Source organism: Streptomyces sp. NPDC005866 (genome assembly GCF_040629895.1).
GTDB lineage: Bacteria > Actinomycetota > Actinomycetes > Streptomycetales > Streptomycetaceae > Streptomyces.
In genome coordinates, this window is the sequence record NZ_JBEXWP010000025.1 from 1 (window position 1) to 54,473 (window position 54,473).

Annotated in this window: 57 protein-coding genes and 8 pseudogenes (1 of these 65 running past the window's edge); 28 read left to right on the forward strand and 37 right to left on the reverse strand. The window is 71.7% G+C overall.

Going from position 1 to position 54,473, the window contains the following annotated elements; genetic code table 11:
- Positions 1–863 (reverse strand): maltotransferase domain-containing protein (locus ABZ396_RS30490; RefSeq protein ID WP_359186415.1); only part of this gene is annotated, 863 nt, incomplete at its 3' end.
- 100 nt (positions 864–963) lie between these two features.
- Complete coding sequence (locus tag ABZ396_RS30495; RefSeq protein WP_358926559.1) at positions 964–1,257, reverse strand: DUF5133 domain-containing protein; 294 nt, start codon at positions 1,255–1,257, stop codon at positions 964–966.
- Positions 1,258–1,559: 302 nt separating this feature from the next.
- Between ABZ396_RS30495 and ABZ396_RS30500 the strand changes: the two genes are divergently transcribed.
- Positions 1,560–2,063, forward strand: a complete 504-nt coding sequence (locus ABZ396_RS30500; RefSeq protein WP_358926560.1) for a pep a2 — start codon at positions 1,560–1,562, stop codon at positions 2,061–2,063.
- The gene (gene glgX / locus ABZ396_RS30505; protein ID WP_358926561.1) at positions 2,060–4,228 is read left to right on the forward strand and encodes a glycogen debranching protein GlgX; all 2,169 of its coding nucleotides are present in this window, start codon (positions 2,060–2,062) and stop codon (positions 4,226–4,228) included. Before ABZ396_RS30500 ends, glgX begins: the two co-directional genes overlap by 4 nt.
- Here the strand turns inward: glgX and ABZ396_RS30510 are convergent.
- Positions 4,197–5,009, reverse strand: a complete 813-nt coding sequence (locus ABZ396_RS30510; RefSeq protein ID WP_358926562.1) for a VOC family protein — start codon at positions 5,007–5,009, stop codon at positions 4,197–4,199. The two genes, glgX and ABZ396_RS30510, sit on opposite strands and share 32 nt — an antisense overlap.
- 128 nt (positions 5,010–5,137) lie before the next feature.
- On the opposite strand from ABZ396_RS30510, the gene ABZ396_RS30515 reads away from it, so the two are divergent.
- A complete protein-coding gene (locus ABZ396_RS30515; protein WP_358926563.1) occupies positions 5,138–5,458 on the forward strand; it encodes an ANTAR domain-containing protein in 321 nt (106 codons plus the stop codon).
- A 3-nt stretch (positions 5,459–5,461) separates the two neighbouring features.
- Here the strand turns inward: ABZ396_RS30515 and ABZ396_RS30520 are convergent, their stop codons facing one another.
- Positions 5,462–6,262, reverse strand: a complete 801-nt coding sequence (locus ABZ396_RS30520) for an RNA polymerase sigma factor SigF (protein ID WP_358926564.1) — start codon at positions 6,260–6,262, stop codon at positions 5,462–5,464.
- Between the two features lie 251 nt (positions 6,263–6,513).
- On the opposite strand from ABZ396_RS30520, the gene ABZ396_RS30525 reads away from it, so the two are divergent.
- From ABZ396_RS30525 to ABZ396_RS30540, 4 genes are all read left to right on the forward strand, one after another.
- Entirely contained in the window at positions 6,514–6,969 is a 456-nt protein-coding gene (locus ABZ396_RS30525; RefSeq protein WP_358926565.1) for a MarR family transcriptional regulator, read from the forward strand.
- Entirely contained in the window at positions 6,966–7,793 is an 828-nt protein-coding gene (locus ABZ396_RS30530; RefSeq protein ID WP_358926566.1) for an ATP-binding cassette domain-containing protein, read from the forward strand. Before ABZ396_RS30525 ends, ABZ396_RS30530 begins: the two co-directional genes overlap by 4 nt.
- Positions 7,753–8,604, forward strand: a complete 852-nt coding sequence (locus ABZ396_RS30535; protein WP_358926567.1) for an ABC transporter permease — start codon at positions 7,753–7,755, stop codon at positions 8,602–8,604. Before ABZ396_RS30530 ends, ABZ396_RS30535 begins: the two co-directional genes overlap by 41 nt.
- A 195-nt stretch (positions 8,605–8,799) precedes the next feature.
- A complete protein-coding gene (locus ABZ396_RS30540) occupies positions 8,800–9,327 on the forward strand; it encodes a hypothetical protein (RefSeq protein WP_358926568.1) in 528 nt (175 codons plus the stop codon).
- 231 nt (positions 9,328–9,558) lie between these two features.
- On the opposite strand, the gene hemC is transcribed toward ABZ396_RS30540, so the two are convergent.
- The 4 genes and pseudogenes from hemC to ABZ396_RS30560 form a co-directional block, all read right to left on the reverse strand.
- The gene (hemC, locus tag ABZ396_RS30545; RefSeq protein WP_358926577.1) at positions 9,559–10,500 is read right to left on the reverse strand and encodes a hydroxymethylbilane synthase; all 942 of its coding nucleotides are present in this window, start codon (positions 10,498–10,500) and stop codon (positions 9,559–9,561) included.
- A 511-nt stretch (positions 10,501–11,011) separates the two neighbouring features.
- Positions 11,012–11,788, reverse strand: coding sequence for an NPP1 family protein (locus tag ABZ396_RS30550; protein ID WP_358926569.1), 777 nt, complete (start codon positions 11,786–11,788; stop codon positions 11,012–11,014).
- Between the two features lie 140 nt (positions 11,789–11,928).
- On the reverse strand, positions 11,929–12,888 hold the full coding sequence (locus ABZ396_RS30555; protein WP_358926578.1) for an ATP-dependent DNA ligase: 960 nt from the start codon (positions 12,886–12,888) through the stop codon (positions 11,929–11,931).
- Positions 12,889–13,162: 274 nt separating this feature from the next.
- A pseudogene (locus tag ABZ396_RS30560) lies at positions 13,163–14,092 on the reverse strand (MFS transporter); the annotation flags it as partial.
- On the opposite strand from ABZ396_RS30560, the pseudogene ABZ396_RS30565 reads away from it, so the two are divergent.
- Positions 14,092–14,391 (forward strand): annotated as a pseudogene (locus ABZ396_RS30565) (TetR/AcrR family transcriptional regulator); the annotation flags it as partial. The pseudogenes ABZ396_RS30560 and ABZ396_RS30565 overlap by 1 nt on opposite strands.
- On the opposite strand, the pseudogene ABZ396_RS30570 reads toward ABZ396_RS30565, so the two are convergent.
- Positions 14,375–14,572: pseudogene (locus tag ABZ396_RS30570) on the reverse strand (theronine dehydrogenase); the annotation flags it as partial. The pseudogenes ABZ396_RS30565 and ABZ396_RS30570 sit on opposite strands and share 17 nt — an antisense overlap.
- 36 nt (positions 14,573–14,608) lie before the next feature.
- Entirely contained in the window at positions 14,609–15,406 is a 798-nt protein-coding gene (locus ABZ396_RS30575; protein WP_358926579.1) for an EamA family transporter, read from the reverse strand.
- A gap of 152 nt (positions 15,407–15,558) precedes the next feature.
- On the opposite strand from ABZ396_RS30575, the gene ABZ396_RS30580 reads away from it, so the two are divergent.
- From ABZ396_RS30580 to ABZ396_RS30610, 7 genes are all read left to right on the forward strand, one after another.
- Positions 15,559–16,416, forward strand: a complete 858-nt coding sequence (locus ABZ396_RS30580; protein WP_358926570.1) for a LysR family transcriptional regulator — start codon at positions 15,559–15,561, stop codon at positions 16,414–16,416.
- Between the two features lie 105 nt (positions 16,417–16,521).
- Positions 16,522–17,172, forward strand: coding sequence for a GntR family transcriptional regulator (locus tag ABZ396_RS30585; RefSeq protein ID WP_358926571.1), 651 nt, complete (start codon positions 16,522–16,524; stop codon positions 17,170–17,172).
- Positions 17,173–17,223: 51 nt separating this feature from the next.
- Positions 17,224–17,976, forward strand: a complete 753-nt coding sequence (locus tag ABZ396_RS30590; RefSeq protein WP_358926572.1) for a PIG-L deacetylase family protein — start codon at positions 17,224–17,226, stop codon at positions 17,974–17,976.
- Positions 17,973–18,677, forward strand: a complete 705-nt coding sequence (locus ABZ396_RS30595; protein ID WP_358926573.1) for a 4-carboxy-4-hydroxy-2-oxoadipate aldolase/oxaloacetate decarboxylase — start codon at positions 17,973–17,975, stop codon at positions 18,675–18,677. The genes ABZ396_RS30590 and ABZ396_RS30595 overlap by 4 nt, the downstream gene beginning before the upstream one ends.
- The gene (locus ABZ396_RS30600; protein ID WP_358926574.1) at positions 18,674–19,792 is read left to right on the forward strand and encodes a 4-oxalomesaconate tautomerase; all 1,119 of its coding nucleotides are present in this window, start codon (positions 18,674–18,676) and stop codon (positions 19,790–19,792) included. The genes ABZ396_RS30595 and ABZ396_RS30600 overlap by 4 nt, the downstream gene beginning before the upstream one ends.
- Positions 19,773–20,723 (forward strand): catechol 2,3-dioxygenase, encoded by a 951-nt coding sequence (locus ABZ396_RS30605; protein ID WP_358926575.1) that lies wholly within the window; start codon positions 19,773–19,775, stop codon positions 20,721–20,723. Before ABZ396_RS30600 ends, ABZ396_RS30605 begins: the two co-directional genes overlap by 20 nt.
- 254 nt (positions 20,724–20,977) lie before the next feature.
- Complete coding sequence (locus ABZ396_RS30610; RefSeq protein ID WP_359186421.1) at positions 20,978–22,303, forward strand: aromatic acid/H+ symport family MFS transporter; 1,326 nt, start codon at positions 20,978–20,980, stop codon at positions 22,301–22,303.
- 56 nt (positions 22,304–22,359) lie between these two features.
- On the opposite strand, the gene ABZ396_RS30615 is transcribed toward ABZ396_RS30610, so the two are convergent.
- The 4 genes and pseudogenes from ABZ396_RS30615 to ABZ396_RS30630 all read right to left on the reverse strand — a co-directional run bounded on the left by ABZ396_RS30615 (position 22,360) and on the right by ABZ396_RS30630 (position 24,154).
- A complete protein-coding gene (locus ABZ396_RS30615) occupies positions 22,360–23,124 on the reverse strand; it encodes a DUF2690 domain-containing protein (protein ID WP_358923199.1) in 765 nt (254 codons plus the stop codon).
- Between the two features lie 194 nt (positions 23,125–23,318).
- Positions 23,319–23,738, reverse strand: a complete 420-nt coding sequence (locus tag ABZ396_RS30620; protein ID WP_358923200.1) for an SH3 domain-containing protein — start codon at positions 23,736–23,738, stop codon at positions 23,319–23,321.
- A 41-nt stretch (positions 23,739–23,779) separates the two neighbouring features.
- Positions 23,780–23,854 (reverse strand): annotated as a pseudogene (locus tag ABZ396_RS30625) (hypothetical protein); the annotation flags it as partial.
- Between the two features lie 12 nt (positions 23,855–23,866).
- The gene (locus ABZ396_RS30630; RefSeq protein WP_358923202.1) at positions 23,867–24,154 is read right to left on the reverse strand and encodes a cupin domain-containing protein; all 288 of its coding nucleotides are present in this window, start codon (positions 24,152–24,154) and stop codon (positions 23,867–23,869) included.
- A gap of 5 nt (positions 24,155–24,159) precedes the next feature.
- On the opposite strand from ABZ396_RS30630, the pseudogene ABZ396_RS30635 reads away from it, so the two are divergent.
- The 5 genes and pseudogenes from ABZ396_RS30635 to ABZ396_RS30655 all read left to right on the forward strand — a co-directional run.
- Positions 24,160–24,658: pseudogene (locus ABZ396_RS30635) on the forward strand (aldehyde dehydrogenase family protein); the annotation flags it as partial.
- A gap of 110 nt (positions 24,659–24,768) precedes the next feature.
- Positions 24,769–25,305, forward strand: coding sequence for a MarR family transcriptional regulator (locus ABZ396_RS30640; protein ID WP_358923204.1), 537 nt, complete (start codon positions 24,769–24,771; stop codon positions 25,303–25,305).
- 293 nt (positions 25,306–25,598) lie between these two features.
- Entirely contained in the window at positions 25,599–25,976 is a 378-nt protein-coding gene (locus ABZ396_RS30645) for a hypothetical protein (protein ID WP_358923206.1), read from the forward strand.
- Positions 25,977–26,444, forward strand: a complete 468-nt coding sequence (locus ABZ396_RS30650) for a peroxiredoxin (protein WP_358923208.1) — start codon at positions 25,977–25,979, stop codon at positions 26,442–26,444.
- Between the two features lie 54 nt (positions 26,445–26,498).
- Complete coding sequence (locus ABZ396_RS30655; RefSeq protein ID WP_358923210.1) at positions 26,499–28,859, forward strand: SpoIIE family protein phosphatase; 2,361 nt, start codon at positions 26,499–26,501, stop codon at positions 28,857–28,859.
- 13 nt (positions 28,860–28,872) lie between these two features.
- On the opposite strand, the gene ABZ396_RS30660 is transcribed toward ABZ396_RS30655, so the two are convergent.
- From ABZ396_RS30660 to ABZ396_RS30675, 4 genes and pseudogenes are all read right to left on the reverse strand, one after another.
- On the reverse strand, positions 28,873–29,307 hold the full coding sequence (locus ABZ396_RS30660) for a cupin domain-containing protein (protein ID WP_358923212.1): 435 nt from the start codon (positions 29,305–29,307) through the stop codon (positions 28,873–28,875).
- Positions 29,308–29,415: 108 nt separating this feature from the next.
- Positions 29,416–30,339 carry a non-homologous end-joining DNA ligase gene (gene ligD, locus ABZ396_RS30665; RefSeq protein WP_358923297.1) on the reverse strand — a complete coding sequence of 308 codons (924 nt, stop codon included), beginning with the start codon at positions 30,337–30,339 and terminating at the stop codon, positions 29,416–29,418.
- 75 nt (positions 30,340–30,414) lie between these two features.
- Positions 30,415–31,023 (reverse strand): DNA polymerase ligase N-terminal domain-containing protein, encoded by a 609-nt coding sequence (locus tag ABZ396_RS30670; RefSeq protein ID WP_358923214.1) that lies wholly within the window; start codon positions 31,021–31,023, stop codon positions 30,415–30,417.
- A 75-nt stretch (positions 31,024–31,098) separates the two neighbouring features.
- Positions 31,099–31,785 (reverse strand): annotated as a pseudogene (locus tag ABZ396_RS30675) (helix-turn-helix transcriptional regulator); the annotation flags it as partial.
- 65 nt (positions 31,786–31,850) lie between these two features.
- Here ABZ396_RS30675 and ABZ396_RS30680 point away from each other — a divergent pair.
- Positions 31,851–32,386: pseudogene (locus tag ABZ396_RS30680) on the forward strand (hypothetical protein).
- 4 nt (positions 32,387–32,390) lie between these two features.
- On the opposite strand, the gene ABZ396_RS30685 reads toward ABZ396_RS30680, so the two are convergent.
- Entirely contained in the window at positions 32,391–33,221 is an 831-nt protein-coding gene (locus ABZ396_RS30685) for an aldo/keto reductase (protein WP_358923216.1), read from the reverse strand.
- 154 nt (positions 33,222–33,375) lie between these two features.
- Here ABZ396_RS30685 and ABZ396_RS30690 point away from each other — a divergent pair, with 154 nt between their 5' ends.
- Positions 33,376–34,350, forward strand: a complete 975-nt coding sequence (locus ABZ396_RS30690) for a TauD/TfdA family dioxygenase (protein WP_358923218.1) — start codon at positions 33,376–33,378, stop codon at positions 34,348–34,350.
- 1 nt (position 34,351) lies between these two features.
- On the opposite strand, the gene ABZ396_RS30695 is transcribed toward ABZ396_RS30690, so the two are convergent.
- From ABZ396_RS30695 to ABZ396_RS30720, 6 genes are all read right to left on the reverse strand, one after another.
- A complete protein-coding gene (locus ABZ396_RS30695) occupies positions 34,352–35,395 on the reverse strand; it encodes an LLM class flavin-dependent oxidoreductase (protein WP_358923220.1) in 1,044 nt (347 codons plus the stop codon).
- A 21-nt stretch (positions 35,396–35,416) separates the two neighbouring features.
- The gene (locus ABZ396_RS30700) at positions 35,417–36,964 is read right to left on the reverse strand and encodes a metallophosphoesterase (RefSeq protein ID WP_358923222.1); all 1,548 of its coding nucleotides are present in this window, start codon (positions 36,962–36,964) and stop codon (positions 35,417–35,419) included.
- Positions 36,889–37,692 (reverse strand): MHYT domain-containing protein, encoded by an 804-nt coding sequence (locus ABZ396_RS30705; RefSeq protein WP_359186426.1) that lies wholly within the window; start codon positions 37,690–37,692, stop codon positions 36,889–36,891. The genes ABZ396_RS30700 and ABZ396_RS30705 overlap by 76 nt, the downstream gene beginning before the upstream one ends.
- Positions 37,649–37,792 (reverse strand): hypothetical protein, encoded by a 144-nt coding sequence (locus ABZ396_RS30710; RefSeq protein WP_358923225.1) that lies wholly within the window; start codon positions 37,790–37,792, stop codon positions 37,649–37,651. The genes ABZ396_RS30705 and ABZ396_RS30710 overlap by 44 nt, the downstream gene beginning before the upstream one ends.
- 17 nt (positions 37,793–37,809) lie before the next feature.
- Positions 37,810–37,959, reverse strand: coding sequence for an MHYT domain-containing protein (locus ABZ396_RS30715; protein ID WP_358923227.1), 150 nt, complete (start codon positions 37,957–37,959; stop codon positions 37,810–37,812).
- Between the two features lie 133 nt (positions 37,960–38,092).
- A complete protein-coding gene (locus ABZ396_RS30720) occupies positions 38,093–38,743 on the reverse strand; it encodes an NADPH-dependent F420 reductase (protein WP_358923229.1) in 651 nt (216 codons plus the stop codon).
- Positions 38,744–38,970: 227 nt separating this feature from the next.
- Here ABZ396_RS30720 and ABZ396_RS30725 point away from each other — a divergent pair, with 227 nt between their 5' ends.
- Entirely contained in the window at positions 38,971–39,414 is a 444-nt protein-coding gene (locus tag ABZ396_RS30725; RefSeq protein WP_358923231.1) for a GNAT family N-acetyltransferase, read from the forward strand.
- 80 nt (positions 39,415–39,494) lie between these two features.
- Here the strand turns inward: ABZ396_RS30725 and ABZ396_RS30730 are convergent, their stop codons facing one another.
- The 5 genes and pseudogenes from ABZ396_RS30730 to ABZ396_RS30750 form a co-directional block, all read right to left on the reverse strand.
- On the reverse strand, positions 39,495–40,670 hold the full coding sequence (locus tag ABZ396_RS30730; RefSeq protein ID WP_358923299.1) for a glycoside hydrolase family 64 protein: 1,176 nt from the start codon (positions 40,668–40,670) through the stop codon (positions 39,495–39,497).
- A 182-nt stretch (positions 40,671–40,852) separates the two neighbouring features.
- Complete coding sequence (locus tag ABZ396_RS30735; RefSeq protein ID WP_358923233.1) at positions 40,853–41,608, reverse strand: dienelactone hydrolase family protein; 756 nt, start codon at positions 41,606–41,608, stop codon at positions 40,853–40,855.
- Positions 41,609–41,720: 112 nt separating this feature from the next.
- The gene (locus ABZ396_RS30740; protein ID WP_358923235.1) at positions 41,721–42,341 is read right to left on the reverse strand and encodes an L-threonylcarbamoyladenylate synthase; all 621 of its coding nucleotides are present in this window, start codon (positions 42,339–42,341) and stop codon (positions 41,721–41,723) included.
- Between the two features lie 773 nt (positions 42,342–43,114).
- A pseudogene (locus ABZ396_RS30745) lies at positions 43,115–43,297 on the reverse strand (cytochrome P450); the annotation flags it as partial.
- 336 nt (positions 43,298–43,633) lie between these two features.
- The gene (locus ABZ396_RS30750) at positions 43,634–44,881 is read right to left on the reverse strand and encodes a serine hydrolase domain-containing protein (protein WP_358923236.1); all 1,248 of its coding nucleotides are present in this window, start codon (positions 44,879–44,881) and stop codon (positions 43,634–43,636) included.
- 234 nt (positions 44,882–45,115) lie between these two features.
- On the opposite strand from ABZ396_RS30750, the gene ABZ396_RS30755 reads away from it, so the two are divergent.
- Positions 45,116–45,289, forward strand: coding sequence for a hypothetical protein (locus ABZ396_RS30755; RefSeq protein WP_358923238.1), 174 nt, complete (start codon positions 45,116–45,118; stop codon positions 45,287–45,289).
- A 5-nt stretch (positions 45,290–45,294) separates the two neighbouring features.
- On the opposite strand, the gene ABZ396_RS30760 is transcribed toward ABZ396_RS30755, so the two are convergent.
- Positions 45,295–45,762, reverse strand: coding sequence for a hypothetical protein (locus tag ABZ396_RS30760; RefSeq protein ID WP_358923240.1), 468 nt, complete (start codon positions 45,760–45,762; stop codon positions 45,295–45,297).
- Positions 45,763–46,118: 356 nt separating this feature from the next.
- Here ABZ396_RS30760 and ABZ396_RS30765 point away from each other — a divergent pair, with 356 nt between their 5' ends.
- Together ABZ396_RS30765 and ABZ396_RS30770 are read left to right on the forward strand one after the other, a co-directional pair.
- Positions 46,119–47,468 (forward strand): transaminase, encoded by a 1,350-nt coding sequence (locus ABZ396_RS30765; protein WP_358923242.1) that lies wholly within the window; start codon positions 46,119–46,121, stop codon positions 47,466–47,468.
- A gap of 20 nt (positions 47,469–47,488) precedes the next feature.
- A complete protein-coding gene (locus tag ABZ396_RS30770; protein WP_358923244.1) occupies positions 47,489–47,929 on the forward strand; it encodes an Lrp/AsnC family transcriptional regulator in 441 nt (146 codons plus the stop codon).
- Between the two features lie 21 nt (positions 47,930–47,950).
- Here the strand turns inward: ABZ396_RS30770 and ABZ396_RS30775 are convergent, their stop codons facing one another.
- Positions 47,951–49,048, reverse strand: coding sequence for a PP2C family protein-serine/threonine phosphatase (locus ABZ396_RS30775; protein ID WP_358923245.1), 1,098 nt, complete (start codon positions 49,046–49,048; stop codon positions 47,951–47,953).
- A 245-nt stretch (positions 49,049–49,293) separates the two neighbouring features.
- Between ABZ396_RS30775 and ABZ396_RS30780 the strand changes: the two genes are divergently transcribed.
- The gene (locus tag ABZ396_RS30780) at positions 49,294–50,220 is read left to right on the forward strand and encodes a GNAT family N-acetyltransferase (protein WP_358923247.1); all 927 of its coding nucleotides are present in this window, start codon (positions 49,294–49,296) and stop codon (positions 50,218–50,220) included.
- Positions 50,221–50,357: 137 nt separating this feature from the next.
- Here the strand turns inward: ABZ396_RS30780 and ABZ396_RS30785 are convergent, their stop codons facing one another.
- The 5 genes from ABZ396_RS30785 to ABZ396_RS30805 all read right to left on the reverse strand — a co-directional run bounded on the left by ABZ396_RS30785 (position 50,358) and on the right by ABZ396_RS30805 (position 54,064).
- Positions 50,358–51,245 (reverse strand): Gfo/Idh/MocA family oxidoreductase, encoded by an 888-nt coding sequence (locus tag ABZ396_RS30785; RefSeq protein ID WP_358923249.1) that lies wholly within the window; start codon positions 51,243–51,245, stop codon positions 50,358–50,360.
- Positions 51,246–51,292: 47 nt separating this feature from the next.
- Positions 51,293–52,276 carry an ATP-grasp ribosomal peptide maturase gene (gene tgmB, locus ABZ396_RS30790; RefSeq protein ID WP_358923250.1) on the reverse strand — a complete coding sequence of 328 codons (984 nt, stop codon included), beginning with the start codon at positions 52,274–52,276 and terminating at the stop codon, positions 51,293–51,295.
- Positions 52,277–52,290: 14 nt separating this feature from the next.
- The gene (tgmA, locus tag ABZ396_RS30795) at positions 52,291–52,482 is read right to left on the reverse strand and encodes a putative ATP-grasp-modified RiPP (protein ID WP_358923252.1); all 192 of its coding nucleotides are present in this window, start codon (positions 52,480–52,482) and stop codon (positions 52,291–52,293) included.
- Positions 52,483–52,657: 175 nt separating this feature from the next.
- On the reverse strand, positions 52,658–53,524 hold the full coding sequence (locus tag ABZ396_RS30800) for a fructosamine kinase family protein (RefSeq protein WP_359186433.1): 867 nt from the start codon (positions 53,522–53,524) through the stop codon (positions 52,658–52,660).
- Positions 53,525–53,689: 165 nt separating this feature from the next.
- Positions 53,690–54,064 carry a hypothetical protein gene (locus ABZ396_RS30805; protein ID WP_358923253.1) on the reverse strand — a complete coding sequence of 125 codons (375 nt, stop codon included), beginning with the start codon at positions 54,062–54,064 and terminating at the stop codon, positions 53,690–53,692.
- Positions 54,065–54,343: 279 nt separating this feature from the next.
- Here ABZ396_RS30805 and ABZ396_RS30810 point away from each other — a divergent pair, with 279 nt between their 5' ends.
- Positions 54,344–54,473: the beginning of a glycoside hydrolase family 43 protein gene (locus ABZ396_RS30810; RefSeq protein ID WP_358923254.1), read on the forward strand. It continues 1,259 nt past the right edge of the window; the window shows 130 of its 1,389 coding nt (coding positions 1–130); its start codon is at positions 54,344–54,346; its stop codon lies off the right edge, out of view.

Sequence of the window (54,473 nt, forward strand, 5' to 3'; positions counted from 1 at the left end):
GTCCCCAGCTCCGGATGCACGGCGTCATGCCCGCCCTCGGGAGAGCCGATCGCCCACGGCACGCCGACATCCTCCGGCCCAGCGCTCAGGGTGTTGTTGGGCCCCTTGCGGAAGGTGGTCCCGATGGGATGGATCGGGGGCAGGTAGACGACGTCGAAGCCCATCTCCGCGATCGCCGGGAGCCGTCGGGCCGCTGTCCGGAAGGTGCCGTGCGGCTGCTCGGCCGTGCCCTCGGAGCGCGGGAAGAACTCGTACCAGGAGCCGAAAAGGGCCCGCTCGCGCTCGACCAGCAGCGGCAGCGGCTCGGACGCGGTGACCAGCTCCCGCAGCGGATGGCGGGTGAGGATCTCGTCCACCTCGGGAGCCAGCGCGCTCGCCAGACGTGTGTGCAGGGGGAGGGAGTCGTCGCCCAAAGCCCGGGCCGCCGCCAGGACCCGCTCGCGCTCCGGGCCCTGGGGGACCCCGGCGGCCGCGCGCGCGTACAGCTCGGCGCCCTCCTCCAGGACCAGGCCGGTGTCGATGCCCGCCGGGATCTTCACCCGCGCGTGCCGCCGCCAGGTGGTCAGCGGGGCGCTCCAGGCCTCCACGTGATACGTCCAGCGGCCGGTCGTGTCCGCGGTGACGTCGGCGCCCCAGCGGTCGGTGCCGGGGACCAGTTCCCGCATCGGCGCCCAGGCGCCGGCCCGGCCCTCTGGATCGCACAGCACCACATTGGCGCCGACGGCGTCATGACCCTCGCGGAAGACGGTGGCGGTGACCTGGAAGGTCTCGCCGGGGACCGCCTTCGCCGGACGCCCGCCGTTGTCCACGGCCGGTTGCACGTCACGCACCGGAACACGGCCGATGGCCTCTGTCGCCTTCATGGGTCTCACCTCCGCCGTGCGCGGAGCCGGGCCCGGGGCCCGCTCCGCGGTCCGTAGAGCGCGGGAGGACTGGTGTCTTCCCGCGGGGTCCGCCTGCGGATCACTGCCTCGCGGAGCTCCGGTCCGACGGCGGGCTCCGCCGGACCTTCCCGCTCAGCTGCGTCCGCCCGCCCTGTTCCCGCAGATAGGTGACGAGGCTGGTGCGCAGGTAGCGCTCGGCCGCGTCCACCGCCTCCCGGGCGCAGCGCTTGCCCATCAGCACGCACAGCGTGTAGCCCGAGTCCTCGAAGGTGGACCGCACTTCGCGGTCCTGCGGCGAGGCGAGCATCACTCGCTCCCACGCCCGGTAGCGCCGCAGCTGCCGGGCCACCTCGGCCTTCGCGGGTAGCAGCATGGCCGTGTCTTTCCTTCCGACGCTCTCGAGTGGGCACGTGTCCCCGATGGTCGGGGAGCGTCCGGGCACGGAAAGGCACGGAGCTGCTACGGCGAATCGAGGCTTTCACTCATGGTGCACGGATGGCGACGGAGCGTCTTGTTGGATCTTCAACCACCTCGTGCGGCTCTCGTGTTGCACGAATGGCGTAGCACCCCCACTGTTGAGGTGACTCAGAAGCGATGAGTGCTCACGCTGCGCGTCCGGAACGGATTTCCGGATGGTGAGGGGAGCGGAGCTGCGCCGGTGAGGAGCTAGCGACAATGAAGACCGCAGTGCCCTGCTACTACCACCTCGACGTGGAGGTCAGCCCGGAACGGGTGGGACAGGTCAGCCGCATCCTGGCCGCCCATCTCCGCTACTGGGACCTCGACAACCTCGTGGAACCCGTCTGCCGCGGTGCCGAACTGCTGCTGACCGCCATCGACCAGCATGCGACGGACAAGCACACGTCCATCGAGATGTGGTGGAACGGGCAGCATCTGATCACCGCCATCGGTGACGACGACCGTGACCTGCGCCCCGACCAGGACCTGCGACTGTGCCTGGCGCACCTCGCCGCCACCAGCGACGGCTGGGGGTGCTGCGCCTCGGAGACCGGCAGCAAGATCATCTGGTTCTCGCAGCGAGCCCGGTCCGGCGAGCGCGTCCCACTGGTCCCGACCGCGCCGGCGCCCAGCCTGCGCCGGACGCTCCGGGCGCCCCGCGCCGTCCCCGTCGCCCAACTGGCCGTATCCGCCGGCGGCGTTCTGGAGGGCGCCCGGTGACGGCTCGGAAGTCCCGGAAAGGGGTGCCCGTGTGGAGCGGGCACCCCTACCCGTTGGGTGCCTCCTTCGACGGACAGGGCACCAACTTCGCCCTGTTCAGCGAGGTCGCCGAGCGGGTCGAGCTGGTCCTGGTGAACGAGGCCGGCACCGAGCGGCCGGTGCCGATGACCGAGGTCGACGGGTTCGTCTGGCACGCCTGTCTTCCCGGCGTCGGGCCGGGGCAGCGCTACGGCTACCGGGTGACCGGTCCCTGGGACCCGGAGCTCGGCCACCGGTGCAATCCGGCGAAGCTGCTGCTGGACCCGTACGCCCGGGCGGTCGACGGCCAGATCGACAACCACGCGTCGCTGTACGAGCGCATCCCGGGCGGGCCGTCCCCGGCCGACAGCGCCGGGCACTCCATGCTCGGTGTGGTCACCGACCCCTACTTCGACTGGGGTGACGACCGTCCGCCCCGGCGGGCCTACTCCGACTCGGTGATCTACGAGGCCCATGTCCGCGGCTTCACCCGCGCCCATCCGGAGGTACCCGAACGGCTCAAGGGCACGTACGCCGGTCTCGCGCACCCGGCGGTCCTCGAGCACCTGACCTCGCTCGGCGTCACGGCGGTCGAGTTGATGCCGGTCCACCAGTTCGTGCAGGACGGGGTGTTGCAGGACCGGGGACTGTCCAACTACTGGGGCTACAACACCATCGGCTTCTTCGCCCCGCACAACGCCTACGCCGCCTTCGGCAGCCGGGGCCAGCAGGTCAACGAGTTCAAGGCGATGGTCAAGGCGCTGCACGCGGCCGGCCTCGAAGTGATCCTCGACGTGGTCTACAACCACACCGCCGAGGGCAACGAGATGGGCCCCACGCTCTCCTTCCGGGGCATCGACAACGCCTCCTACTACCGGCTGGTCGACGGCGACTGGGCGCACTACTACGACACCACCGGCACCGGCAACAGCCTGCTGATGCGCCATCCCTACGTCCTTCAGCTGATCATGGACTCGCTGCGGTACTGGGTGACGGAGATGCATGTGGACGGCTTCCGCTTCGACCTCGCGGCCACGCTGGCGAGGCAGTTCCACGAGGTGGACCGGCTCTCCGCGTTCTTCGACCTGATCCAGCAGGACCCGGTGATCAGCCGGGTGAAGCTCATCGCCGAGCCCTGGGACGTGGGGGAGGGCGGATATCAGGTCGGCAACTTCCCGCCGCTGTGGTCGGAGTGGAACGGCAAGTACCGGGACACCGTACGGGACTTCTGGCGGGCCGAGCCGGGGTCGCTCGGCGAGTTCGCCTCCCGGCTCACCGGATCCTCCGACCTGTACCAGCACAGGGGGCGCCGGCCGCGCGCCAGCGTCAACTTCGTGACCGCGCACGACGGTTTCACCCTGCGCGACCTGGTGTCGTACAACGACAAGCACAACCAGGCCAACGGCGAGGGCGACCGGGACGGCGAGAGCCACAACCGGTCCTGGAACTGCGGCGCCGAAGGCGACACCACGGACCCGGCGGTCCTTGAGCTCCGGGCCCGCCAGCAGCGCAACTTCCTCGCCACCCTGCTGCTGTCCCAGGGCATCCCGATGCTCAGCCACGGCGACGAACTCGGCCGCACCCAGCGCGGCAACAACAACGCCTACTGCCAGGACAACGAGGTCTCCTGGACCGACTGGGAGCTCACCGATGAACAGCGGACGCTCAACGACTTCACCCGGTACGTCATCGGGCTGCGCGCCGCCCACCCCGTGCTGCGCCGGCGCCGCTTCTTCCGCGGTGAGACCGCCATGCACCCCGGACAGCCGCTGCCCGACCTGGTCTGGCTGCTGCCCGACGCCCGCGAGATGACCGACCGGGACTGGCAGCGCCCCGACGCGCACTCGGTCGGTGTCTTCCTCAACGGCGACGCCATCGCCGAACGCGACCCCTACGGCCGGCGTCTGGTCGACGACTCGTTCCTGCTGCTCCTCAACAGCTGCTGGGAACCGGTCGACTTCCGGCTTCCCGACGACTCCTACGGCGAACGCTGGACGAGCCTCATCGACACCGCCGAGCCCGACGGCATCCCCGACGAACGCGAACACAAGGCGGGCACCAGGCTGCGCGCCGAGGCCCGCAGCCTGGTCCTGCTGTCCCGGCCCTCCCGCGGCACTAGGGAAGGAGAGGGCGCGCCGTCACGGTGAACTGCGCCCCGTCCGGGTCACGCAGTATGGCCTCGGTGTCCTGCTCCCGCAGGACACTGCCGCCGTGTTTCTCGGCCGCCCGCGCGCACTCACCGACGTCGGCGACCGCGAAGTGGATCTGCCAGTGCGGCCGCACCGACGGATCGGGGGCCGCCTCCACCGCCCCGGAGTCGATGCGGGCCACGACGTCCCCCCGGCTGCGCAGGACGACCTCGCCGCCCTCGTACTCCACCTCGCAGCAGCCCGATTTGTCGGAGGCCCAGCCGAGGACCTCGCCGTAGAAGATGGCCGAGTCGAAGGCGTTACGGGTGTGCAGGCGGATGAAGGTGGGTGCCGCCTCGCGCCAGGTCTCCCAGTTGGAGACCAGCTCGCCCTCCCAGATCCCGAAGATCGCCCCGTCCCGGTCGGCGAGGAGCGCCGCGCGGCCGGGAGGGAAGGACAGCGGCCCGACCGCCGGCGTGCCACCGCGCTCGCGGGCCCGGGCGACGGCCTCGTCCGCGTCCGGGACGGCGAAGTACGGCGTCCAGGCCACCGCCATCTGCCACATCGAGGCGACCGCGGCGATGCCCGCGACCGGCACCCCGTCCGCCAAGGCGAGCCGGAAGTGGTCGCCGAGCCTGACACTGCGCCATCGCCAGCCGAGCACGGCGCTGTAGAAGTCCTCGGTCGCCTGGAGGTCGCGGCTGGTCAGGCTCACCCAGCACGGGGCGCCGAAGACCGAGTCCGTGGAGACGACGTCTCGCTTCTTCGCAGAACCGGGGGCAGGCGTGTCGTTGTTCATGGCACTCGCGTCCTGGTGTCGGGGCCGGCGGGGGGACCGGCCTGACACCAGTCTCCAACCGGAAGTGGCGTGGGTGCCTGCCGAGTACCCCGGTGGCAGTCAGCCAGACGAGTGAGGACCATGGGAGAGTGAGCGAAAGCGAGAGCGAGACGGACGCGATCCTCCACCTCCAGGAGGAGATCGACCAGCTCAAGGAGGCCGTCACCTCCCACGCCGTGGTGGACCAGGCGATCGGGATGGTGGTCGCGCTCGGCCGCGTGACACCCGACGAGGGGTGGGAGGTGCTCAAGGAGGTCTCCCAGCACACCAATGTCAAGCTCCGCAACGTCGCGGAGCTGATCCTCATCTGGGGGCGCACCGGGGACATGCCCGCCAGGATCCGCGCCGAACTGGAGGACGCCCTCGACCGGTACGGGCCGGCGCAGATCCCCGGCACACCCTCCGAGTGAGACTCAGCCCGCCTCGGCCTCGGCCAGCAGCTCCTCGCGAAGCCGCTCGAAGCAGGCGCTGAGCAGCCGGGACACATGCATCTGCGAGACGCCCAGCTGCTCGGCGATCCGGCTCTGCGTCATGCCGCGGAAGAACCGCAGGTAGAGGATGAGCCGGTCGCGCTCGGGAAGGCCCTGGAGGCAGGGCTCGGCCGCGGTGCGGTCGACGATCAGGTCGTAGCCGGGGTCGGGGCCGCCCAGGGTGTCGCCGAGCGCGTAGCCGTCGCCGCCGCACACCTCGGCGTCCAGCGACAGCGCCGAGAAGCAGTCCAGGGCCTCCATCCCGGCCCGCACCTCGCTCTCGGTGAGCTGGGCCCGCTCGGCGATCTCGGAGACCGTGGGCGCGTCGCCCGGGGAGGCCTGGTCCAGCTCCTTGAGGGCGACCCGGACCCGGTTGCGCAGTTCCTGGACCCGGCGTGGAACGTGCAGGGTCCACATGTGGTCACGGAAGTGGCGCTTGATCTCGCCGGTGATCGTCGGCACGGCGTATGCCTCGAAGGCCCGGCCGCGCGCCGGGTCGTAGTGGTCGACGGCCTTCACAAGCCCCAGCGCGGCGACCTGGTAGAGGTCCTCCAGGGTTTCCCCGCGGCCGCGGAACCGGACGGCGATCCGCTCGGCCATGGGCAGCCAGAGCTCGACCAGTTGGTCCCGCAGGGCCCGGCGCTCCGGGCCCACGGGCAGCCCTGCCAGCCGGGCGAAGTCCTCGGCCGTGTCGGGGGCGTCGTGGTGGGGATGGGGCTTGGGGGTGGCGGTGGTGGCACGCATTGGCGCGCACCTCCCTCAGCGGGTGCTGTGTGGACGGACACCGTAGGAGGAACGCACTCGGACCCCGGGGAGAACACGGGGACCGGCGAAGGGCGGCTCCCACGCATGTGCCTCCGGTCCGAAGCACTGAACAGCGGATTCCCCAAATGGGGCATTACCAAACAACCTACTAGAAAAGGTGAGTTTGGTCTCGTCTCCCTTGACCGTCCCTTGGGTGGGATTACCTCTGTAGCAGAGGTAATCTTCCGAGTGTGACATCAGAGAACTTTCCGGAAGAGCTGGCCGGCGCGCTCATCGGTATCCAGCGGCTGATCCGCCGCCGGCTGCGCCGCGGGCTCGGGCTGCCCCGGCTGCGTGGCGCCGAGGTGGAGCTGCTGCGTCTGGTCGAGTCGCGGCCCGGGATCGGCATCTCGGACGCCGCCAAGGAGCTGTACCTGGCGAGCAACTCGGTCTCGACCCTGGTCAACCAGCTGGTCAAGGACGGCTACCTGCTCCGGGAGACCGACCCCGGCGACCGCCGGGCCGCCCGCCTGCTGCTCACCGAGACCTCCGAGAAACGCCTCGCCGACTGGCAGCGGCGCCGCGCGGACCTCGTCGTCAGCCATGTGTCCCGGCTCGACGCGGCGGACCAGGAGGCGCTGAAGGCGGCGCTCCCGGCGCTGCGCAGCCTGGCCGTCACCCTGCACGAGGAAGCCGAGGAATCATGACGCCCGACACCACCGCAGTCGCCTGCACCGGGCTTACCCACTCCTTCGGGGAGACCAAGGCCGTGGACGGGCTGGACCTGACCGTCGGCGAGGGCGAGGTGTTCGGACTGCTGGGCCCCAACGGCGCCGGCAAGACCACCGCCATCCGCTGCATCACCACCCTGCTTCCGGTACCCGCCGGGATGGTCCGGGTCTTCGGCCACGACACCGGCCGGGAGCGGATGGCCGTCCGCAGACTGCTCGGCTACGTACCGCAGCAACTGTCCGCCGACAGCGGGCTCACCGGACGCGAGAACGTCGCCCTGTTCGCCCGGGTCTTCGACGTCCCCCGGCGCGAGCGTGCCGAACGGGTCGTACAGGCACTGGAGGCCGTCGACCTCGCCGACGCCGCCGACCGGCTCGCCGGCACCTACTCCGGCGGTATGGTCCGCCGGCTGGAACTGGCCCAGGCGCTGGTCAGCGCGCCCCGGCTGCTGATCCTCGACGAGCCGACCATCGGCCTCGACCCGATCGCACGCATCGGCGTGTGGGACCAGATCAACGCCGTACGCGAAGCCACCGGCATGACCGTCCTGGTCACCACCCACTACATGGATGAGGCCGACCAGCACTGCGGCCGGATCGGGCTGATGCACCGCGGCCGCATCCGCGCCCTCGGCACCCCCGAGGAGCTCAGGCGCGGCCTCGCTGAACGCCAGGGCACCGACACCCTGCCCACCCTCGAAGACGTCTTCCGCGACGTGGCCGGCAGCGGCCTCGACGACCAGTCAGGAGGTTTCCGCGATGTCCGAAGCACCCGCCGCACGGCGAACCGCGTCGGCTGAGCGCACGGCGTCATCCCTGCTGCTCACGCCGCCCCAGCCGCGCTCCGGATGGCTGCTGCTCCCGGCCCGGGTCGCCGCCATGTGCGCCGTCGAGCTCCAGAAGCTCCGCCATGACCGCACCGAGCTCTACACCCGGGCGATACAGCCCGCTCTGTGGCTGCTGATCTTCGGCCAGACCTTCAGCCGGATCAAGGCGATACCCACCGGCGGCATCCCCTACATCGACTACCTCGCGCCCGGCATCATCGCCCAGTCCGCGATGTTCATCGCGATCTTCTACGGCATCCAGATCATCTGGGAGCGCGACGCCGGCATCCTCAGCAAGCTCCTCGTCACCCCCACCCCGCGCTCGGCCCTCATCACCGGCAAGGCCTTCGCGGCCGGGGTGAAGTCCCTGATCCAGGCCGTCGTGGTGATCGTCATCGCCGCGATCCTCGGGGTCGCGCTCACCTGGAACCCGCTGAAGCTGCTCGGGGTGGGGCTGGCCGTCGTCCTCGCCTCCGCCTTCTTCTCCTGCCTGTCGATGAGCATCGCGGGCATCGTCCTCAGCCGTGACCGGCTGATGGGCATCGGACAGGCGATCACCATGCCGCTGTTCTTCGGCTCCAACGCCCTCTACCCGGTGGCGATCATGCCGGGCTGGCTCCAGGCGGTCAGCAAGATCAACCCGCTGAGCTACCAGGTCGACGCCCTGCGCGGGCTGCTGCTGGGCACGCCCGCGCACCTCGCCCTCGACTTCGGTGTGCTGGCGGTCGCCGCCGCCCTCGGCATCACCGCCGCCTCCTCGCTGCTCGGCCGCCTGGCCCGCTGATCTTGCCGCGGATGAGACGCCGACGTGATGTGCGGCACGCGCCTGTGTCCCGCCCCGGAGCCCCGGGCCGGGATAACTGCTGCGCAACGCTTTGATCAGCGATCAAAGCGGGCGAACCCCCTGGCCACAGCGCATTCCGCTCATTTGACAGTGCGCTGAGCACACAGATAAACAGCGGGGGTCGAGAGGGGCACTGTGTACGAGCCGAAAGTGGTCGGGGACTGGCACGAGTACGAGGAGCATGCCGGTCTGCGGGTCCGCGTCCACCGCCTGGCGGAGGCCGAGCCGCCGCGCGGCCGGGACGACGCCGCGGCCGGGCTGACGTACTTCAGTGTCCGGGTGACCATCGAGAACCGCGGGTCCCGTCACTTCGGCGTCCAGCTGGAGGACGGTCAGGTCGACGTGCGGCTGGGCCCCGACGGGGAGGGCGCGTTCATCGACTGGCGCAACTCCCAGTTCATCGAGGGCTTCGACGTCTACCCGCTGCGCCGCGCCACCGCCGTCCTCTACGCCGCCGGCCCGGAGACCGCCCTCACCCAGGTGGACATCCAGATCCAGTTGCGCGTCGACGAGGACTGGACCGACCGCCGGCTGTGGGCGGGCGGCATCGGCGTACTGGAGTCGACCACCGCCACGGCCTGCCAGGGCGCCGGGCAGGGCAGCCTGGCCCACCAGGTGAGCGCCTTCCTCAAGGACCAGACGGAGCCCGGTTCCCCGGCCTAGGGCCTCTCGTTTGGATCACTCCGCAGACGCCGGGGCTGGTGCGCGCATCTGCCGCGTTGTCCTCGGTCGCCGACGTCCCCCAGCCTTCGGCCGGGGGTGCCCCCACCGCGTCGCCCGCCGCGGAAGCGGCTGATTGTCCACGCCTCCTCCGCCTTGCAGCCACACGCACCAGCCCCCGCTCCCCGGCATCGAACCGCACCGCCACTGACCTGCGGCCTGATCCAAACGGACCTAGTGCGGGATGCCGTCGATGAGCTCGCGGGCGCCCTGCCGCAGCAGCGCCACGGCGACCGAGGTGCCCAGCGTCGCCGGGTCGAGACGGCCCGCCCATTCGTGCGCGTTCAGCCGGGTCTTGCCGTCCGGCGTGAACACACAGCCGCGCAGCGACAGTTCACCGCCGCCGTCGACTCGGGCGTACCCGGCGATCGGGCTGTTGCAGTGCCCCTGGAGGACGTGCAGGAACATCCGCTCGGCGGTGGCCTCCCGGTAGGTGTCCGGGTCACCGAGTTCGCTCACCACGTCGATCAGCTCGATGTCGCCCTCCCGGCACTGCAGCGCGAGGATGCCCGCGCCGATCGGCGGCATCATCGTCTCCGGGTCCAGCACCTCGCTGATCACGTCCGTGCGGCCGATCCGCTCCAGGCCCGACACCGCGAGCAGCAGGGCGTCGGCGTCCCCGGCGGCGAGCTTCTCCAGGCGCCGGTTGGCGTTGCCGCGGAACGGCACGCACTCCAGATACGGGTGGGTGGCCGCCAGCTGGGCGACCCGGCGGACCGAGGAGGTGCCGATCCGGGTGCCCGGCGGCAACTGGTCCAGCGTCAGCCCGTCCGGGTGGACGAGGGCGTCGCGGATGTCGTCCCGCTTCAGGAACGCCGCGAACACCGTCCCGGCGGGCAGCGGCCGGTCGGCCGGCACATCCTTCACACAGTGCACGGCGAGATCCGCCTCGCCGGCCAGCAGCGCGGCGTCCACCTCTTTGGTGAACGCCCCCTTGCCCTCCACCTTGGACAGATCGCCCAGCCACTTGTCGCCGGTCGTCTTCACCGGTACGACCTCGGTGCGCACGTGCGGATGGAGGGCGGCCAACTCGGCCCGGACACGGGCCACCTGAGCGAGCGCCATCGGAGAGTCGCGGGAGACGATACGAATCAACTCGGGCACGGACATGGACACACGATAGACCTTCGTGCCGGCCACGGATTCCGACATCCTGTCGGCCGCCGCACGGCGAACCAGGGTCCCGTCACCCCGCCGGCCGCCAGTGGAAGGGGAACAGGTCGGCGTCCTGGGCCGGCACGGCCGGGTCGAGCGGAGTGCGCAGCAGACAGGCGGTTGCGCAGCAGGTCACGGCGCTCGGCCGCGGTGAGCAGCGCTCCGGCCTCCTCGTCCGCCACGGCGTCGAGGGTGAGCCGATCTGCGTCCGGGCCGCCGAGCCGACGCGGAAGCCGGTGCGCCAGCGGGAGCCGGATCCCCAGCCGCGGGCGACCGGAGCACGGTGCCGGCGGCGATAGGCCAGTGCCGGCCGCCCGGGCGGCCGAGGCGATCCGGGTGCCACGTGTTCCCGAACCGCCCCAGGCAGGGCTCGACGACGGCGCCGTTCACGCCCGCCGACAGCGCCTCGAACAGCTGGCGGGCGCCCGGCGGCCGTTCCTTCTCAAGATCCATGCCGCCACCGTGGCCCGGATCAGGCGTTGGGGTCGAACGTGATTCCCGAGGGCTTCGCCGAGCTGAGGTGGGAGGCGAAGCTGGCGTCCTTGAGGCCGAAGTTGGCGCTGCCGAAGTCGTAGGCGCTCAGCTTGTCACGAAGGCCCGCCGGGTAGCCGTTCCAGCCGACCAGCGGCGGGTACTGCCAGGTGCCCTTGTGGTTCTCCGGCGGCTCGTCGTTGGAGTTGGCCAGCCGGAAGCAGTGCGTGCTGATGCCGTCCTTGTGGTAGACGATCTTCGCGTGGCTGCCGTCGAAGCGCACCTCGGACGCCGTGTGCACGGTGAACGAGCCGTGGTTGGACGTCGAGACGTACTTGATCTGGCCGCTCTGCACCCACACCACGACGTGCTCCCAGTCGTGCCGGTGCCCGCCGATGCTGCTGCCCGCTATCGCCTGGTCCTTCTCGAAGTACAGGCCGTACAGATAGGCGCACCAGCCGTTGTTGCACTTGTAGCGCGAGTAGCTGTTGGTGTTGTCGAGGTCGGACGCGTCCCGGCACGAGCCGTTGAGCGCGCCGGTCGGGTTGAGGCCGCCGTTGACCGTGCCGTCGGGGCCGATCGCGGGCGTGGAGTAGCAGCCGTCGGTGTCGTAGTCGAAGGCCGGCTGGTAGGTCTTCTCGACCGTCTCGGCGTTGGCGGGCAGCGCCTGCGGCGGGGCCGCGAAGGCGGCGGCGGGGAAGGCGACGACCAGGGCGGCGGCACCGGCGAGTCCGGTCAGCCATCTGCGGCGACCGATGCGGAACGTCCGTGACGACACGGAGGCCTCCAACTGCTGTGAGGGGAAGGGAAGTTCAGCTTCCCGCTCGGTCAGGACCTTGCCAAGACGGCCCGGGCGTCACGTCGGTGAAGCCCCGCCCAACAGTCGGTTCGTGTGCTCCGTGGAAGCGCCGGCAGTGGTCAGCCGATGCCGTCCGGCAGGTCGGCCGCCGACTCCTCCGGCGTGAGATCCGGGCGCAGCCGCAGCCAGGACGGCTGGCGCAGCAGCCCGGCCCGGGTCCGGGTGCTGTAACTGACCTCGCCGACCAGCCGGGGCAGTACCCAGTGGGCGCCCGGGACCCGCGGGACCGGGTCGAAGGGGCACACGTCGGTTCCGGCGGCCCGCAGCAGCGCGGCCAGTTCCGTCCGTTCCGCCTGGCTCCAGCCGGTGCCCACCCCGCCGACGTACCGCAGCCGCCCGTCGGCGGACCGCTGGCCGACCAGCACCGCGCCCGGCAGCCCGGTCAGCCGCCCCTTGCCCGGCAGCCAGCCGCCGACGATCACGTCCTCGGCGCGCATGTTCCGGATCTTGATCCAGGCGCGGGACCGCACCCCCGGCTCGTACACCGAGTCCAGCCGTTTGCAGACCAGGCCCTCCAGTCCGTGCTCCCGGGTGGCCCGCAGCGCCTCGGCGCCGTGCCCGACGACGGCCCCGGGCGTCGACCAGTAGGGCCCGTCGAGGCCCAGCGACTCCAGCCGGGTCCGCCGCTGCGCGTACGGCAGCCTCAGCAGTGGGCCGCCCTCCAGATGCAGCACGTCGAACAGCACCAGATGGACCGGGGTGGGCGCGGCCATCCGTGCCGCCCGGGCCGGGGCGTGCGCCAGGCCCATCCGGCTCTGCAGCAACTGGAAGTCGGCGCGCCCGTTCTCGTCGAGGGCCAGTACCTCGCCGTCCAGGATCGCCGGGACCCGGCCCAGCATCCCGCCCAGCGGGCGCAGTTCGGGATAGGCGGCGGTGATCTCCTCGCCGGACCGGGCGCGCAGCAGCAGACCGCCGTCGCCGGGCAGATAGACGACCGCGCGCTGGCCGTCCTGCTTGGTCTCGTACGCCCACCGGGCGTCCTGCGCGGCGGGCGGCAGTCTGCCGGGCGTGGCGAGCATGGGCGGGATCAGCGGCAGGGCGGTGGTCACGGCAGAAGATGTGAACCGCGTACGGCCGTGGCACGCGTCTTCCGGCGCCGGTTCCCCCGAACAGCCTTCAGGAGCCGCCCGCCGGCGGCGGAGGCTGCACCAGCCCGGACTGGTGGGCCATCACCACGAGTTGGGCCCGGTCGTGGGCGTCCAGGTACCCCGGACGGCCCCCCAGAGCGTGCGGAGCGGGCCGCCCACCGAAGGCACGGCCCGCCCCCTACGGGTCACCGTCCTCGTCCGCCGCTCAGTGCACCGACTCGGCCGTGTGCTCGACCGGTGCCGGAGCGGGCTCCGCGGCCGCCGGGCGGCGGCCGGGCAGGAAGGAGGCGAGGACGAAGGCGAGCACGGCCGCGCCCGCACCGATGGCCATGACGACCTTGCACGCGTTCTCGGAGGGCAGGGTGAAGCCGCCGAGGCTGATGGTCAGCTGGGCCAGGATCACGCCGGCGACGGTGCTGGCCACCGACGTACCGATGGACCGCATCAGCGTGTTGAGGCTGTTGGCGGCGGCCGTCTCCGACGCCGGCACGGCACCCATGATCAGCGCGGGCATCGCGCCGTAGGCGAAGCCGACACCGGCGCCGATGATGCAGGAGACCAGGACCAGGTGCCAGACCTCGGACATCAGGACGATGTTCAGGCCGTAGCCCGCCGCGACGATCACCGCGCCGGTCATCAGCGTGATCTTCGGGCCCTTGGCCTTGGTGATGGCGGCCGAGACCGGGGCGAAGCCCATCATGACCAGACCCTGAGGGGCCATCACCAGACCGACCGTCATCATCGACCTGCCGAGGCCGTAGCCCGTCTGGGTCGGCAGCTGGAGCAGCTGCGGCAGCACCAGGGACATCGCGAACATCGAGAAGCCGAACGCGATCGAGGCGAGGTTGGTGAACAGCACCTGGCGGCGGACCGTGGTGCGCAGGTCGACCAGCGGGTGGGTGGTGCGCAACTCGAAGAAGCCCCAGGCGACGAGGACCACGACAGCGAGCGCGAAGAGGCCGAGCGTGGTGCCGCTCGCCCAGCCCCAGTCGGCGCCCTTGGAGACGCCGAGCAGCAGCGAGACCAGGCCGACCGCCAGGCCGACCGCCAGGCCGACGGCGCCGACCGCGTCGAAGCGGCCGCCCGAGCGCACCTTGGACTCCGGCACCAGGAGCATGACCAGCGCGAAGGCGACGACTGGCGACCGACCCGGCCCTCTACGAGATCATGGTCGAGGAGTCCCTCGCCTCGCCCGCGCTGCGCGAGGCCGTCGCCGGGCTCCACCGGTGCCTGCCCGAACTGCCCGCCGAAGTCCGCGCCGAACGCGGCCAGATGGCGCGGACGCTGATCCTGCACACCTGCGCCGAGCGCGAGCGTGCCCTCGCCGAGGGCACTGACACCCCCCGTGCCACCTGGGGCGACGCGGCCACCGGGCTCACCGACGCGCTCCTGGGGCTGTGGCTGGCGCCTTTCACCGCTACGCATCGAAGGTGACGACGACCTTCTCCGCGGCGCCCGGAGCGAGCGCCAGCTCGAAGGCGCGGTGGACCCCGGTGAACGGGACGCGGTGGCTGATCAGCTTCGCGAACCGCTCGTGGTGCTCGACCAGTTCGGGGGTGACCTCGAAGATCTCGGTCGGGTAGCCCTGCGAGGCGACGGTAGTGGGTGGGCTGCGGGGCGGTAGCGGCAGATCATATACAGCGCCGCGCCCCTAACCGGTCGCGATGCTGACCGCGTTGGCCGCGACCACCGCCCCGAGTCCCGCCCACTCCGGCACCCCCAGGCTCTGCCCCAGCACCACCCAGCCGACCACCGCCGCCAGCACCGGGTTGACGCTCATGAACAGGCCGAAAGTCTGAGCCGGTACCTTGCGCAGGGTCAGCAGGTCGGCCAGGTACGGCACCGCCGACGACAGGACGCCCGCCGCCACCGCGCACAGGACGGCCCCGGCCGCCGGCGGGTGTCGTACCGCCACCACGACGCCGACCGGCAGGAACGTCAGCGCCGACACGCTGGCGGCGGCCGCCGACCCCTGTGCCCCCGATATACGGCGCCCGACCACCCGGTTCAGCAGGATGTACGACGCCCAGCAGCCCGCCGCCACCAGGCCCAGCCCCATCCCCGTGTAGTCCGTCGACGGCTGCGGGCGCATCAGCACCACCACTCCCGCCGCCGCCACTACCGCGCACCCCGCGTCCAGCCGGCGGCGCGACGCGGCCAGGGCGATGGTGAGCGGGCCCAGGAACTCCAGGGTGACCGCCAGACCCAGGCCGATACGGTCGATCGCGGTGTACAGGGTCAGGTTCATCGTGCCGAAGACCGCCGCCAGCAGCAGCACCGGCCACCACTGGTGCCAGGTGAAGGCGCGGAGCCGCGGGCGGGCGACGGCCACCAGGACGAGTGCGGCCACGTACTGCCGTACCGCCACCACACCGAGCGGGCCGAGGCCCGGGAAGGCCAGGGCGCCGATCGCCGCGCCGGTCTGGTTGGACAGGCCGCTGCCGAACATGGTCGCCACGCCGGCCGGCCGCCCCGGCTCGGGGGTCGAGGCCGCGGTCGCGAGGGCTGCCGGGCGTTCGAGGGCTCGTCGCATGACAGCAGAGTCCGCCCGCTCGAGCCTTGCGTAAAATGCATGGGCTTCGGGATCTATACGCTTGTCGTATGGATGAGGTCGGGCTGCGGCAGCTGCGCTGTCTCGTCGCCATCGTCGACGAGGGCACCTTCACCGATGCGGCGATCGCCCTGGGGGTGTCCCAGGCCGCTGTGTCCCGCACCCTCGCTGGGCTCGAACGGGTCCTGGGCGTACGTCTGTTGCGGCGCACCTCGCGCGAGGTGACACCGACGGCGACCGGGCTGCGGGTGGTGGAGCGGGCCCGGCGGGTGCTGGCGGACGTCGCCGACCTGGTCCAGGAGGCCGGCTCGGGACACACCCGGCTGCGGGTCGGCTACGCCTGGTCGGCGGTGGGGCGGCACACCGTGGCCTTCCAGCGGAGCTGGACCGCCACCCACCCCGGGACCGATCTGCGTCTCGTCCGGGTGAACACGGCCTCCGCCGGGCTCGGTGAAGGAAGCTGCGACCTGGCCGTCGTACGGCGGCCGCTCGAGGACCGGCGGTTCGACACGGCGATCGTGGGGCTGGAGCGACGGCTGTGTGCGGTGGCCACCGACGATCCGCTGGCCCGGCGCCGGTCCGTACGGCTCGCCGACCTCACCGGCCGGACCGTCCTGACCGACCGGCGCACCGGCACCACCACTCCCGAACTGTGGCCGGCGCAGTCCCGCCCGGCCGTCGAGGAGACGCACTCCGTCGACGACTGGCTCACCGAGATCGCCGCCGGACGCGGCATCGGCGTGACCGCGGAGTCGACCGCCCACCAGTATCCGAGGCCTGGCATCGTCTACCGCCCGGTGCGGGACGCCGAACCGGTGGCCGTCCGGCTGGCCTGGTGGCGGGACGATCCGCACCCCGCCCACCAGGCCGTTCTCGAACTGCTCAGCGAGTTGTACCGCAACGGCTGAGCGCGCGGGGCACCGGATTGCCCCGGCAATACGGCGGACAAAATTGTTGACAATCTTGTTTGGCTAGATTTACGTTCGACAGGCACTCACTCAGGGAGGGCAACGATGCCGAAAGAAGCCCGTCCGAGCACCGGAGAGCAGGCCAAGCAGCATGCGCTCGCGCTGCTGCGGCAGGCGATCCTGCACGGCGAGATGGCCCCGGCCCAGCGGCTGGTGGAGAACGAGCTCGCCGAGGAGTTCGGTGTGACGCGGGCCAGCATCCGTGCGGCGCTGATCGATCTGGAGGGGCAGGGACTGGTCGAGCGGATCCGCAACCGCGGCTCGCGGGTGCGGGTGGTGACCGTGGAGGAAGCGGTCGCGATCACGGAGTGCCGCATGGTCCTGGAAGGACTGTGCGCGGCGAAGGCGGCCGTCGCGGCCAGCGACGAGCACCTCACCGAGCTCGCGGACCTCGGGGCGGCCATGACCAAGGCCGTCGCGGACGGGGAACCGGTCACCTACTCCGAGCTCAACCACGGACTGCACGACAAGATCCGGGAGATCTCCGGGCAGCAGACCGCCCTGGAACTGCTGGAGCGGCTCAATGCCCAACTAGTGCGTCACCGCTTCCAGTTGGCGCTGCGTCCGGGGCGTCCGCAGCAATCCCTGAACGAGCATCTGGCGATGATCGAGGCGATCAGGGCCAGGGACCCGCAGGCGGCCGAGGCGGCCGTCCGCGCCCACCTCACGAGCGTGATCGACGCACTGAGCGACTGAGACGCCCGGGGCTGGGTGGGCGCACACCTGTCCACCAAGGAGATTTCTGCAATGACGCACGCCAACGCGCCTGCCACCCCACCTCGATCCACCCTGGTCGTCACCGCGCACGCCGGGGACTTCGTGTGGCGCGCGGGCGGAGCCATCGCCCTGGCCGCGTCCCGGGGCGAGAAGGTCACCATCGCGTGTCTGACCTTCGGCGAGCGCGGTGAGTCCGCCAAGGCATGGCGTGAGGGCAAGAAGCTTGAGGAGATCAAGGCGATACGCCGGGAGGAGGCGGAGAAGGCCGCCGCCGCCCTCGGCGCCGAGGTCCGCTTCTTCGACGCCGGCGACTACCCCCTGGTCGCATCCGCCGAACTGACCGACCAACTGGTCGCCGTCTACCGCGAGACCCGGCCCGACGTCGTGCTCACCCACCCCGTCGAGGACCCGTACAACGGCGACCACCCGGCCGCCAACCGCATGGCGCTGGAGGCCCGAATCCTCGCCCAGGCCATCGGCTACCCCGGCGAGGGCGACATCATCGGTGCCCCGCCGGTCTTCTACTTCGAGCCGCACCAGCCCGAGATGAGCGGCTTCAAGCCCGAGGTCCTCCTCGACATCACCGAGGTCTGGGACACCAAGCGCAAGGCGATGGAGTGCCTCGGCGCCCAGCAGCACCTGTGGGCCTACTACACCGACCTCGCCGTCCGCCGGGGCGTCCAGCTCAAGCGCAACGCCGGCCCCAACCTGGGCCTGGCGCACAGCACCATGGCCGAGGCGTTCATGCGGCCGTTCCCGCAGATCGCGAAGGAGCTGGCATGAGCGGCGTGATCGTCACCAACCCGCCGAAGGCGGAGCTCAAGGACGTCGGCGCGCTCGCCGGCTTCGGCGTGGCCACCGTCAGCGAGGCGATGGGGCGGACCGGCCTGCTCGGTCCGGGGATCCGGCCCGTCCAGCAGGGCGTGCGGGTCGCGGGTACGGCCGTCACCGTGCTCAGCTGGCCCGGCGACAACCTCATGATCCATGCGGCCGTCGAGCAGTGCGGCGAGGGCGACATCCTGGTCGTCACCACCACCTCGCCGTGCACGGACGGCCTGTTCGGCGAGCTGTTCGCGACCGCGCTGAAGCAGCGCGGGGTGCGCGGCGTCGTCGTCAACACGGGTATCCGCGACACCCAGGAACTGCGGGACATGGGCTTCGCCGCCTGGTCCCGGGCGGTCTCCTCGCAGGGCACGGTGAAGGCCACCGGCGGCTCGGTCAATGTGCCGATCGCGATCGACGGCCAGGTGATCAACCCGGGTGACGTGATCCTCGCCGACGACGACGGTGTCGTGGTCGTGCCCCGGGAGCGGGTCCGCGAGACGGCCGAGAAGTCCGAGGGCCGCGAGGCCAAGGAGGCCGCGACCCGCGCCGCGTTCATGGAGGGTCAACTCGGCCTGGACCGCTACGGACTGAGGGACACCCTGAAGCGGCTCGGCGTCGAGTACAAGACGTACGAGGAGTACGAGGAGTACACCAAATGACCGGGCTCGCGGAGGTGCGCTGCATGCTGATGCGCGGCGGCACGTCCAAGGGCGCCTACTTCCTGGCCGACGACCTGCCCGCCGACCCCGCCGCCCGCGACGGCCTGCTGCTGCGCGTGATGGGCAGTCCCGACCCGCGTCAGATCGACGGCCTGGGCGGGGCGCACCCCCTCACCAGCAAAGTGGCAGTGGTCGCACCGTCCGACGACCCGGAGACGGACGTCGACTACCTCTTCCTTCAAGTCGCCGTCGATCGACCTGAAGTGACTGACGGTCAGAACTGTGGCAACATCCTCGCCGGAGTCGGCCCGTTCGCCGTGGAGCGGGGGCTCGTGGCCCCCGGTGACGGCGAGACCTCGGTACGGATCCGCATGCTCAACACGGGGGAGTTGGCCATCGCCACCTTCCCGACGCCCGGCGGGCGCGTCGACTACACCGGGGAGGCCGAGATCTCCGGCGTGCCCGGCACGGCCGCCCCGGTGGTGATCGAGTTTCCGGCCGGCCAGAGCCCGCTGCTGCCCACCGGGAACGTCCGCGACACCGTCGCCGGCACGTCGGTGACCTGCGTCGACAACGGCATGCCGACCGTGCTCATCGTCGCGCGCGACCTGATGGTCACCGGGTACGAGACGCCCAAGGACCTGGAGGAGGACCTGGCCCTCGCCGACCGGCTCCACGAGATCCGGCTGGCCGCGGGGAAGCTGATGGGCCTCGGCGATGTCGAGACCGCCACCGTGCCCAAGCTCAGCCTGCTCGCCCCGCCCCGCGACGGCGGCGCGGTCACCACCCGGACCTTCATCCCGGTCCGCTGCCACACCTCGATCGGCGTCCTCGGCGCCGCGAGCGTGGCCGCGGGGCTGCGGCTGCCCGGCGGCGTGGGGGAGGGGGTCGCCCGGCTCCCGGAACACGGCGACCGTATCCGCGTCGAACACCCCACCGGATTCCTGGAGATCGACACCAGCGTCGACCCCGGGCCCGACGGCTCCCCGCCGGCCGCCCGCCACACCGCGGTCGTCCGCACCGCCCGCAAGATCTTCGACGGCACGGTTTTCCCCCGCGCCGCCGCCATCCCCGCACAATCCCAAGGAGGCAACGATGGCTCCGCCTCTCGGTGACATCGCCCATGTCGGCCACGCCCAGTTGTTCACCCCGGATCTGGACGCCAGTGTCGCCTTCTTCACCGACTACCTCGGACTGACCGTCAACGGCCAGGACGGCGAAACCGTCTATCTGCGCACCTTCGACGACTACGAGCACCACAGCCTGGTCCTCACCGCCCGGGACCGGCCGGGGCTCGGCCGGCTCGCCCTGCGCACCTCCAGCGAGGAGGCCCTGAGCCGGCGTATCAAGGCGGTCGAGGAGGCGGGCGGCACCGGACAATGGGTCGAGGACGAGCCCGGCCTCGGCAAGCTCTACGTCACCTGCGACCCGGACGGCCACGAGCACGCCCTCTACTGGGAGAGCGAGCACTACCGGGCCCCCGACGAGCTCAGGCCCGCGCTGAAGAACCAGCCGCAGGCCAAGCCCAACCGGGGCGTCGGCGTGCGCCGCCTGGACCACGTCAACTTCCTGGCCGCCGACGTGCTCGCCAACGCCGAGTTCCAGGAACAGGTGCTGGGCGCCCGGCCGACCGAGCAGATCTGCCTCGACACCGGGAAGATCGCGGCCCGCTGGCTGACCTTCACCAACAAGTCGTACGACGTCGTGTACACCTCGGACTGGACGGGCTCGACCGGGCGGCTGCACCACATCGCCTTCGCCACCGACACCCGCGAGGACGTCCTGCGCGCGGCCGATCTGGCCATCGACAGCGGTGTGTTCATCGAGACCGGCCCGCACAAGCACGCCATCCAGCAGACGTTCTTCCTGTACGTCTACGAGCCGGGCGGCAACCGCATCGAGCTCTGCAACCCGCTCACCCGGCTGGTGCTGGCGCCCGACTGGCCGCTGATCACCTGGACCGAGGCCGAACGGGCCAAGGGCCAGGCCTGGGGTCTGCAGACGATCGAGTCCTTCCACACCCATGGGACCCCGCCGGTCGACTGACCCGTTTTCGGCCATCAGGGGGGTGGGGACGCGCTGCTGTGCGTCCACCACCCCCCGTTGCCACCTGGGACTTTCCCGGTGTCCACGGTGGTGCGGCCGGTGTCTGGATCGTTGCTGAGATCGTTGACAAAAGCGTTGACACTCTCGCTTGCCGGTCCTTAGCGTCTACGCACCACGGGTCAGCCGCACGAGCCGCGCGGCCCGCTCCTTGATCCCCTCCAGGGAACGCCCTCCTGGACGAGAGGAAAACAAAGATGTCCTCCTCCCCCGCCCTGTCCGCTCGCGGCAGCAAACTGGCCCTGCTGGTCGTCGGTCTGTGCTGGCTGGCCGTGCTCTTCGACGGCCTCGACATGTTCATCTACGGCTCGGTGCTGCCCCACCTGCTGGAGACCAAGACCTTCGGCCTCACCGCGGACCAGGCCGGCGACCTCGGGTCCTACGCCACCTTCGGCATGCTGGTGGGCGCCCTGACCGCGGGCACGGTCGCGGACCGGATCGGCCGCAAGCAGCTGATGATCGGCTGCGTCACGCTGTTCTCGCTCGCCTCCGGCATCTGCGCGATCTCGGGCAGCGTCGCCGTCTTCGGCCTCGGCCGCACCCTGGCCGGCGTCGGCCTCGGCGGGCTGCTGCCGACCGCGATCAGCATGGTGTCGGACTACGCCAGGGGCGGCCGGGTGGCGATCACCATCGGCATGCTGATGACCGCCCACCACGCGGGCGGCATCCTCTCCGCCTACGTCGCCAAGTGGCTGGTCGAGCCGGCCGGCTGGCGCGCCGCCTTCTGGGTCTGTGTGCTCCCGCTGCTCTTCGTGCCCGTGCTGCTGAAGTTCCTCCCGGAGTCGCTGAGCTTCCTGGTCGCCAAGGGCCGCGGCGAGGAGGCCCGCGCGCTGGCCGGCCGCTACGAGGCCGAACTGCCCGCCGCAGCCGTCAAGAAGACCGCCGGCGACCGCTACGACGCGCTGCTCAACCTGTTCCGCGGCGGCGAGTGGGCGCAGACCCTGCTGTACTGGCTGGCCTCCTTCGGCGGTCTGCTGCTGGTCTACGGCGTCGCCACCTGGCTGCCCACCCTGATGCGCGGCGAGGGCTACGCGCTGGGCTCCGCCCTCTCCTTCGTCGTCGTCTTCAACCTCGGCGGCATCGTGGGCATGCTGGTCGCAGGCCGCGCCGCGGACAGGTTCGGCGCCCCGCGCATCTCCGCCATCTGGTTCGCCCTGACAGCCGTCGGCGTCTACCTGCTCAGCATCCACATGGCCACGGGCGTGACCATGGTGGTCGTCTTCCTCACCGGTGTGTTCCTCAACAGCGCCCAGACGATGATCTACGCGACCGTCTCCATCCGCTCCACCCCGGACAGCCGGGCCACGGCCGTCGGCTGGACCTCGGGCATGGGCCGCTTCGGCGCCGTCTTCGGCCCGTGGCTCGGCGGCCAGCTGCTCGCGGCGGGCAACGGCGACTGGGGCTTCACCGCCTTCGCGCTCGCCGGTGTCTCCTCGATGGTGTTCATCGGTATCGCCGCCCTGCGCTCGGCCAGGCAGCCGCAGCGCAGCAACGACCAGGAGCAACTGGCCGTCGCCCACTGACCGGTGTCTCCGACCGGTCCGGCGCCGCGCTCCTTCCACGGGCGCGGCGCCACTTCTCATTCCTCCAGGCCTGCCTCGGCCTCCAGTCCGGTGCATGCCCGTTTCCCCTCGACGTCCGCACACGCCTCCACCCCCCGGGGCGTCGGCACCGCGAGCATAGGGCTGGTGTAGCCGACGGAGTCCTCGGCGGGATAGCTCGCGGAGAGCACGTTCTGCCCGGCCCGGATCGAGACCTCCCGGGCGTGCGGGGCGCGGAGCCGCACCTCGGACCAGGCCGTGCCGCACGTGGGGGAGTAGCGCAGCCGGACGTCGTATGCGGTGTCGCTGACGGTGGTCATGGTCTGCGCGTCCCGGGCGCACGCCGAGGCGTCCGGCAACTCGCCCTGACAGGACCGGCCGTGACAGCGCGGTGCCCCCGACGTTGGCTGCGCGCCCTGGGCTGCGCGCCGGTCCGACACGGTCATGGCGGCCGCGGTCACCCCGGCCACGGCGAGCAGCGCGAGCGCGGTCAGCGGCAGCCGCCACCACCGCCTCGCCCGTGGCTTCTCCGAGGCGGAAGCCGTGGGCGGCTGCTTTTCGGCGGCCTTGTACAGGGCCAGTACGGCCGCCGGGTCGGCGCCCGCGAGCCGGGCCAGGGCCTCCACGGCCGGGCGCGGCGGCCGCTTGGCGCCGGTGAGATAGCGGTGCCAGGCGGACTTGCTGTACGGGGTACGGGCGGCCAGCGCCGCCAGGCTCAGTCCCGTGCGCTCCTTCAGCTCGCGCAGGCTCGCCGTCGGCGAATCGTCCGATGGGGTGGTGGTCGCTCCTTCGGGGTGCCGCATGTCGCGTGCCTCGACTTCATTACGCTATGGGCGTTTCGCCCCTGTTGTCGGGATGGCTTCCCATGGGGACCGGGCCCGCAATCGGCGAACAGGAGTGAAGAGTGGGAATCGGGGGGTGCATGTCGAAGGCCTGTTCGGGAACGGAGGTTCCCGAACAGGCCTCTGCGGTCAGGGAGTACGGCGGGACGGACCCGTCAGCACCACGGAACGGCGTGGCCGACCCGGACGTAGCGGGCGGAGACGAACCCCTTCTTGTGCGGGAGCCGGTACCAGGTGTGGTTGCCGCGCACCGAGGCGCCGTACGTCTTGCAGGCCACCGGGACGAGCCGGTTGCTGTGACGGTGGCCGACCACGCGGTAGTGGGTGCTCGGGCCGGAGCGGACGTTCAGCCGGACGTGGTGCGTGGTGACCCGGCCGACAGTGCGGTAGTTGTAGTGCCGGTGGTGACGGTGGGCCGCCGGGGCCGGCAGGGTGGTGTAGTTGTAGTACTGCACGATGCCCTGCGGTGCGGGGATCGGAGTGGCGGCGCTCGCGGTGGCGGCCCCGGCCGTGGGCAGGAACGCGAACACCGCGACCGTGGCCAGCAGGCCGCTCTTCAGGATCCGTCGGGACATGGAAACCTCCGTGCTGTCGTGCTCGTGACCACGAAGCGCGATCACGATTCGGAGGATTGCCATGGCCGGGGGCCATCATGTCGTCCCCGCGTGCCCCGGGACGGCTGGGACGTCCCTGGGGACGGGGCTCAGCCCATCTGGTCCTCGGCGGAGAGGTGCTCGACCGTCTTCTCCGTCTCCGTGAAGGTCCGGGTGACATACCCCGACGAGTACACCCACAGGATCCGCAGCGGGGTGTCACCGACGTTGCGGAACAGGTGGGGGATGGGGGACGGGACGTATGTGGTGTCGAACCGCTCCAGCCGGGTCGCCTCGCCGTCCACCCACACCTCGGCCTCGCCCTCCAGAACGGTCACGTGCTCGTCGCAGTTGTGCGAGTGCAACGGCGCCCCGGAGCCAACCGGATAGACGCTCATCCCGCCGCTTCCAGGGGGAACTCGGCGGCCAGAACGCCTCGGTGCTGCTGCGCGACGCCGCCCTGCCGCCCGCCGCGAAGGCCGTCGTTGCCGCCGCCTTCGGCCAGGCCGGGCAGCGCTGCACCGCCACCGGCCGGGTGGTCGTCGAACGACCGGTGTACGACGAGTTCGTCGCACTGCCGGTCGCGGAGGTGGCGGCGCTGACGGTCGGCCCGGGCAGCGAATCGGCACCACCCTGTGCCCGCTGTCGCAGAACGCCCTGCTCATCGCCGTGGATCCGGCCGCCTTCGGCGATCCGGACGCCTTCGCCGCGGCGGTCTACGACACCCTGGGCACGCTGAAGGGCCTGCCGGTCGCGGAAGGCGCGGACGGGGTGTTCTCCCCGGGGGAGCGCAGTGCGGCGGTGGCCGAGGAACAGGGGGGAAGGGGATTCCGCTGGCGCCGAAGGTATGGCGGGAACTGACGGAACACGCGGAGAGGCTGGGCGTGGCACTGCCGGCCTGATACGCGGCACCCCACTGTCTTTGATCCGAGCGACGGTCGCTGCGCAGGAGCGTGTGTGAACGCGCGCGTAACTTACTTGAGTTACGCAACGATATGCTAAACTGGCCGGTATGTCCACAGAACCCCTGCCAGCCGTCCCCGCCGCCACCGCGGAGGTCATCGAGATCGAGCGTGCGCTGACGCGCATCACCTACCTGAGCACCCGGGCCCGGCAGCACGAGCGGCTGATGGCCCTCGCCGGTGTCCCGCTGGACCGCGCCGCGGTGGCCCTGCTGCGCCAGGTCGCCGACTCCGAGCCGCTGCGCCCGGGGGAGCTCGCCCACCGGCTCGGAGTCGAGGCGTCCCATGTGACGCGCACGGTGCAGCAGCTCCAGAGGTCGGGCTACGTCACCCGGGTCCCCGATCCGGACGACCGCCGCGCTCAGCGGATCGAGCTCACCGACGCCGGACGCGAGGCCGTCCACCAGGTCCGGCACGCCGGAGCGCGCGGGATGCAACTGGCCCTGGCCGAATGGAAGCCGGAGGAGCTGCGGCAGCTGGCGACGCTGTTCCACCGCATGGTCGACGACTTCCTGGCTTACGCGGTCGAGGATGACCCCGGCCCGGAGACCGGGGAGACAGTGCCCTCCTCGGGCCGGACCGTGTGAGTCGGTCGATGATCGCCCCGGCCGCCCCGGCCGCCGCGCCGCTCGGGCCGCCGCGGCCATGGGTGCGGTCACGGTGGCACGGCTCGCCGTGTTCACCGGCGGCGTGGACGCCCGGCACGCCCGTCCGCGCGAATGCGTTGACCTCCACACAGGCGTCCGGAAACACGGCCCTACTGCGGCGCATCTGTGAGATCGCAGCCTCGCGCACACTGATCGAGCTGGAGTGGGGCCCGACGGGGCGTGCGCCGGTACCGCCCGGTAATATCCGGCGGCAGGTCGTCAGAGGAGGCGTCGTGTCCCGGTCCGAACGTTCACCCCTGGTGCTGGCGGGGCTGCTCGCCGCCGCCGGGGTGGCCCACTTCGCGGCGCCGAAGCCGTTCGACGCCACGATTCCCAGAGCACTGCCGGGCCCGCCGCGGGCGTGGACGTACGGCAGCGGGGCCCTGGAGCTGGCGCTGGCGGCGGGGATCGCCCTGCCGCGCACCCGCAAGGCGGCGGCCCGCGCGGCCGCCGCCTTCTTCATCGGCGTGTTCCCGGCCAATGTGCGGATGGCCGTCGACTGGCAGAAGCGGCCCGAGCCGCTCAGGACCGCGGCCCTCGTCCGCCTGCCGCTCCAGATTCCCCTGGTGCTGTGGGCGCGCGGTGTCGCACACAACGAGGAGGGCCGATAGATGGCGGGAACCGTCGAGGTCGGGAGCAGGATCGAGGACTTCGCGCTGCCGGACGAGACCGGTACGACGCGGACGCTCACGGAGTTGCTGGCCGACGGGCCCGTCGTGCTCTTCTTCTATCCGGCCGCCCTGTCGGCGGGCTGCACCGCCGAGGCCTGCCACTTCCGGGATCTGGCGTCCGAGTTCGCTGCCGCCGGCGCCCGGCCGGTCGGGATCAGCGGGGACAGCGTCGAGCGGCAGCAGGAGTTCTCCGGGAAGCACACGCTCGGCATGCCGCTGCTCTCCGACGCCGACGGCACGGTCCGCGAGCGGTTCGGCGTCAAACGAGGCATCGCGCTCGCCCCCACCAGGCGGGCCACCTTCGTCATCGCCCAGGACCGCACGGTTCTGGAGGTCGTCCGCAGCGAACTGCGCATGAACACCCACGCCGACCGAGCGCTCGCCGCACTGCGCGGCCATCAGGGCTGAGACAGCCCGTCCCCGAGCTTGATGCGGTGGGGCATAGGTCCCATCCTGGGGCGTATGGAGCGTGTCGCGGTCGCGGCGATCATTGATGCCCTGGGCAGGGTGACGGGGTGGAGCGACGGCGCGCGGATGCTCACCGGACGCCCGGCGGAACAGGTGGTGGGCCGCCCCGCCGCCGATCTGCTCGCCGAGGCGGTCCCCGCGTCAGCGCTCGCCGCCCGCTCCGGGACCGTCGCCCTGCGCCACGCCGACGGACGCCGGATGGACATCGCCCTGACCGCCTGCCCGGTCCTCGGCCCCGGCGGCGAGACCACCGGATACGTCCTGACCGCCGACCCGCCCCGGCAGACCGACCCCACCCTGGCCGGGCAGGCGTTCCAGCAGGCCTCCGTGGCCATGTCGGTCTTCGACACCCGCCAGCGCTACCTCCGCTCCAACGACGCGGCCTGCCATGTCATGGGCCTCCCCGAGGAGGCCCTGCTCGGCCGCTCCTTCCTGGACACCGTCGACGGCGCCCCGCTCAACGAGGGCTTCCTGCGCCATCTGCGCAAGGTCGTCGAGACCGGCCGGGCCGTCCGCTACGAGAGCTTCACCGGCGCCCCGGCCTTGAACCGGGACCACGCCTGGAGCATCGAGATGTGGCCCCTGCACGCCCCCGACGGTGAGCTGAGCGCCGTCGCCCTCGCCGCCTTCGACAGCACCGAGCAGTACCTGGCCCGGCTCAGACTCGCCCTGCTCAACGAGGCGGCCACTTCCATCGGCACCACCCTGGACGTGGTGCGCACCGCGGAGGAGGTCGTCGAACTCTTCGTCCCACGCTACGCCGACTTCGTCAGCGTCGACCTGCTCGACTGGGTCCTCGGCGCCGAGGAACTGCCCACCGTCCCGGAGGGCGACATCCTGCTGCGGCGCGTCGCCCACGGCTCGGCGACCGAGGGCACCCCCGAGGCGGCCGTCCGGCTGGGCGAGAAGGAGGTGTACCTGGCGGCGTCGCCGCCGGCCCGGGCACTGCGAGAGGGACGTGCGGTGGTCAGCCAGGCCGGCGACCCGGAGTTCCGCCGCTGGGTCGACGAGCGCAACACCCGTTCGCCCGAGGGCCGCAGGTACCGTCAGGGCGTCCACTCCATGATCGCCATCCCCCTGCGGGCCCGAGGCGTCCTGCTCGGCGTCGCCGTGGGCGTGCGCATGCGCCACCCCGACGACTACGCCCAGGACGACACCGTGTTCGCCGAGGAACTCGGCAGCCGCGCGGCCGTCTGCATCGACAACGCCCGCCGCTTCGCCCGCGAACGCTCCACCGCCCTCGCCCTCCAGCACAGCCTGCTGCCCAGCGGCCTCCCCGGCCAGGCCGCCGTCGAGGTGGCCCACCGCTATCTGCCCTGCGGATCACTGGCCGGTATCGGCGGCGACTGGTTCGACGTGATCCCGCTCTCCGGCAGCCGGGTCGGCCTGGTCGTCGGCGACGTCGTCGGCCACGGCATCCGCTCCTCCGCCACCATGGGCCGGCTGCGGACGGCCGTACGCACCCTCGCGGACGTCGACCTGCCCCCCGACGAGCTCCTCACCCACCTCGACGACCTGGTGGCCCACCTGGTCGCGGACGGCACCGGGGAGGAGGTCGCCGAACTGGGCGCCACCTGCCTGTACGCCGTCTACGACCCGGTCTCGCGCCACCTCGCCCTGGCCGCCGCCGGCCATCCGGCGCCCGCCGTCGTCCTGCCCGGCGGCGAGGCCGAGCTGATCCCGATGACCGCGGGGCCGCCGCTCGGGGTCGGCGGTCTGCCGTTCGAGGCGGTGGAGCTCGACCTGCCCGAGGGAGCCGTCGTCGCCCTCTACACGGACGGTCTGGTCGAGGACCGGGACCGGGACGTGGACTGCACCACCGAGGAGATGTGCCGGGCGCTGAGCGCGCCCGCCGACTCACTGGAGGCCCTCAGCGACAACGTGCTCAAGGCCGTCCTGCCGGAACAGCCCTCGGACGACGTCGCCCTGCTGCTGGCCCGCACCCGCGTCCTCGGCGCCGACCGGGTCGCCACCTGGGACGTGCCGCCCGACCCGGCCCAGGTGGCCCACTTCCGGCAGGCGGCCACCGAATGCCTCACCGCCTGGGGCCTGGACGAGGCCGCCTTCGTCACCGAACTCGTCGTCAGCGAACTCGTCACCAACGCCATCCGCTACGGCGAACCGCCCATCCAGCTGCGCCTGATCCGCGACCGCGCGCTCATCTGCGAGGTCTACGACGGCAATTCGACCTCACCACACCTGCGCCGGGCGCACGCCTACGACGAAGGAGGCCGCGGTCTGCTCCTCGTCGCCCAGCTCACCCAGCGCTGGGGCAGTCGCCAAACGGACGGCGGTAAGACGATCTGGGCCGAACAGCCGCTGCCCGAAGGGCCGTTGCCGGCCACCGACGTGTGACGGCGCAACCGGTCTACTGGAAGTCGCAGCCCGGGTTCGGCACCGACTCGGAGTACGGCGAGCCGTGCGGGAGGATGTACAGCACGTCCAGGACGAGGTCGGTGTCGCCCCGGTTGGCGCCCAGATGCACATCGCCCGGCCCGCCCGGCTCGTACAGCGTGCCGCCCTGCCGGTAGACGCCGTCCCCCTCGCAGTCCGAGTGGAAGTGGCTCAGCGTGCCCGTCTGCACGTATCCGTAGACCGGGCCGTCGTGGAAGTGCCAGCCGGTGGTCTGGCCGGGCGGGACGGTGATCTCCCGCAGGACGTAGTCCGTGCCGCCGATGGTGGTCTGGCTGATCAGCCGGCCGGTCACGCCGGGCCCGGCGGGGGTGGCGTGGGCGGTGCCGCAGGTCAGCAGCGTGCCGGCGGCAACCGCCCCGGCCAGGGCGGTACGGAGCGCGGTGCGCATACGAAGGGCCTCCTGAGCCGAAGGTCGAGTACCTTCGTGAACATAGGCCCTCACAGAGCCGGTCGGGGCGGGAACACCGCAATCGGTGGACCGGGCGACGCCCGGCGGTCATCCGGCAGCCCGCTCCCGGACCACCTCCCGGGGATCCTTGTCCGTCCGCAGCCCGAGGAACCGCGGATGCCGCAGCATCCCGTCCCGCGTCCACTCGGTGAAGGCGATCTGCGCGACGAGCACCGGCTTCGTCCAGTGCACCCGGGCCTCTCGCACCGGCCCGTCGAACGGCGAGCTCCGCACGACCAGTTCGTCGAGCCGCTCACGCAGCGCCAGCAGCGTCCGCCGGTCGAAGCCGGTGCCCACCTTGCCGGCGTACCGCAGCCGTCCCTGCTCGTAGTAGCCGATCAGCAGCGCGCCCAGTCCCACACGGCTGCCGGCCGGTTCGGTGAACCCGCCGACCACGAACTCCTGCTCCTGCGAGCACTTCAGCTTCAGCCAGTCCGTGGACCGCCGTGGCACATACGGCCCGTCGGCCCGCTTGGCGATCAGTCCCTCCCAGCCGCGGGCGCACGCGTCGGCGAGCAACTCGGCACCGCCCGCGTTGCGGTGGGGTGTGAACCGCAGCGGCGACCGGTAGGCGAGCGCCCGGCGCAGCAGCGACTTCCGTGCCCGCAACGGCAGTTGACGGGTGTCGCGGCCGTCCAGGCGGAGCAGGTCGAAGACGTAGTACGTCACCGCGACCCCGGTCGCCTCGATGTCCCGCTGCCGGGTAAGCCCCAGCCGCCGCTGCAGCCGGGAGAAATCCGTGCGGCCGCGGGTGAAGGCCACGACCTCCCCGTCCACGGTGAAGTCGCCCGCCTCCTGGGCGCTGAGCGCCGCGCCGACCTCCGGGAAGGTGTCGTCGAGCCGCTGACCCGTGCGGGACAGCAGCCGGGTGCGGCCGCCCTCCCGCACCACCAGCATCCGGACCCCGTCCAGCTTCCGTTCGAAGACCCACCCCTCGCCGAACTCACGACGGTCACTGAGGGTGGCCAGCATGGGGTGGGCGGCCAGTTCCACACCCGGCGGGGCCGGAGGGAGCCGGTCGTCGGCCAATGGGCCCGGCACCCCCCGTCACCCCTCGCCCGAGTCGGCCGCGACCTGGGCGAGGGTGCGGCCGGAGCGCACCGAGCGGGCCCGCCGGGGGTCGGGCGTGCCGTGGTGCCCGCCCGACCGTGCGGATCCCTTCTTCACCAGCAGCCAGGCATCCTCGCCGTCGCTGCCCCGGAAGCGGGTCAGGGCGTACTCGCCGCGCAGCTTGGAGCCGTGCAGCCGGAACGTCGCGTGCCCGCGCTCCAGCGACTCCTCGAAGCTGACAGGCCGGCCCTGGCGGTCGTGACTGAGGGGCTCGTACCAGCCGTGGTCCCAGACGATCACCGTGCCACCGCCGTACTCGCCCTTCGGGATCACGCCCTCGAAGTCCTCGTACTCCAGCGGATGATCCTCCGTGGGCACGGCCAGCCGCTTGTCCCCCGGGTCGGTCGACGGCCCCTTCGGGATCGACCAGGACTTCAGGACCCCGTCGACCTGCAACCGGAAGTCGAAGTGCATCCGGCGCGCGTCATGGATCTGCACCACGAACCGGGGCCGCTCGCCGCCCTGCCCCGCCTGCCCCGACGGCTCCCGGGTCCGCCCGAAGTCGCGCTTGTCACGGTACGTACGCAGCCGGTCCTCGCTACCCACCGCCGCTCCCTTCGTCGGATGTGCGCCCCGAGTACCCGGCTCCGGCGCTCCCGATCAGCCCGCGGTCGGCTGCCCGATCCCGTCCAGTTCGGTGATCGCGTCCTCGGGCAGCACCAGGGAGGCGGCCGCGATGTTCTCCCGCAGGTGTTCCGGCGAGGAGGTGCCCGGGATCAGCGCGATGTTCGGGGAGCGCTGAAGCAGCCACGCCAGCGCGACCTGCTGCGCCGAGGCCCCCAGCCGCTCGGCGACCTTGGTCAGCGTCTCGGACTGCAGCGGGCTGAAGCCGCCGAGCGGGAAGTACGGCACGAAGGCGATGTTTTCCGCCGCCGTGTGCTCGACCAGCGCGTCGTCCTGCCGGCTGGCCAGGTTGTACAGGTTCTGCACGGTGACCACGGGCGCGATCGCCTGGGCCTCGGCCAGCTGCGCGGAGGAGACCGTGCTCAGCCCCAGGTGGCGGATCAGGCCCGCCTCGCGCAGCTCGGCCAGGGCGCCGAAGTGGTCGGCGACCGGGTCCCCGTTCGGCGCTTCGACATCGCCTCCTGGGTCAGGGCGACGAGGTAGCTGGTGGTGTCGGAGTCCAGGCCGAGCACCCGGGCGAGGGCTTCCAGCACCTGGACGGAGGGGTTGCGGTCGCGGCCCTGCTTCCAGCCTCAGGTAGTAGTCGGAACTGATGCCGGCGAGCATCGCGACCTCCTCCCGGCGCAGCGCCGGCACCCGGCGCAGGCCGCCGCCGGGGCAGCCCCAACCGCCCCGCCGGCGCACGGCACGCCCGGCGCGCCCGGGCGCCGCACCGGCCCGAGCGGGTACCCGCGAGCATCCTCCAGCTGATCCACGGCTGGACCCGCAACCCCGCCTACGTCCAGAACCGCTACACCGACTGCCTGGCCGCCAACACGCTGTGCACCGCCCTGTCCCCGAACTACACGGCCGTGGTCAACCTGATGCGGGCCGTCTTCCTCGACCCGGCGAGCGGGAGCTGCGCCGCGACTGGGAGGAGCTCACCGAGGGCGGCGTGGCCGCCCTGCGCGCGTACGCCGGACCGGACACCGACGACCCCAGGCTGCGCGACCTGGTCGGCGACCTCTCCCTGCGCAGCGAGCGGTTCCGCACCCTGTGGGCCCGTCACGCGGTAAGTCCCCGGTGCGGCCGGGTGAGCCCACTGACCCACCCACTGGTCGGCGAACCGAAGCTGCACTCGGACAAGCTGTCCGTGGACGGCACCGACGGACTCACCCTGGTCGTCCTCCACGCCGAGCCCGGCAGCCGCGACGCCGAACTTCTGGACATCCTCGGAAGCCTCACCGCGACCACCGGGGCCGAGCGGGAGGCTCCCGAGCCTTCTCACGAACCGGTCGACGAGTAGCCCCTCAGAACTCCTCGTGGCTCTCCGGATCGCCGCCGAGCCGCTGGTGGGGCCGTTCCGAGACGGCCGCCATCTGGGCGGCGTCCAGCTCGAAACCGAACACGTCCAGGTTCGCGCGCTGCCGCTCGGGGTCCGCCGACTTCGGAATGGGCAGGGCGCCGAGCTGGATGTGCCAGCGCAGGATCACCTGCGCGGGCGTCACGCCGAGCGCGTCCGCCACGCCGGCGATCGCCGGGTCCTCGAGCAGCCGGCTGCCCCGGCCGAGCGGACTCCAGCTCTCGGTGACGATGCCCTTCTCGGCGTGGAAGGCGCGCAGTTCCTCCTGCGGGAACAGCGGATGCAACTCCACCTGGTTCACCGACGGCAGCGCCCCGGTCTCCTTCTCCAGCCGCGTGAGGTGCTCCTCGGTGAAGTTGGAGACGCCGATCGAGCGGACGAGACCGTCCTCGCGCAGCTTGATCATCGCCTTCCACGAGTCGACGTACTTGCCGACCCGGGGGTTGGGCCAGTGGATCAGATACAGGTCCACGTACTCCACGCCCAGCCGCTGCCGGGACTCCTCGAAGGAGGCGAGGGTCTCCTCGTACCCGTGGTGGCGGCCCGGCAGCTTCGTCGTCACCACCACCTCCTCGCGGGGCACGCCGCTGCTCGCGACACCCCGGCCGACCCCGGTCTCGTTGCGGTAGTTCACCGCCGTGTCCACGAGCCGGTAACCGAGCTGGAGCGCTTGGCGAACGGCCTGCTCGGCCTGCGCGTCGTCCATCGGCCAGGTGCCCAGGCCGACGGCGGGGATCGTCGTACCGTCGTTGAGCGAGTACGTCGGAATGCTGATCACGATGGGACCTTCCCTCGACGTTGTCCTCCCCCCACCCTCATGGAGGGGGGAGCGGTGATCAAGCGGGGCCGACGCGTTCGGTGACGGCTTTTGCCGAGCGCGCCGGGCTGTCACGATCTTCGAGAAGGCGGTACGGGCGAGCATCGGAGCATGCATGACGACGGACAGGGGCACGGCGGGGCAGGCGGAGCGTGTCGCGGAGGCCGAGGTGAAACCCGTGGCCGGACACATCGGGGCCGAGATCACCGGCGTCGACCTCGGCGGGGACCTCGACGACACCGTGGTCGCGCTGATCCGGGAGGCGGTACTGCGCTGGAAGGTCGTCTTCTTCCGGGAGCAGCGGCTGGACCACGCCGGGCATGTCGCCTTCGCGCGGCGGTTCGGTGAGCCGGTCATGCTGGGGCGGCGGGGCAGCGCCTCGCCCGCCGGCTTCCCCGAGGTGGAGACCACGGCGGACCGGCTGGAGCTGGGCGGACGGTTCGGCATGGAGCACGAGGAGTGGCTCCAGCGACGCCGGCACACCCTGCTGCGCGGCTGGCACTGCGACCACGGCGCCCGGATCGACCCGCCCGCCGCGACCATCCTGCGGGCCGACACCGTCCCGCCGTACGGCGGCGACACCACCTGGTCCAACCTGGCCGCCGCCTACGCGGGGCTCTCCGCGCCCGTGCGCGCCTTCGTCGACGGACTGCGCGCCGAGCACCGTCTGGGCGTCGGCTACCAGCCCCGGCCCGGCGACGACTCCTACCTGCGCCATCTCCTCGACCACCAGGTCGCCTCGGTGCACCCGCTGGTGCGCGTCCACCCGGAGACCGGCGAGCGGGTGCTGTACGTCAACGGCTACTACATCGAGCAGATCACCGACGTCTCCCGCCCGGAGAGCGCCGCGCTCCTGGAGATGCTGCTCGAACAGGCGGTACGGCCCGAGTACACGGTCCGCTTCCGCTGGGAGCCCGGCAGTGTCGCCTTCTGGGACAACCGGGCCACCATCCATCTCGCGCCCAGCGACAACGCCCACCTCGGCTTCCCGCGGGTGATGCACCGGGTGATGCTGCACGGCGACGTGCCGGTCGGCGTCGACGGCAGGCCGTCGGAACCGGTGACCCGCACGGAGGCCGGCCGCTGGTGAGTCAGGCGACGGCTCCCGGGCGCCGGCCCAGCGCCGGGCCGAGGCGGGTCGCCATGTCGGTGAGGATCTGTACGTAGTCCTCATGCTCCAACGTGAACGGCAGCGCGAAGGCCACCTCGTCGACCTCGCGGAACGCGGCGTGCGCGTGCAGTTGTTCGGCGATCTGTGCCGAGGTGCCCACCAGGTCCGGCGCGAACAGCAGCCGCGCCGGACCCTGCGGGGCCGTGGTACGGGGCAGCCGCTTGGCCGCGTACGCCTCGTACCTGGCGCGCTGCTCGGGCGTGGCGGAGTCGGTGGGGATGACGACCAGGCCCTGCGAGACCCGGGCCGCGTCACCGTCCGGGTGATGGGCGCGGAACTCGCGGATGTGCGACAGCTGGATCTCCGCGAAGTCGTACGGCCCCTCCGACTCCTGTGGCCCCTCGGCCTTGACGACACTGCTCGTCAGGAAGTTCATGCCGTGCTCGCCCGCCCAGCGCGCGGAACCGAGACTGCCGCCGCCGTACCAGAGACGGCGACCGAGACCGGCGGAGTGCGGCTGCACGACGTCGTCGAAGACCTCGAAGCCCTCCACCCCGCTGAAGTCGGTGGCCGGTTTGCCCCGCACGAAGTCCAGCAGCCGCCGCACCCGCTCGTAGCTGAAGTCCTCCGTGTCGGCCGTGTCCGGATAGAGGGCCTCCTTGACCTGCTCGTAGTGCATGGGCGGGCCCACGCTCACGCCGGGGTTGAGACGGCCGCCGGACAGGATGTCGACGGTGGCCAGGTCCTCGGCGAGCCGCAGCGGGTTCTCCCAGCCCAGCGGGATCACCGCGGTGCCCAGTTCGATACGGCTGGTGCGCTGCGAGGCCGCCGCGAGGACGGCCACCGGGGACGATATGCCGTACTGGAGGTGCCGGTGGCGCACCCACGCGCTGTCGAAGCCCAGCCGCTCGCCCAACTCGATGATCTCCAGCGTGGACTCGTGCCCCTTGCCCGGATCCGCCCCGTCGAACAGGCCGATGGTGAGGAAGCCCAGTCTGCGCAGGGGGCGGGGGGTGGACGGCACGGGTCCTCCAGCGGTCGCACGTCAGTTCTGCCCCGATTGTGGCACCCGAACATTGCGGGAGTGTGATCGGACGAGCGGGATGATGATCTCGTCCTCGACCGGCGGATCCAGCTCCTGCACCCGGTTCCCGGTCGCGGCGAAGCAGCGCAGCCGTAGCGCCTCCGGGCTCACGTCGAGGCGCAGGAAGCACTTGAAGAAGGGCGGGCTGTAGGTGGCCGAGCCCGGGGAGAACAACTGGGTGTAGATCTTCTTCACCGGCAGCCGGAAGCGGGAGGTGCGGTCCGGGCGGCCGCCGGCGCCGAGCAGGCTCGCGACCAGCCGGGTGCGGAGGGTGACCCGGGCGTCCGGGCCGGGAGTGCGGCTGGGCTTGATGCCGAGACGTTCGGCGATCACGGCCGTCGCCTCAGCCGCGGTGAGCGTGAAGAACCGGGGCATGCGCAGCCGGCGGCCGTACAGCCGGCTGTAGAAGGCCAGGGAGTCGCCGCGCAACGGGTAGCAGCGGAAGTCGTCCTCGGTGACGTTCGCGACGGAGACCCGAGGGATGGTGTGGGTGGCGTGCATGAAGGCACCGCCGCCGCCCGCGACCACGTACTGGATGGTGCGGCCGGCCACGTCGACCGGATAGCGCTGGTAGTTGTGGATGTCGCCGCCGATCGCCGCCACATAGTGGTGGGCCGGGTCGCGGACGATGTCGTCGACCGTGCCGCCGCCCTCGATCGGACACGGATGGTGTGCGCCGTCCACGTACAGCGGGGAGCCGGTGACGAGGATCTTCGGGCGCGGCCCCCGCGACACCTCCCGCAGCCAGGCGCCCTGTTCGGCGTCGACGGTGCCGAGCAGACCGGTGTCGATGCCGACGATCCGGACCGGGCCGGCGTCGATGGCCCAGTAGGGGCCGGGCTGTACGGTGTGCTGCTCCGGCGCCGGCCGCAGCTTCCTGGCCTCCGCGAGGAGTTGCTCGTCCGCCGGGCGCAGCCGGTGCCAGAGCAGGGCGCGCCACCAGGCGCGGGTGAGCGGGCGGGGCTTCGGCTCGGGCGGGAGCGGCGGGGCGTCGTCGCAGAATACGCGCATGAACGCGCCGAGGTCCTCGTACCAGTCGTGGTTGCCGGGTATCGCGTAGATCGGCGCCGGATAGTCCTGGTACGGGCGGAAGAACTTGGTGCCGTAGTCGTCGGCGGCGCCGACCGGATAGATCACGTCGCTCGCTATCACCGCGAAGTCGGTGTCCTGACCGGCCTTCAGAAAGCCGGGGACGACGGCGTACTGGGAGTCGTCGCCCTCACCGGTGTCACCGATCACCATGAACGAGAAACGGTCGGCCTCGTGACGCCGGATCACCTTGTCGGCCGCTGCCCCGGCGGCCGCCCGCTGGGCCACCCAGCGGCTGCGGGTACGGCCCGTCGGGTCGCCGAACCAGGACGCCAGCACCCCGTTGCGGGCGGCCCACATGGTTCTGGGGTTGAACCAGAAGAGCTTCTCGACATGGGCGGGCATCAGCCGGCGATAGGCGCCGCGCTCGGCCTCGCCCCAGCCGGCGCCTTCTGCGGTCTCGCGTGAGGAGTCAGACACGCGGGCACCGTAGCAATGATCAACGAGCGGGTGAGGACAGGGGGTTGGCGTCTTTCGGGGCGGGTCACCATTCGTAGGGGTTGGAGGGGGCGCCGTACGGGTTCTCGGGAGGGGTGGGGGAGCCGTGCTGGCCGGTGCCGCCGGGCGCCGGGCGTCCCGGGGCGCCGTACCGGTGCGGGCCGGCGGGTGCGGTGCGCGACGCCGTGCAGGGCTGGGCCTCGCCGTCCGGTGCCGGCCGCATCGGACGGCCGTGCCGGCTCCCGGGTGCGCCCGGCGCGCGGGCCCGGTGGCCGTGAGCGCGCCGCCCGGGGCGGCGTCGCCGGCCTGTCCTTCCCGGCCGCCTGCCGGTTCCAGTCGCCTTCGCCCAGGACCAGCAGCGCGTCGGACATCACCACCACACCGGCCAGCAGCAGGAAGACGGCCGGCCCCAACACCATCGGCAGCAGCAGCGAGGTCGGTGACACGCTCGACCAGGAGGTGACGGAGGCCGGGTGCACGTCGACGCTCACGGCCGCCATGGCGGTGAAGTGCATGCCGGACACCGCCAGGCCCATCACCAGGCTGGCGCCGAGGCTCGCCGTGAAGCCCCGGACCGACACGGCGGCCCACAGCGCGGCCGTGGCCGCCGCGATCGCGATCAGCACCGAGAGGGCGACCGTGACCCGGTCGTACCGGATCGTTCCGTCAAGGCGGAGCGCGGCCATGCCCAGGTAGTGCATGGCCGCCACGCCGAGACCCGTGATGACGCCCGCCGTCCACAGCGTTTCCGGCGGTCGCGCACCGGTAGCCGACCGCGAAGACGCCGATGCCGACCACCAGGATCGCCACCGCCAGACTGAGCGGGGTCAGGGCAACGTCGTAGCGGATCGTGGTCTCCTGAGGTGGAAGCCGATCATCGCGATGAAGTGCATCGTCCGAATGCCGCAGCCGATCGAGGCCGCCCCCAGCGCGAGCCCAACGGGCTTCCAGGACTGTGCAACTTCCCCGAGAACCAAGGCTGTTGTGGGGGAACGTACTACGCGCCGGGGGTGTGCGCCCCGGCGTTCACCGGGGCTTCAGCTGCCTCTCGGGCGCCCCGGGTCGGCACATCGTCTCCACGAACCGTTTTCAGTCCGGGACAGAAGCGGCTCAGGGCGTGACGATCTTGATCGCGCTCATCCAGCCGTGCCCCTCGGGGCGCGTCTGTAGGGCCATGTGCAGCAACTGGATGCCCTCCAGTTCGCGGGCGTGGCGCAGACCGCCGACGACCACCGGGTTGAGCCCGCCGGATGAGACCAGCTCGGCCACCTGGTCGCGGGCCGCCGGGTCGTCGCCCGCGATGAACACGTCCAGCGGCAGCCCGCCGACCTGGCCCGCGACCAGCGAGCCCGAGAACGTGGTGTTGAAGGCCTTCACCACCCGTGTGCCCGGCGCGGCGGCCTCCGCGATCTGCTGGGCGCCGGAGCTGTCCGCGGGCACCGTGAGTGAGTCGAAGGTGGCGAACTCCACCGGGTTGGAGATGTCGACGACCGTTTTCCCGACCAGGTGGTCCCCGTACTCGGCCACGACCTGCTTGGCCGCGTCGAACGGCACGGCCAGCACCACCACGTCCGCCGATCCGACCGCGTCCGGCACGGCGGGTGCCACATCGGCACCGGCCACGCGCTTGCCCAGGGCGTCGGCGAGCGTGGCGGCCTTCGCGGGGTCGGTGCCGATCAGCCGGACCATGTGTCCGCCCGCCAGGGCCCGGGTGGCGATACCGCCCGCCATGTTGCCTGTGCCGACGATGAAGACCCGCATGGTGAGCCCCTTCCGAAGGGGTGGAGCTGTCGACGACCGGACTGGGCCGCAGGGGGCTGCGCCTCCGGACTGCATCCGAATAAATAGGATAAATCGGACAGCCCGACGGGGCTGGCTCGGGCTGGTCACCCGGTATTTCGCCGCCGCGGCGGGATGCCCGATGCGTGCAGGCTGCTGGTGAGGGCGACCGAGGAGGAATGCCGGGCCACGGGCTAGCCTGGCCGGTCATGGGGGACTGGGAGATACGGCCGGCGTCGCCGGCGGACGTCGAAGCGGTGGCCGAGCTGCGGGCCGTCGTGCTGCGGGACGATCTGGAGCGGCTCGGGCGGTACGACCCGTGGCGCGTCCGGCAGCGGCTGCGGGACGGGTTCGACGCGGCCCACACCTGGGTGATCGAGGTGGGCGGCGCCTTCGCCGGCTGTGTCGCGCTACGGCCGGCCGCCGACGCCCACTGGCTGGAGCACTTCTATCTGGCCCCGGACGTCCAGGGCGCCGGCATCGGTTCGGGCGTGCTGCGCGAGCTGCTGGAGCGGTGCGACCGTGACGGCGTCCGTGTCCGGCTGAACGTTCTGCGGGCCAGCGCCGCCCAACGGCTGTACGAGCGGCATGGGTTCATCGTCGAGACGGAGGATCCGGTGGACGTGTTCATGGTGCGCACGCCGTCCTCGTGAGCCTGTTCCGCCTCAACCGCCCCTCATGGCACGGGGAAGTGTCCCACACCCGGAGTCCGGGTGCGGGACACTCACCTGTGTCAGCTCAGTGGGTCCAGCGTGAGGTACGCCTGCTGTGGACTGCCGTCGTTGACCAGTGACTCCTGGTTGCCGACGTCGTCGAAGGCGAAGGCGTACGCCTTGCCGTCTGCCATCTGGGCGTGGACGGCACGCGCGTACTGGTTGGTCACCGCGTCCTTGTAGAAGTCCGCCGGATTGGTGTCCGGCTGGTTCGCACTCGTCAGCAGCGTGGACCGGTTGAAGCCCGCGCACAGGGTGCGCGAGATCGGGCCGCGCACCTGGTCGTTGGGCGCGTCGAGCAGGTTGTGGCAGCCGAAGACGCTGCCCGCGTCCGGCTTCTGGAAGCTGGTCACCACCGCCCCGGCGGAATTGGTGAAGTTCATGACGTTGCCCGAAACCCGGCCGTAGTACTTGGTGTTCGGCTGGTCGGTGAACGGTGTGACGGTCAGGGTCGTCGTCGCGTACTTCGTCCAGACCCGGTTGACGTAGTCGTCCATGACGCTCGCGGGGACCGACCCGGTCTCCACCCCGTACAGCGGGGAGAGCGCGCGCAGCAGCGTGCCGTCGGACCGGGTCTGGACCAGGTTCGCCCAGCCGCCCGACTGTCCGCGCAGCGCGTTGAAGAAGCCGTTGTAGCCGCCCGACTTGAGATGTCCGGTCGTGCTCACGGTGCCGTCGGAGCGCTGCACCCCGACCGCGTACGGCACCGAGAACATGTCGACCTGGGTGCTGTTGATCCACAGACCCGAGTCGTTCAGCGTGTACTCGGACCAGTTGAAGAGGATGTTGCGGTTGGGGTCGCTCGGGTTCTGCACGGCGGGCTGCACCAGACCGCCGGTGGTCAGTCTGAAGTCGAGCTTCTGGCCGTAGGAGAAGTAGATCCGGCCGGAGAACTTCGGGATCCGGATCGTCGTCGACTGTCCCGCCGCCGGGCCCGTTATCGAGGCGTCCGGCGCGGGGGTCGGCGGGTTGCCGCCGGCCGGCCAGGCGTGGAAGGTGCCGTTCGCGTCGGCCCAGCCCTGCCGTCCGGTGGAGAGCTGGGTGCCGAGGTCGTAGATGTACACCTGGTCGCCGCGGCCGGAGTTGTTGGTGATCTTCAGCGGGATCGTGTCCGGTACCGCCGCGGCGGCCGGGTGCGGGGTGCCCAGGGTGAGCACTCCGCCGATCAGCGCCGCCGCGGCCGCAAGGGGCAGCATCCGGCGTGCGAGTCCTGTGCGCACTCTCCACCTCCGTGTGGGGTCGGGGTCGTACGAACATTGGTCCGTACCAGTTTGAGAGCGCTCTCAGCGTGGCGGTGGGGCGGGTGCATGTCAATGAGTGGGACGGAATCCGGGGCCCGTCGGCCGACGGGCCCCCGATCTCCCAGGACGCGGTCGGATCAGAACGTGCGCTTCAGCAGGCCGAGCAGTGCGTCCCAGTGGCGCTCGGCGGCCTCGGCGGAGTAGGCCGGGGTGTCGGCCTGGGTGTAGCCGTGCGCGGCACCCGGGTAGATCTCGCACGTGTTGCGCACCCCGGCGGCGGTGAGCGCCTCCTCGAACGTGCGGATCTGCTCCTCGGTCATCGACTGGTCCTGGTCCGCGAAGCCGAAGTACAGCTCCGCCGTGATCCGGTCGGCCAGCAGGTGGGGGCTGTCCGCCTCGTCGGTGACCAGCCGGCCGCCGTGGAAGCCGCCCACGGCCGCGACCCGCTCCGGGAACGCGGCGGCGGTCCGCATGGCCAGCCGGGCGCCCATGCAGTAGCCGGTGACCGCGACCGGCCCGTCGGCCACCAGCGGGCTCTGGGTGAACCAGTTCAGGTACGCGGCCGAGTCCCGGTCGCTGAACTCGGGCGTCAGCGCCTGCATGACCGGGCCGATCCGCTGCCAGAGCGTCGGGTCCGCGGCCGGGTCGATGAACTCGGGCAGGTCGATGACCGGGGTCCGGCCGTTGCGGTAGAAGACGTTCGGGACCAGAACCGTGTAGCCCTCACCGGCGAGCCGGTCCGCCATCGACTTCAGGTGCGGGCGGATTCCGTAGGCGTCCTGGTAGAAGAGCACGCCCGGGTGGGGGAGTCCGTCGGCGGGGTGGGCCAGGTAGGCGTCGGCGACGCCGTCCTCGGTGGTGATGTCCACGTCGGTGCCCTGTACGGCGGTCATGGCGCAGTGCCTCTCTGTGGAGTCGGTGTCGGGTCGGGGGAGGCCCGGCGCGGCATGTCCCGATCATCGTGGCACGCGAAGGTGAGAGGGCCGTTGTCCGGGGACCCTGGGGTCACTCGAAGCGCGAGGTGTCTCCCGCGCCCCGTCGGACGACCTCCGGCTCGCCGCCGGAGAAGTCGATGACCGTGGTCGGCTCGGTACCGCAGTCCCCGGAGTCGACCACCGCGTCCACCTGGTGGTCGAGCCGGTCCTTGATCTCCCAGCCCTGGGTCAGCGGCTCCTCCTCGTCCGGCAGCAGCAGGGTGCTGGACAGCAGCGGCTCGCCCAGCTCCGCCAGCAGCGCCTGGGTGACCACATGGTCGGGGATGCGCACGCCGACGGTCTTCTTCTTCGGGTGCAGCAGCTTGCGCGGCACCTCGCGGGTCGCCGGGAGGATGAAGGTGTAACTGCCGGGGGTCGACGACTTCACGGCCCTGAACACGTCGTTGTCGACGCGCACGAACTGTCCGAGCTGCGCGAAGTCGCGGCACATCAGTGTGAAGTGGTGCCGGTCGTCCAGATGCCGGATCGTCCGGATCCGGTCGATGCCGTCCCGGCTGCCGAGCTGGCAGCCCAGCGCGTAGCAGGAGTCGGTCGGGTATGCGATGAGTGACCCCGAGCGCACCGCGTCGGCGATCTGGGAGATGCTGCGCGGCTGCGGGTTGTCGGGGTGCACGTCGAAGTACTTCGCCATCCGCCGAGCTTATGCCGTACGCGGCCGGACGGCCGCGCGGACCCGGCGGGACGGCTACGGCCCCGGGTCGGCGCGCTGCTCGGCTCCGAGCTGACCGGAGCGGGTGTGCCCACGGCGCGGCCGGGCAGCTCACGGCGGCCGGGGAGGCCGTGGCCGTGGGCGGCGCCCCGGTCTCCGACGGCGTGCCCGACGCGTGACGCGAGGCGGTCGTTGGGGCAGCGGGAACGCGTTCAGGAACCAGGGGGCGCACCTCCACCGTGGTCACCGGCGTCCTCTGCGTGCTCGCAGCCGGCAGCCACCGGGCGCCGCGGGCTCACCTAGGTTGGCGTCTTCCGCCCGTCGAGGCCCGCTTCTCCCGGAGTCCGACGACGGCGACGACGGTCGCCGATCCACCCAGGCTCGCGTCTCCGGGATCCGTGTGCATATCCGCCGGATTTCCGGGCACCCGCTCATTCAGCCGCCCGAGGGCCCTCCCCCCGGCCCCGGGTGAGGCGTTCTCCGCCGGCGGCCCGTCCCCCGAGGGCCGCCGGCGGAGTCATGCCTGGCTCACCTCATCGTCGGGGACCTCCCGGCACCCGCCCTGCTCCGGGCGAATCCGGGCCAACCGGACTCACCTGTGCACGGGTGAGTTCTCGCTGCGCCCGAGCGGGCACCGGGGCGATACCCAACGGCCGGATCCGCACGTATTGTTCACGTTCCGCGGGGGCCCGACCGGAACGGGGGACCGGTCGCCGCCCCCGCGCCCCCCGACTCACGCCGCGCGCCCCCTGGACTCACGCCCCCAGCCGCACCGGGACCTCCTGCCGGCCGAACGCGATGAACGACGGCACCTGCCGCAACTCCTGCGCCCCGACCGACGGCCGCAGCCCCGGGAAGCGGTCGAACAGAGGGGGCAACGCGGCCGGCGCCTCCGCCCGGGCCGGCGGCGCGCCGATGCAGCGGTGCACCCCGATCCCGACGGGCATCCGTGCGGGCCCGCGCCCCACGACAGGTGCGAGGCGTCCCCGGCGTGCCGGCCGGCAGTGACCTCCCGCTCGGCGAACAGCCTCACGACGCCGAAGGAGACGACCGGGCCCGCAGCAGGCTGCCGCCCAGAGCGGGCGCGGAGAGCGTTCCGGCGGCGAGACCACCGGCCACCGGTCCTAGGAGCCCGGGGCCCTCCGTGTGGCGCTCGCAGCCGCGCACGGTGAATCGGCACCTCGGTTCGGATCCGCCCGGCGAGTGTTCGCTTCTGTGTGAACTGCCGGAAATGCCGTGCGCGGATGGAGTTGGGCCTTGCGCGGTCAGTGCAGTCAGCGCGTGGCGGAGGCCGGCACCGGCAGGTCGAAGACATGGGCGGGCGAGATGATCCGGGTGATCGCCTGGCCGAACAGTGTGCTGGGTTCGATGTTCCCTCGGTAGCTGATGTCGGTGTTCAGCAGCGCGACCACGGTCGTCCGGGTCGACGGCAGATAGACCGTCAGGGCCTCGTAGCCCGGCAGTGAGCCGTTGTGCCCGATCCAGCCCTGGACGTCGAAGATGCCCAGACCGTACCCCGCTCCCGGGATGTCCGTCGGCGGGGTCGTCAGCCGCTGCTTCTGGGTCGCGGGACCGACCATGATCCTGCCGTCGGGGAAGACTCCCGTGGCCGCCGTACGCGCCCACCTGTGCAGGTCGTCCAGATCGGAGATCATCGCACCGGCTGCCCAGGCCCAGGAGGGGTCCCAGTCGGCGGTGTCCTCGACCCTTCCGGTCGCCGTCTGGTCGGTGTAGCCCTGCGCGTGCGGGGTGGGGAACTCGTTCCCGGTCGGGAACGCCGTGTGGCTCAGGCCCGCCGGACCGAGGACGTGCTGCCGGAGGTAGTCGCCGAGCCGCTGTCCGCTCTCCTTCTCGACGAGCAGGCCGAGCAGGATCAGGTTGGTGTTGGTGTAGTAGAACTTCTGCCCGGGCTGGAACATCACCGGGTGCTTGAAGGAGTAGTCGAGCAACTCCTGTGGGGTGAAGGGGCGTTGCGGATCCGAGGTCAGTGCCTTGAAGAAGTCCTCGTCCTCTGAGTAGTTGAACAGTCCGCTGCGCATCCCGGCCAGGTTCCGCAGGGTGATCCGGTTGCCGTTCGGTACTCCGCCGATGTACTTGCCGATGGGGTCGTCCAGGCTCACCCTGCCCTGGTCGACCAGTTGCAGCACGGCCGTCACCGTGAACATCTTGGTCTCGCTGCCGATCCGCATGTACAGGTCGGACGACATCTTCTGCCCGGTGGCCTTGTTCGCGACCCCGAACGAGCGAACGTAGTCGGGCCGGCCGGGTGTCCAGACGCCGACGGTCACGCCGGGCACCTTCGCCTCTCGCATCACCTTCTGTACGGCCATGTCGAGTTGGCGGGCCACGGCCGGGGTCATGTCGCGGACGTCCGGACTGCCGGACGGTGACGGGGTGGGCGCGGGCGCGGCGAACGCGGACGGTACGGAGGCGGCCGCCCCTCCGGCGAGCGGCACCGTCAGCGTTCCCAGCACGACGGCGATCGCCGCCCCTCCGCGCAGCATGGCGGACGTGTGCGACATGGGCTGACTCCAAGCACGTGAGAGTGAACGTGCGGTGGGGTGGGACGTCAGGACCCTGACTTCACAGGTTACGAGCGCGCGCCCGACAGCGCCTGCCGGCCGGAGCCCGACCGATTATCTGCGGGAATGCTTGTCGGGCCGGCCGCTGGGTCCGATCGGGGGGGTGCCCTCACCCGACCCGGTGAGCGCGTCGGACGACGCGTACCACCGGCTCGGTCCGGGCGTTGGCCCGGCATGGACGGATCCTCACCCACGCCCTGGCGCCCGGCCCGGGAGCCGCGCGCCCTCCGCTCCCGCGAGCCGATCTACGCCCAGCTCCTCCGGGAGTGGCGGGATCAGGGCCGTACCGTGCCGGCCGAAGCCGAGGCCCGGCGGGCCACCGTACTCGTCCCCCAGCCGCGCCGCTGAGCTCGCTACTCCCCGCACGTCGGGGCCATCACCGCCAGTGTGCCGTTGGCCTCTCGCAGGGCCAGCTCCAGCGTGCCCGGGGCGTGCAGCGCGCCGCTGCCGTCCGGTGGCACCAGCCACTCCAGGTAACGCGCGGGCCGGTACGGCGGCGGTACGGCGACCCAGGAACCCTTGGTCGCGTAGCGCAGGCCGGCGCCGATCCAGCCGCCGGAAGGATCGGGGGGCACGAGGAAACCGACCCGGCCCGCCGCGGTGTCCACCAGGGTCGGCCCGGGTACCGGCAGCGACGGCTGCCACAGCAGGTCCAGCGTGAGCAGACCGAGGCGGTCCGGGACGCTCAGCACATCCCAGTAGCGGCCCACTTCCAGCAGTGCGACGCCCTCCCCGTGGTCCCACTGCCACTTGCACGTACGGGGGTCCGCTGCGGCCGCCGCGAGCCATTCCACACCCTGCATCCACATCGCGTTCGTCATGCACCGCTCCGGGGGATCACCGCTCACCTGTTTCGGGCGCAGGGAACGACCGACACCGGGCACTCGGTGCGTTCGCACACCGACCCGGCATATGCATGCTGGTAGATATTTCTAACTGGCGGAAGGGGTGGCGAACCCTGGCGTTCAGGGGCGAATGTTCGAAGGTCGAGCACTGGTGCGTTGGTTGAGCAACGTGACGGGCCCTTTCTGGCCCTTCTTTGGTCGCTCTTCGGGCACGGTGGCATTCGAATCCGTTGATGCGGCAAACGATTCGAGCGTCAGACCTTGATGAGGCGCTGGCATCAGTCATACGCTCCCGTCATTCCGTCGCCGCCGCTCCCGATCAGGGGTACCCCATGGACCGCTCCCGACTGCACGCCCTCCTGGCCCGGGAGAGCGCCGACGCCGAGCGGCGAAATCCCCGCTCCCGGGCGGCATATTCCGGCGCCGGGCATCTCTTCGGCCGGGTCCCGATGACATGGATGAACAAGACCGCCAGTGCCTTCCCGCGCTACCTGGCGACCGCGCGCGGCGCCCGGGTCACCGACGTCGACGGACACACGTACATCGACTTCTGCCTCGGTGACACCGGCGCGATGGCCGGTCACTCGCCGGCCGCCGTGACGGAGGCGGTGCAGCGCAGGTTCGCCGAGCTGGGCGGGGCCACCGCGATGCTGCCGACGGAGGACGCGGAGTGGGTGGGCGCGGAGCTGACCCGCCGCTTCGGACTCGCCCGCTGGAGCTTCTCGCTCACCGCGACCGACGCCAACCGCTGGGCGATCCGGCTCGCCCGCGCCGTCACCGGCCGCCCGAAGATCCTGGTGAACAGCTACAGCTACCACGGCAGCGTCGACGAGTCCCTCATCGTCGTGGGCCCCGACGGCAAGGGAGCGCCCCGCCCCGGGAACGTCGGCGCGCCCTGTGACGTCACCCTGACCAGCCGGGTCGCCGAGTTCAACGACCTGGCGCAGCTGGAGCGCGAACTCGCCCACGGCGACGTGGCCGCCGTACTCATGGAACCCGCGCTCACCAACATCGGCATCGTCCTGCCGGAACCCGGCTACCTGGCGGGCGTGCGCGCCCTGACCCGGCAGTACGGCACGCTGCTCGTCAACGACGAGACGCACACCTTCTCCGCCGGCCCCGGCGGCTGCACCGCCGCCTGGGACCTGGAGCCGGACCTGCTGACCATCGGCAAGGCCATCGGCGGCGGCATCCCGGCCGGCGCCTACGGCCTCTCCGCCGACCTCGCCGAGCGCCTCCTGGCCCGCGCCGACCTGGACCTGGTCGACATGGGCGGGGTCGGCGGCACCCTCGCCGGCAACGCGCTCTCGGTCGCCGCCACCCGGGCCACCCTTGAGCACGTGCTCACCGACGAGGCGTTCGCCCGCATGGCGCGGCTCTCCGAACGCTTCGAGACCGGCGTCCGGCAGGCCGTCGAGGCACACGCCCTGCCCTGGTCCGTCAGCCGCCTCGGGGCGCGCACCGAGTACCGCTTCGCCTCCCCGGCCCCGCGCACCGGCACCGAGTCCGCGGCCGCCGCCGACACCGAACTGGAGGACTTCCTGCACCTCTACCTCGCCAACCGGGGCATCCTCCTCACCCCCTTCCACAACATGGCCCTGATGTGCCCCGACACCACCGAGCAGGACGTCGACACCCACACCGCCGTGTTCGGTGCCGCCCTGCTCGAACTCGTCGGCTGAGGAGGAGAGCGCAGACGCACATGGACGACATCGACCGGGCCATCCTGCGCGAGCTGCAGACCGACGGCCGTATCGCCTACACCGACCTCGGACCCAAGGTCGGCCTCTCCGCCTCCGCGGCCCGGCAGCGGCTGCAGCGCCTGCTGGACTCGCGCGCCGTGCAGGTCGTCGGCGTCACCGACCCCATGGCCATGGGCGGCCAGGCGATGGCGCTGCTCGGCATCGGCGTGGACGGCGACCCCCGCGCCGTCGCCGACGCCCTCGCCGCACACCCCGAAGTGGTCTACTCGGTGTTCACCTCGGGTGGCTTCGACCTGTTCGCCGAGGTGGTCACACCCGGCCCGAAGGACCTGCTCGACCTCGTCAACGACGTGGTCCGGCCGATCGAGGGCGTGCGCGAGGTCCGGTCCTTCCCGTACTTCGGCATCCACACCCACCGCTTCCTGTGGGAGGTGGGCTGAGGCGGGCCGTGGGCCGCGACCTCAGGTGATGGCCGGCGCCAGGACGAGCATGGTGGCGTCGTCCCGTACCTCGTAGTGCCCGGCCAGGTCGGCCCACACCAGTTCGGCGAGTTCGGCCGCGTCCGCGCCGGCGAACCCGGCGAGCCGCTCCGGCAGCGGATAGAAGGCCCCGGCCCGGTCGCGTGCCTCCCAGACCCCGTCCGAGGCGAGGAACAGCTGGTCGCCGGGCCCCAGTTCCACCGTGACCTCCTTCGGCGGTTCCACCCCCACCAGCCCGAGCCCCACCGGTGCCCCCGGCGCGACGGACATCTCCTGGGCCCGGCCGTCGCGCAGCAGCACCGGCGCCGGATGGCCGCAGGCCACCACCCGCATCGACCGCAGATCGGCGGAGAACTCCAGCAGCAGGGCCGTCGCGAACAGCTCCGCGTGCGGTACGCCGGCCGAGTCCACCGTCAGCCGGCGGTCCATCCGCGCCGCCACCGATTCCAGGTCCGGCTGGTCAAGGACCGCCTCCCGGAAAACCCCGAGCAGCGACACCACCGTGGAGACGGCGGCCAGCCCGTGCCCGCGTACGTCCCCGATCACCGCCCGCACGCCGAAGGGCCCGTCACGCACGTCGAAGAAGTCCCCGCCGACCAGCGTCCCGTGCTGCGCGGCCCGGTACAGCCCGGCGCACTCCACCGCCCCGACCCGCTCCGGCAGCGGCGGCAGCACGGCCCGCTGCACCGCCTCGCCCACCGCCCGCTCGGTGACCAGCTGCGCGTCCCGGTGACTGCGCACATAGGACACGAAGACACTCAGTAGCGCGACGAACGTGACCGTGAGCAGGTCGGTGTCGCCGGGATGGTTCAGATGGGTGGCGGGTACGTTCAGCAGGACCACGACCAGGCAGCTGAGCACGGCCGTCGCCATCGGGCCGTACGACAGGACGGCCAGCGGCGGGATGGCCCCGAGCAGGAAGCCGAAGTCGTGTCCGTCGGGGGCGACCAGCGTCGCCACGGTCACGACCGCGAGCAGGAGCACCGGCAGCACCCGCACCCAGCGCGGCGGCGGCGCGCCCTGCAGCCAGCCACGACTGTCCCGGTAGTCACGCGACGACAAGCCGCGCACCGAAGTCACATCCCTAAGTTACGCCCGTGCCCGGACGCCGGTCCCTTCCCGATCTTGAAATGAACCCCGCGGAAAAAACCTTGGACGCGGCGGGCGCCCGCCACCTACTGTGTGAGGCCACGCCAGAGACCGGACGGAAGGAGGCGACTGCGATGTTCACCACACCCATCCAGCGCTCCCTCCCCGTTTCCCGGGCGTGACACGCCAGAGCTGATCCGGGAGCGCTCCGCGTAGCACACATCCCGGAGGAATCCGTGACCGATCCGGTCATCCGTACGCTCGACGACAGCACCGCCCCCCTCTTCGACGCCCTGCCCGACCCGCTGGGCCTGCGCGAGAAGCACCGGCACACCCGCCACCGGCCCGACTGGAAGCGCGTCGCCCTGCGCGACGGACGGGTGGTCGCCGGCGCCGCCTGGTGGGGCGGCCCCGAGGACAGCGAACCGCTCCTGATCAACTGGTTCGACGTGGCCGAGGGCGAGGAGGAGGCCGGGGCCGAGCTGCTGCGCAGCGCGCCCTGGCAGACCGACGAACTGGAACTCGATCTGCCCACCGGCTGGCGTGACGTACCCGAACTGCGCACGGCCGCCGAGACCCGTTTCACCGCCGCCCGCAAGGCCGGCTACGAACTGCTGGTGGAACGCTACAACTACCGCTGGACACCCGAGTGCGGCCTGCCCGAGCGGCCCGGCCGTCTCACCTTCACCCCCGAACCCGACGACGGGGTGTTTCTCGACCTCCTGCGCGGCATCAACTCCGCCACCCTGGACGCGCACGCCCGCCGGGCCGTCGAGAAGGGGGGAGCGGAGCTGGCGGCCCAGGAAGACCTCGAGATCTTCCACTGGTTCCCCTCGCCCCGCGCATGGTGGCAGGTCGCCCGCACCCCAGACGGGGAGCCGGTCGGCATCCACATCCCCGCACGCAACCCGTCGGGGCCGTGCATCGGGTTCATCGGCGTCCTGCCCGGGCCGCGCGGGCACGGCTACGCCTACGACCTGCTCGTCGAGTGCACCCACTTCCTGGTCGAGCAGGGCGCCGAGGCCATCGGCGCCGCCACCGACCAGGGCAACGTCCCGATGGCCGCGCACTTCGCGAAGGCGGGCTACCCGGTCGTGCAGGAGCGGGTGAGCTTCTGGGCCACGGCCGAGTCAGTGCCGGGTGACATGCTGAAGGCGCGGTGATCGACAGCGGACGGTAGGAGCCGGCATGGGGTGTGTCGCTGATCTCGCCGGACGGCCCGGTCCCCGAGTTCCTGCTGCACACCGAGGGGGACCGGGCCTGGTTCAGATGGAGCGACCAGCCCAACAGGGCAATACACCTAGCCGGCGTCCTTGCCAAGCAGGGTCTCCGCCTCCGTGAGGATCTCGGTGACCCGCAGGCCGAACGCGGCGTCACAGGGGTGCGGGCGGCCCGTGCGGGCGGCGATGACGAGGGCGTCGGCGGCCCGGGCGAGGGCGGGGACGGCTCCCTCCGCACTCCTCGGCAGGAGCGTCACCCCCGCCTCCCCGCGCAGCTCCACGTCGGCCCCGGCCGCCGCCGGGGGAGCGGTCAGGCTCAGCGTCATCGTGCTCGACGCCCCCGTGGCGTGGTCGAGGACGAGATGGACGGTGTCCGCGGGGCCGTGCACGGCGGCCGCCACCCGCCGTACGTCGCCCAGGACCGGCAGCAGGACGGACAGGGCGTGCGGGCCCACATCCCACAGCGCGCCCTTCTCCCGCCGCCAGGGTGACGCGGCGAACGCGCTGTCGCCGGTGAACACAGAAGCCAGCCACTGCGCCCGCGCGGTGAACCAGCCCGCCGCGGCCGCCTGTTCGCCGATCCACGCCTCCGGTTCGCTCTGGAAGCGGGTGGTGAAGAAGACCACCGAGGCGACCCCGGCCCGCTCGGCCGCCTCCACCACCGCCCGCCCCTCGGTGACACCGAGCGCGAGGGGCTTGTCCAGCAGCAGATGCCGGCCCGCCGCCGCGGCCCGCACCGCCAGTTCCGCCTGGACGGCCGGCGGCAGCGCCACCGCCACGGCGTCGACGTCGGCGAACAGCGCGTCCACGTCGTCGTACGCCCGGACCCCGTACTCCTCGGCCAGCTCCTGCGCGGCCTCCGGGCGGCGGCCCCATACCCCGGCCAGGTCCAGCGATCCGTGCCCCGCCAGCGCGGGGGCGTACGCCGCCCGTGCCCAGGGTCCTGTCCCCAGCAGTCCGATGCGCATCTCCCGTTCCTTTCTCCGTGCCCGGCTCCCCATCGTCGCCCACATCGTCAAGGCGTCGTGCTCCGGCCGCCGTTGACGTACGGCCGGTACCGCTCCGTGCCGTGCGCCAGCCAGCCGGCGATGGTCTCGGCGATCGGCTGACCGGTGTCCATCTCGACGAAACCGAACTGACCCGACTGGTTGCACTCCAGGAACCACCAGATGCCGTCGGCGTCCTCCGCGAAGTCGAGAGCACCATAGGCCAGTTCGGCGTCCTTCATATACCTGTGAACGGTCTCGGCGACTCGCGGCGGCACCTCCGCCTCCAGCCAGGGAGAGACGGACGGGGCGAACCGGACGTCCACCTCGTCGGGATGGGCGTCCGGGTTCACCGGCTTGCGGGCGGCCAGCAGCCGTTCGCCGACCACCGTCAGCCGGATGTCCGCCCGCTTGGCCACCCGCCGCTGCAACAGCGTCGGCCCGAACGCCACCGCCCCGAAGTCGGCGTCCGCCGCCACCCGGCTGGTCGGCACCGCCCGAGGCGGCTCCTGCGGATGCGCGCCCGACACCGGCTTCACCACCAGGTCCGGGAACCGCTCCGCGAACTCCCGCGCCGCCTGCGGGAACGTGGTGATCAGCGTCGCGGGCACGGCGAGCCCGCTGCGCTGCGCCAGCCGTAGTTGCCATGGCTTGTGGCGGGCCCGGCGGGCCGCGTCCGGATGGTTCATCCAGCGCGCGTCGGTCCCGCGCAGCATGCCGTACAACGCCTGCGCGGACTCCTCGGTCAGCCAGGCGGACGGCTGGGCGGCCCGGGCGGCGGCCACTCCCGGCCTGCGCACCCATATGGAGCGGAGGCCGCTCATGCTCACCAGGCGCCCGTTCACGGACAGATGCCCGCGGCTGACGCCCTGCACAAACTCGCCCGACAGGGCCACACCGCTGGTCAGATCGGCAGGATCGAGGCGGACGACGGGCACTCCGGCCTCGTGCAGCCGGAGGACCACCATGTCCGCCGTCACGTCCTCGTCACTGGTCAGGATGAGCACGGTCATCGTCGGGTCCGCGTTCAGTCGTCGAAGTGCGTCTTGGAGCCCGCGGTGGACGTCGTGGTCCCCAGGGCTCTGAGCGTTGCGTGATCGGTGGCCGCGATCCGGCCATCGTGGAGAACGTTCAACTGCATTCCGGAGTCATACGCGTACGGAGTGGTGACGTCCAACTGCACTGCGGGGCGTGCGTAGTTGAGCGCGAACGGTTGCATGGTCTCTCCCTGTTTCGTTCTTCCATGCACTTATACGATTCGAACGCGTGGTTGGTTTCCTTACTCTGCGTAATCTCAGTCCTAATTAAGGGCTTGTTAAGGAACCAGCCGGGAATCGGCGGCGAATCGTTCCCCCCGTGGCCGATTTCACATGCCCGTCCGGCATGTGACGGCGTCAGATACCCGCAATGGTCCGGGATGTCTCCAGGGTCTGTTCCGCGTAGCCCCGCCCGAAGAGCACGGTGTGCACCAGCAAGGGAAACAGCTGATGCACCTCCACACGCTCCGCCCAGCCGACGGTCAGGGGGGCCACCTCCTGGTACCCCTCCAGAATCAGGTCAAGGTACGGGCAGCCGAAGAGGCGGAGCATCGCGAGGTCGGTCTCGCGGTGCCCGCCGTGGGCGGCCGGGTCGATCAGGCGGACCAGTCCGTCGGCGCCCCACAGGACGTTGCCGTTCCACAGATCACCGTGCAGCCGGGCGGGCGGCTCGGGCGGCCCCGCCAGCTCCGGCAGCCGCTCGCAGACCCGCTCGATCACCGCGGCCTCGCCGGTTCTCAGGATCCCGCGGTCCACCGCCGCGCGCAGATACGGCAGTACGCGGTGCTCGGCGTACCAGTGCGGCCAGTCGGTGCCCGGCTCGTTGCGCATCGGGGCGAGGCCGATCCAGGCCTCGCGCGGGCCGTCCGGCGGCGCCGCCCCGAAGGCCGGGGCCCCGGCGGTATGCAGAGCGGCGAGCATGTGGCCGAAACGCGTCGCCGCCTCGGCGTCCGGACGTCCGGTGGAGACCAGTTCGGTCACCAGCCAGCGCTCGTCGTGCCCCAGCACCTTCGGTACCGCGACCGCCCCGGCGGCGGCCAGCCAGCGCAGCCCGGCCGCCTCGGCCCGTACCGCGCCGGGGCCGTCCCCGCGCTTGACCATCACCGCACGCCCGCCCGCGAGCGTCACCTCCGCCAGGCCGCCCGAGCGCGCCCGCTCGGCCGAGACCGGCCGCCCGGTGAGCCGGGCGGCCACCGCGCCCGGTCCTTCGCCGCAGTCGGCCACGGGCACCAGGGTACGGGCGGTCGCGGGTCGGGAGCCCCAGGTGCCCTGGTCGGCCGGTGCTCGGGACCGCCCCGGGGCGCGCGGATACGCCGGTGGCCAGGCCCAGTCGGGCGGCGGTGACGACGCCGAAGTCCACGGTCCCGGAAGAAGGGGCTTCCACCATTGCTACGACAGGTTCCGGCCAAACCCAGGCGGTATGGTGATCCGTCCGATGCGTCCGGCCGACTGCTCGGTGAACCAGAGGGCGTGGTCCGGCCCCGGGGCGATGGCGAAGGGTGCGCTGCCCGGGCTCGGGGTGGGGTGGTCGGTGACGGTGCCGTCCGCCGCGATGCGCCCGATCCGGGCGGCGCCGGACTGGATGAACCACACGGCCCCGTCCGGCCCGGCGGCGATCCCGGCCGGGAGGCTGTCGGCGGTGGTGGTGATCGGATACTCCGTCACATCACCGCCGCCGGCGCGGGCGGGGGCCGCGGCGGCGGTCACGCCGGTCAGGGCGCCGAGCAAGAGAGCGAGCGCACGTCGGGGGAGTCGGCCGGGCATACGGGGTCCTTGTCAGACGGACTTTCACGTCGAGGCCAGACGCGGCCGCGCGGCCGTACGACTCGGCCGGTCCGGACGGGGGACGGCGGTGCCGTTTCGGCAGGGGATCGCGGCGACGGCATCCGGCGCGCGGCCCTCACGCTCCCGGTGAAGAGGGGAAATCCGAGTAACTCCCTTGTTACGCAAGGATTGACGCGCCCTACGCGCCCCTCTAGCTTCTGATCGCCCCCCCGAACCACGTTCGAAATGCCGTACCTCCCCCCGTCGTCTGGAGCGCACATGAACGGCACCCCCCTGTCGCGCCGTCACTTCCTCGGCATGGCCGCGACCGTCCCCCTCGCCGCCACCGGCGCCCTCGCCCTCGGCGCCGGAACCGCCCGGGCCGCCACCAACTCGGCCTACGTGATGT

Bases quoted from the DNA above. Each gene is read 5' to 3' on its own strand.
- ABZ396_RS30495 (WP_358926559.1), bottom strand. From the start codon at position 1,257: ATGCTGCTACCCGCGAAGGCCGAGGTGGCCCGGCAGCTGCGGCGCTAC.
- ABZ396_RS30500 (WP_358926560.1), top strand. From the start codon at position 1,560: ATGAAGACCGCAGTGCCCTGCTACTACCACCTCGACGTGGAGGTCAGC.
- ABZ396_RS30510 (WP_358926562.1), bottom strand. From the start codon at position 5,009: ATGAACAACGACACGCCTGCCCCCGGTTCTGCGAAGAAGCGAGACGTC.
- ABZ396_RS30520 (WP_358926564.1), bottom strand. From the start codon at position 6,262: ATGCGTGCCACCACCGCCACCCCCAAGCCCCATCCCCACCACGACGCC.
- ABZ396_RS30530 (WP_358926566.1), top strand. From the start codon at position 6,966: ATGACGCCCGACACCACCGCAGTCGCCTGCACCGGGCTTACCCACTCC.
- ABZ396_RS30535 (WP_358926567.1), top strand. From the start codon at position 7,753: ATGTCCGAAGCACCCGCCGCACGGCGAACCGCGTCGGCTGAGCGCACG.
- ABZ396_RS30555 (WP_358926578.1), bottom strand. From the start codon at position 12,888: ATGCTCGCCACGCCCGGCAGACTGCCGCCCGCCGCGCAGGACGCCCGG.
- ABZ396_RS30575 (WP_358926579.1), bottom strand. From the start codon at position 15,406: ATGTTCGGCAGCGGCCTGTCCAACCAGACCGGCGCGGCGATCGGCGCC.
- ABZ396_RS30580 (WP_358926570.1), top strand. From the start codon at position 15,559: ATGGATGAGGTCGGGCTGCGGCAGCTGCGCTGTCTCGTCGCCATCGTC.
- ABZ396_RS30585 (WP_358926571.1), top strand. From the start codon at position 16,522: ATGCCGAAAGAAGCCCGTCCGAGCACCGGAGAGCAGGCCAAGCAGCAT.
- ABZ396_RS30590 (WP_358926572.1), top strand. From the start codon at position 17,224: ATGACGCACGCCAACGCGCCTGCCACCCCACCTCGATCCACCCTGGTC.
- ABZ396_RS30595 (WP_358926573.1), top strand. From the start codon at position 17,973: ATGAGCGGCGTGATCGTCACCAACCCGCCGAAGGCGGAGCTCAAGGAC.
- ABZ396_RS30600 (WP_358926574.1), top strand. From the start codon at position 18,674: ATGACCGGGCTCGCGGAGGTGCGCTGCATGCTGATGCGCGGCGGCACG.
- ABZ396_RS30605 (WP_358926575.1), top strand. From the start codon at position 19,773: ATGGCTCCGCCTCTCGGTGACATCGCCCATGTCGGCCACGCCCAGTTG.
- ABZ396_RS30610 (WP_359186421.1), top strand. From the start codon at position 20,978: ATGTCCTCCTCCCCCGCCCTGTCCGCTCGCGGCAGCAAACTGGCCCTG.
- ABZ396_RS30615 (WP_358923199.1), bottom strand. From the start codon at position 23,124: ATGCGGCACCCCGAAGGAGCGACCACCACCCCATCGGACGATTCGCCG.
- ABZ396_RS30620 (WP_358923200.1), bottom strand. From the start codon at position 23,738: ATGTCCCGACGGATCCTGAAGAGCGGCCTGCTGGCCACGGTCGCGGTG.
- ABZ396_RS30630 (WP_358923202.1), bottom strand. From the start codon at position 24,154: ATGAGCGTCTATCCGGTTGGCTCCGGGGCGCCGTTGCACTCGCACAAC.
- ABZ396_RS30640 (WP_358923204.1), top strand. From the start codon at position 24,769: ATGTCCACAGAACCCCTGCCAGCCGTCCCCGCCGCCACCGCGGAGGTC.
- ABZ396_RS30650 (WP_358923208.1), top strand. From the start codon at position 25,977: ATGGCGGGAACCGTCGAGGTCGGGAGCAGGATCGAGGACTTCGCGCTG.
- ABZ396_RS30655 (WP_358923210.1), top strand. From the start codon at position 26,499: ATGGAGCGTGTCGCGGTCGCGGCGATCATTGATGCCCTGGGCAGGGTG.
- ABZ396_RS30660 (WP_358923212.1), bottom strand. From the start codon at position 29,307: ATGCGCACCGCGCTCCGTACCGCCCTGGCCGGGGCGGTTGCCGCCGGC.
- ligD (WP_358923297.1), bottom strand. From the start codon at position 30,339: ATGCTGGCCACCCTCAGTGACCGTCGTGAGTTCGGCGAGGGGTGGGTC.
- ABZ396_RS30690 (WP_358923218.1), top strand. From the start codon at position 33,376: ATGACGACGGACAGGGGCACGGCGGGGCAGGCGGAGCGTGTCGCGGAG.
- ABZ396_RS30720 (WP_358923229.1), bottom strand. From the start codon at position 38,743: ATGCGGGTCTTCATCGTCGGCACAGGCAACATGGCGGGCGGTATCGCC.
- ABZ396_RS30725 (WP_358923231.1), top strand. From the start codon at position 38,971: ATGGGGGACTGGGAGATACGGCCGGCGTCGCCGGCGGACGTCGAAGCG.
- ABZ396_RS30730 (WP_358923299.1), bottom strand. From the start codon at position 40,670: ATGCTGCCCCTTGCGGCCGCGGCGGCGCTGATCGGCGGAGTGCTCACC.
- ABZ396_RS30735 (WP_358923233.1), bottom strand. From the start codon at position 41,608: ATGACCGCCGTACAGGGCACCGACGTGGACATCACCACCGAGGACGGC.
- ABZ396_RS30740 (WP_358923235.1), bottom strand. From the start codon at position 42,341: ATGGCGAAGTACTTCGACGTGCACCCCGACAACCCGCAGCCGCGCAGC.
- ABZ396_RS30750 (WP_358923236.1), bottom strand. From the start codon at position 44,881: ATGTCGCACACGTCCGCCATGCTGCGCGGAGGGGCGGCGATCGCCGTC.
- ABZ396_RS30755 (WP_358923238.1), top strand. From the start codon at position 45,116: ATGGACGGATCCTCACCCACGCCCTGGCGCCCGGCCCGGGAGCCGCGC.
- ABZ396_RS30760 (WP_358923240.1), bottom strand. From the start codon at position 45,762: ATGACGAACGCGATGTGGATGCAGGGTGTGGAATGGCTCGCGGCGGCC.
- ABZ396_RS30765 (WP_358923242.1), top strand. From the start codon at position 46,119: ATGGACCGCTCCCGACTGCACGCCCTCCTGGCCCGGGAGAGCGCCGAC.
- ABZ396_RS30770 (WP_358923244.1), top strand. From the start codon at position 47,489: ATGGACGACATCGACCGGGCCATCCTGCGCGAGCTGCAGACCGACGGC.
- ABZ396_RS30785 (WP_358923249.1), bottom strand. From the start codon at position 51,245: ATGCGCATCGGACTGCTGGGGACAGGACCCTGGGCACGGGCGGCGTAC.
- tgmB (WP_358923250.1), bottom strand. From the start codon at position 52,276: ATGACCGTGCTCATCCTGACCAGTGACGAGGACGTGACGGCGGACATG.
- tgmA (WP_358923252.1), bottom strand. From the start codon at position 52,482: ATGCAACCGTTCGCGCTCAACTACGCACGCCCCGCAGTGCAGTTGGAC.
- ABZ396_RS30805 (WP_358923253.1), bottom strand. From the start codon at position 54,064: ATGCCCGGCCGACTCCCCCGACGTGCGCTCGCTCTCTTGCTCGGCGCC.